The 56,059-nt window shown below is 64.9% G+C and carries 53 protein-coding genes (2 of these 53 cut by a window edge); 16 read left to right on the forward strand and 37 right to left on the reverse strand.

Translation table 11 applies throughout. The annotated features are described in order from the left end of the window. From BJ6T_RS23420 to gltX, 7 genes are all read right to left on the reverse strand, one after another. A protein-coding gene (locus BJ6T_RS23420) for a carbohydrate ABC transporter permease (RefSeq protein ID WP_014494951.1) crosses the window boundary here: on the reverse strand, positions 1 to 459 show its 5' portion. It extends 399 nt beyond the left edge of the window; 459 of the gene's 858 nt are visible here — the first part of the coding sequence; it begins with the start codon at positions 457 to 459; the stop codon falls past the left edge of the window. Continuing rightward, entirely contained in the window at positions 452 to 1,372 is a 921-nt protein-coding gene (locus tag BJ6T_RS23425; RefSeq protein ID WP_014494952.1) for a carbohydrate ABC transporter permease, read from the reverse strand. Before BJ6T_RS23425 ends, BJ6T_RS23420 begins: the two co-directional genes overlap by 8 nt. Beyond that, positions 1,369 to 2,655, reverse strand: a complete 1,287-nt coding sequence (locus BJ6T_RS23430) for an ABC transporter substrate-binding protein (protein ID WP_014494953.1) — start codon at positions 2,653 to 2,655, stop codon at positions 1,369 to 1,371. Before BJ6T_RS23430 ends, BJ6T_RS23425 begins: the two co-directional genes overlap by 4 nt. A 58-nt stretch (positions 2,656 to 2,713) precedes the next feature. After that, positions 2,714 to 3,892: an ROK family transcriptional regulator gene (locus BJ6T_RS23435; RefSeq protein WP_014494954.1), complete on the reverse strand. Its 1,179-nt coding sequence runs from the start codon at positions 3,890 to 3,892 to the stop codon at positions 2,714 to 2,716. Between the two features lie 123 nt (positions 3,893 to 4,015). After that, the gene (locus tag BJ6T_RS23440) at positions 4,016 to 4,420 is read right to left on the reverse strand and encodes a GFA family protein (RefSeq protein ID WP_014494955.1); all 405 of its coding nucleotides are present in this window, start codon (positions 4,418 to 4,420) and stop codon (positions 4,016 to 4,018) included. Between the two features lie 171 nt (positions 4,421 to 4,591). After that, entirely contained in the window at positions 4,592 to 5,896 is a 1,305-nt protein-coding gene (gene gltA, locus BJ6T_RS23445) for a citrate synthase (RefSeq protein WP_014494956.1), read from the reverse strand. A 158-nt stretch (positions 5,897 to 6,054) separates the two neighbouring features. After that, positions 6,055 to 7,482 carry a glutamate--tRNA ligase gene (gene gltX, locus BJ6T_RS23450; protein WP_014494957.1) on the reverse strand — a complete coding sequence of 476 codons (1,428 nt, stop codon included), beginning with the start codon at positions 7,480 to 7,482 and terminating at the stop codon, positions 6,055 to 6,057. A 143-nt stretch (positions 7,483 to 7,625) separates the two neighbouring features. Between gltX and BJ6T_RS23455 the strand changes: the two genes are divergently transcribed. Further along, positions 7,626 to 9,302 (forward strand): glutamine--tRNA ligase/YqeY domain fusion protein, encoded by a 1,677-nt coding sequence (locus BJ6T_RS23455; protein WP_014494958.1) that lies wholly within the window; start codon positions 7,626 to 7,628, stop codon positions 9,300 to 9,302. Positions 9,303 to 9,315: 13 nt separating this feature from the next. After that, positions 9,316 to 9,702 carry a YybH family protein gene (locus BJ6T_RS23460; protein ID WP_014494959.1) on the forward strand — a complete coding sequence of 129 codons (387 nt, stop codon included), beginning with the start codon at positions 9,316 to 9,318 and terminating at the stop codon, positions 9,700 to 9,702. 75 nt (positions 9,703 to 9,777) lie between these two features. Here BJ6T_RS23460 and glnA read toward each other — a convergent pair whose 3' ends face one another. Beyond that, positions 9,778 to 11,208 carry a type I glutamate--ammonia ligase gene (gene glnA / locus BJ6T_RS23465; RefSeq protein WP_028169466.1) on the reverse strand — a complete coding sequence of 477 codons (1,431 nt, stop codon included), beginning with the start codon at positions 11,206 to 11,208 and terminating at the stop codon, positions 9,778 to 9,780. A gap of 166 nt (positions 11,209 to 11,374) precedes the next feature. Beyond that, the gene (locus BJ6T_RS23470; RefSeq protein ID WP_014494961.1) at positions 11,375 to 11,557 is read right to left on the reverse strand and encodes a hypothetical protein; all 183 of its coding nucleotides are present in this window, start codon (positions 11,555 to 11,557) and stop codon (positions 11,375 to 11,377) included. Positions 11,558 to 11,807: 250 nt separating this feature from the next. Here BJ6T_RS23470 and BJ6T_RS23475 point away from each other — a divergent pair, with 250 nt between their 5' ends. Next, positions 11,808 to 12,170 (forward strand): SPW repeat protein, encoded by a 363-nt coding sequence (locus BJ6T_RS23475; RefSeq protein ID WP_014494962.1) that lies wholly within the window; start codon positions 11,808 to 11,810, stop codon positions 12,168 to 12,170. Between the two features lie 84 nt (positions 12,171 to 12,254). Here the strand turns inward: BJ6T_RS23475 and BJ6T_RS23480 are convergent, their stop codons facing one another. Next, positions 12,255 to 13,580 (reverse strand): MFS transporter, encoded by a 1,326-nt coding sequence (locus tag BJ6T_RS23480; RefSeq protein ID WP_014494963.1) that lies wholly within the window; start codon positions 13,578 to 13,580, stop codon positions 12,255 to 12,257. A gap of 390 nt (positions 13,581 to 13,970) precedes the next feature. Here BJ6T_RS23480 and BJ6T_RS23485 point away from each other — a divergent pair, with 390 nt between their 5' ends. Next, positions 13,971 to 14,204, forward strand: a complete 234-nt coding sequence (locus tag BJ6T_RS23485) for a DUF2171 domain-containing protein (RefSeq protein WP_028149639.1) — start codon at positions 13,971 to 13,973, stop codon at positions 14,202 to 14,204. A 95-nt stretch (positions 14,205 to 14,299) separates the two neighbouring features. Beyond that, on the forward strand, positions 14,300 to 16,594 hold the full coding sequence (locus BJ6T_RS23490; RefSeq protein ID WP_014494965.1) for a ComEC/Rec2 family competence protein: 2,295 nt from the start codon (positions 14,300 to 14,302) through the stop codon (positions 16,592 to 16,594). A gap of 9 nt (positions 16,595 to 16,603) precedes the next feature. Here the strand turns inward: BJ6T_RS23490 and BJ6T_RS23495 are convergent, their stop codons facing one another. The 8 genes from BJ6T_RS23495 to BJ6T_RS23530 form a co-directional block, all read right to left on the reverse strand. Further along, positions 16,604 to 17,545, reverse strand: a complete 942-nt coding sequence (locus BJ6T_RS23495) for a GAF domain-containing protein (RefSeq protein WP_014494966.1) — start codon at positions 17,543 to 17,545, stop codon at positions 16,604 to 16,606. A gap of 214 nt (positions 17,546 to 17,759) precedes the next feature. Next, positions 17,760 to 18,194: a hypothetical protein gene (locus BJ6T_RS47360; RefSeq protein ID WP_014494967.1), complete on the reverse strand. Its 435-nt coding sequence runs from the start codon at positions 18,192 to 18,194 to the stop codon at positions 17,760 to 17,762. 185 nt (positions 18,195 to 18,379) lie between these two features. Then, the gene (locus BJ6T_RS23505; protein WP_014494968.1) at positions 18,380 to 18,601 is read right to left on the reverse strand and encodes a hypothetical protein; all 222 of its coding nucleotides are present in this window, start codon (positions 18,599 to 18,601) and stop codon (positions 18,380 to 18,382) included. A gap of 206 nt (positions 18,602 to 18,807) precedes the next feature. Next, entirely contained in the window at positions 18,808 to 19,509 is a 702-nt protein-coding gene (gene lexA, locus BJ6T_RS23510) for a transcriptional repressor LexA (protein WP_014494969.1), read from the reverse strand. 176 nt (positions 19,510 to 19,685) lie between these two features. Next, on the reverse strand, positions 19,686 to 20,897 hold the full coding sequence (locus tag BJ6T_RS23515; RefSeq protein ID WP_014494970.1) for a molybdopterin molybdotransferase MoeA: 1,212 nt from the start codon (positions 20,895 to 20,897) through the stop codon (positions 19,686 to 19,688). 231 nt (positions 20,898 to 21,128) lie between these two features. Next, positions 21,129 to 21,323, reverse strand: a complete 195-nt coding sequence (locus tag BJ6T_RS23520) for a hypothetical protein (RefSeq protein ID WP_014494971.1) — start codon at positions 21,321 to 21,323, stop codon at positions 21,129 to 21,131. 155 nt (positions 21,324 to 21,478) lie between these two features. Beyond that, positions 21,479 to 22,105 carry an HAD family hydrolase gene (locus tag BJ6T_RS23525; protein ID WP_014494972.1) on the reverse strand — a complete coding sequence of 209 codons (627 nt, stop codon included), beginning with the start codon at positions 22,103 to 22,105 and terminating at the stop codon, positions 21,479 to 21,481. A 13-nt stretch (positions 22,106 to 22,118) separates the two neighbouring features. Then, complete coding sequence (locus BJ6T_RS23530) at positions 22,119 to 23,252, reverse strand: alpha-hydroxy acid oxidase (protein WP_014494973.1); 1,134 nt, start codon at positions 23,250 to 23,252, stop codon at positions 22,119 to 22,121. Positions 23,253 to 23,558: 306 nt separating this feature from the next. Between BJ6T_RS23530 and BJ6T_RS23535 the strand changes: the two genes are divergently transcribed. Beyond that, a complete protein-coding gene (locus tag BJ6T_RS23535) occupies positions 23,559 to 24,896 on the forward strand; it encodes a S41 family peptidase (RefSeq protein ID WP_014494974.1) in 1,338 nt (445 codons plus the stop codon). A gap of 90 nt (positions 24,897 to 24,986) precedes the next feature. Here BJ6T_RS23535 and BJ6T_RS23540 read toward each other — a convergent pair whose 3' ends face one another. After that, positions 24,987 to 27,719, reverse strand: coding sequence for a bifunctional diguanylate cyclase/phosphodiesterase (locus tag BJ6T_RS23540; protein ID WP_028169467.1), 2,733 nt, complete (start codon positions 27,717 to 27,719; stop codon positions 24,987 to 24,989). A gap of 311 nt (positions 27,720 to 28,030) precedes the next feature. On the opposite strand from BJ6T_RS23540, the gene BJ6T_RS23545 reads away from it, so the two are divergent. Further along, positions 28,031 to 28,195, forward strand: coding sequence for a Flp family type IVb pilin (locus BJ6T_RS23545; RefSeq protein ID WP_014494976.1), 165 nt, complete (start codon positions 28,031 to 28,033; stop codon positions 28,193 to 28,195). On the opposite strand, the gene BJ6T_RS23550 is transcribed toward BJ6T_RS23545, so the two are convergent. Genes BJ6T_RS23550 through BJ6T_RS23555 form a run of 3 tightly spaced genes read right to left on the reverse strand, consistent with a single transcriptional unit; the run spans position 28,176 to position 30,845 of the window. After that, a complete protein-coding gene (locus BJ6T_RS23550; protein WP_014494977.1) occupies positions 28,176 to 29,432 on the reverse strand; it encodes an MFS transporter in 1,257 nt (418 codons plus the stop codon). The genes BJ6T_RS23545 and BJ6T_RS23550 overlap by 20 nt on opposite strands. Then, positions 29,429 to 29,842, reverse strand: coding sequence for an amidase family protein (locus BJ6T_RS49420; RefSeq protein ID WP_014494978.1), 414 nt, complete (start codon positions 29,840 to 29,842; stop codon positions 29,429 to 29,431). Before BJ6T_RS49420 ends, BJ6T_RS23550 begins: the two co-directional genes overlap by 4 nt. Positions 29,843 to 29,852: 10 nt before the next feature. Next, a complete protein-coding gene (locus tag BJ6T_RS23555; RefSeq protein ID WP_014494979.1) occupies positions 29,853 to 30,845 on the reverse strand; it encodes an amidase in 993 nt (330 codons plus the stop codon). Positions 30,846 to 30,984: 139 nt separating this feature from the next. Here BJ6T_RS23555 and BJ6T_RS23560 point away from each other — a divergent pair, with 139 nt between their 5' ends. After that, a complete protein-coding gene (locus tag BJ6T_RS23560; protein ID WP_014494980.1) occupies positions 30,985 to 31,578 on the forward strand; it encodes a CGNR zinc finger domain-containing protein in 594 nt (197 codons plus the stop codon). Between the two features lie 12 nt (positions 31,579 to 31,590). Here the strand turns inward: BJ6T_RS23560 and moaC are convergent, their stop codons facing one another. The 4 genes from moaC to BJ6T_RS23580 are packed head-to-tail and all read right to left on the reverse strand — an operon-like array spanning position 31,591 to position 35,866. Continuing rightward, on the reverse strand, positions 31,591 to 32,109 hold the full coding sequence (gene moaC, locus BJ6T_RS23565; protein ID WP_014494981.1) for a cyclic pyranopterin monophosphate synthase MoaC: 519 nt from the start codon (positions 32,107 to 32,109) through the stop codon (positions 31,591 to 31,593). Position 32,110: 1 nt separating this feature from the next. Further along, complete coding sequence (gene trpC / locus BJ6T_RS23570; RefSeq protein ID WP_014494982.1) at positions 32,111 to 32,932, reverse strand: indole-3-glycerol phosphate synthase TrpC; 822 nt, start codon at positions 32,930 to 32,932, stop codon at positions 32,111 to 32,113. A gap of 7 nt (positions 32,933 to 32,939) precedes the next feature. Then, positions 32,940 to 33,953, reverse strand: a complete 1,014-nt coding sequence (trpD, locus tag BJ6T_RS23575; protein ID WP_014494983.1) for an anthranilate phosphoribosyltransferase — start codon at positions 33,951 to 33,953, stop codon at positions 32,940 to 32,942. A gap of 14 nt (positions 33,954 to 33,967) precedes the next feature. After that, positions 33,968 to 35,866 carry a SurA N-terminal domain-containing protein gene (locus BJ6T_RS23580; RefSeq protein ID WP_028169469.1) on the reverse strand — a complete coding sequence of 633 codons (1,899 nt, stop codon included), beginning with the start codon at positions 35,864 to 35,866 and terminating at the stop codon, positions 33,968 to 33,970. Positions 35,867 to 36,088: 222 nt separating this feature from the next. Here BJ6T_RS23580 and tpiA point away from each other — a divergent pair, with 222 nt between their 5' ends. The 3 genes from tpiA (at position 36,089) to pyrG (ending at position 39,167) form a co-directional block, all read left to right on the forward strand. After that, a complete protein-coding gene (tpiA, locus tag BJ6T_RS23590) occupies positions 36,089 to 36,844 on the forward strand; it encodes a triose-phosphate isomerase (protein WP_014494985.1) in 756 nt (251 codons plus the stop codon). 139 nt (positions 36,845 to 36,983) lie between these two features. Next, positions 36,984 to 37,370 (forward strand): preprotein translocase subunit SecG, encoded by a 387-nt coding sequence (gene secG, locus BJ6T_RS23595; RefSeq protein WP_014494986.1) that lies wholly within the window; start codon positions 36,984 to 36,986, stop codon positions 37,368 to 37,370. A 165-nt stretch (positions 37,371 to 37,535) separates the two neighbouring features. Further along, positions 37,536 to 39,167 carry a CTP synthase gene (gene pyrG / locus BJ6T_RS23600; RefSeq protein ID WP_014494987.1) on the forward strand — a complete coding sequence of 544 codons (1,632 nt, stop codon included), beginning with the start codon at positions 37,536 to 37,538 and terminating at the stop codon, positions 39,165 to 39,167. Between the two features lie 4 nt (positions 39,168 to 39,171). Here pyrG and BJ6T_RS23605 read toward each other — a convergent pair whose 3' ends face one another. The 3 genes from BJ6T_RS23605 to BJ6T_RS23615 form a co-directional block, all read right to left on the reverse strand. Further along, entirely contained in the window at positions 39,172 to 39,834 is a 663-nt protein-coding gene (locus BJ6T_RS23605) for a class I SAM-dependent methyltransferase (RefSeq protein WP_014494988.1), read from the reverse strand. Positions 39,835 to 39,943: 109 nt separating this feature from the next. After that, complete coding sequence (locus BJ6T_RS23610) at positions 39,944 to 41,320, reverse strand: sensor histidine kinase (protein ID WP_014494989.1); 1,377 nt, start codon at positions 41,318 to 41,320, stop codon at positions 39,944 to 39,946. Beyond that, the gene (locus BJ6T_RS23615; RefSeq protein ID WP_028169471.1) at positions 41,317 to 41,991 is read right to left on the reverse strand and encodes a response regulator transcription factor; all 675 of its coding nucleotides are present in this window, start codon (positions 41,989 to 41,991) and stop codon (positions 41,317 to 41,319) included. The genes BJ6T_RS23610 and BJ6T_RS23615 overlap by 4 nt, the downstream gene beginning before the upstream one ends. 184 nt (positions 41,992 to 42,175) lie before the next feature. Here BJ6T_RS23615 and BJ6T_RS23620 point away from each other — a divergent pair, with 184 nt between their 5' ends. From BJ6T_RS23620 to BJ6T_RS23635, 4 genes are all read left to right on the forward strand, one after another. Then, positions 42,176 to 42,502, forward strand: a complete 327-nt coding sequence (locus BJ6T_RS23620) for an NIPSNAP family protein (RefSeq protein ID WP_014494991.1) — start codon at positions 42,176 to 42,178, stop codon at positions 42,500 to 42,502. Positions 42,503 to 42,625: 123 nt separating this feature from the next. Next, the gene (kdsA, locus tag BJ6T_RS23625; RefSeq protein WP_014494992.1) at positions 42,626 to 43,477 is read left to right on the forward strand and encodes a 3-deoxy-8-phosphooctulonate synthase; all 852 of its coding nucleotides are present in this window, start codon (positions 42,626 to 42,628) and stop codon (positions 43,475 to 43,477) included. Beyond that, entirely contained in the window at positions 43,477 to 44,688 is a 1,212-nt protein-coding gene (locus BJ6T_RS23630) for an MFS transporter (RefSeq protein WP_014494993.1), read from the forward strand. The genes kdsA and BJ6T_RS23630 overlap by 1 nt, the downstream gene beginning before the upstream one ends. Positions 44,689 to 44,826: 138 nt before the next feature. Continuing rightward, complete coding sequence (locus BJ6T_RS23635) at positions 44,827 to 46,920, forward strand: methyl-accepting chemotaxis protein (protein ID WP_014494994.1); 2,094 nt, start codon at positions 44,827 to 44,829, stop codon at positions 46,918 to 46,920. A 74-nt stretch (positions 46,921 to 46,994) separates the two neighbouring features. Here the strand turns inward: BJ6T_RS23635 and BJ6T_RS23640 are convergent, their stop codons facing one another. Genes BJ6T_RS23640 through BJ6T_RS23660 form a run of 5 tightly spaced genes read right to left on the reverse strand, consistent with a single transcriptional unit; the run spans position 46,995 to position 53,086 of the window. Further along, positions 46,995 to 47,900, reverse strand: a complete 906-nt coding sequence (locus BJ6T_RS23640) for an HpcH/HpaI aldolase/citrate lyase family protein (protein WP_014494995.1) — start codon at positions 47,898 to 47,900, stop codon at positions 46,995 to 46,997. After that, positions 47,897 to 49,159: a CaiB/BaiF CoA transferase family protein gene (locus tag BJ6T_RS23645; RefSeq protein WP_014494996.1), complete on the reverse strand. Its 1,263-nt coding sequence runs from the start codon at positions 49,157 to 49,159 to the stop codon at positions 47,897 to 47,899. The genes BJ6T_RS23640 and BJ6T_RS23645 overlap by 4 nt, the downstream gene beginning before the upstream one ends. After that, the gene (locus BJ6T_RS23650; RefSeq protein ID WP_014494997.1) at positions 49,143 to 50,246 is read right to left on the reverse strand and encodes an ABC transporter ATP-binding protein; all 1,104 of its coding nucleotides are present in this window, start codon (positions 50,244 to 50,246) and stop codon (positions 49,143 to 49,145) included. The genes BJ6T_RS23645 and BJ6T_RS23650 overlap by 17 nt, the downstream gene beginning before the upstream one ends. Beyond that, the gene (locus tag BJ6T_RS23655) at positions 50,239 to 51,978 is read right to left on the reverse strand and encodes an ABC transporter permease (protein ID WP_014494998.1); all 1,740 of its coding nucleotides are present in this window, start codon (positions 51,976 to 51,978) and stop codon (positions 50,239 to 50,241) included. The genes BJ6T_RS23650 and BJ6T_RS23655 overlap by 8 nt, the downstream gene beginning before the upstream one ends. Then, complete coding sequence (locus tag BJ6T_RS23660) at positions 51,968 to 53,086, reverse strand: ABC transporter substrate-binding protein (RefSeq protein ID WP_141378789.1); 1,119 nt, start codon at positions 53,084 to 53,086, stop codon at positions 51,968 to 51,970. Before BJ6T_RS23660 ends, BJ6T_RS23655 begins: the two co-directional genes overlap by 11 nt. A 132-nt stretch (positions 53,087 to 53,218) precedes the next feature. Between BJ6T_RS23660 and BJ6T_RS23665 the strand changes: the two genes are divergently transcribed. Then, the gene (locus BJ6T_RS23665; RefSeq protein ID WP_158332880.1) at positions 53,219 to 53,863 is read left to right on the forward strand and encodes a GntR family transcriptional regulator; all 645 of its coding nucleotides are present in this window, start codon (positions 53,219 to 53,221) and stop codon (positions 53,861 to 53,863) included. Positions 53,864 to 53,926: 63 nt separating this feature from the next. Here BJ6T_RS23665 and BJ6T_RS23670 read toward each other — a convergent pair whose 3' ends face one another. From BJ6T_RS23670 to BJ6T_RS23680, 3 genes are all read right to left on the reverse strand, one after another. After that, positions 53,927 to 54,724: a substrate-binding domain-containing protein gene (locus BJ6T_RS23670; protein WP_028169473.1), complete on the reverse strand. Its 798-nt coding sequence runs from the start codon at positions 54,722 to 54,724 to the stop codon at positions 53,927 to 53,929. 16 nt (positions 54,725 to 54,740) lie between these two features. Further along, positions 54,741 to 55,217, reverse strand: coding sequence for a preQ(1) synthase (queF, locus tag BJ6T_RS23675; RefSeq protein WP_043900242.1), 477 nt, complete (start codon positions 55,215 to 55,217; stop codon positions 54,741 to 54,743). Positions 55,218 to 55,349: 132 nt separating this feature from the next. Then, positions 55,350 to 56,059, reverse strand: partial view of a Vgb family protein gene (locus BJ6T_RS23680; RefSeq protein WP_014495003.1) — the 3' portion only. It continues 268 nt past the right edge of the window; the window shows 710 of its 978 coding nt (coding positions 269-978); its start codon lies off the right edge, out of view; its stop codon occupies positions 55,350 to 55,352.

Here is a 56,059-nt window from a genome sequence, read left to right on the forward strand (position 1 = left end):
AATCAGCACGAGGCCCGTCAGCGTGTTGATGAGACCGGTGTCCCGCAGCACGATGGTCCAGGGAAGCAGGCGCATCTGCTGGGGAAGGAAGAGGCCGAGGGTCACGATGCCGTAGATCCAGCTATCGCCGCGAAAGCGCCAGAGCGACACGGCGTAACCGGCGACAGCGCCGAGCAGGGTCGAGAAAATCGTCGCCGGGATCGTGACGAGCGCGGAGTTCAGCATGTACGGCCGGATGCCGGCGCAGGTCTCGGCGACGCAGAAACCGCTCCAGGCCTTGGCGTAGTTGCTCCAGGCCAAATGTTGCGGCCAGCCGATCATCGAACCCTGCGCGATCTCCTCGTTGGTGCGGAGAGAGTTCAGGACGACAACAACCAGTGGCGCGAGATAGGCCGCCGCGAACAATGTCACGACGAGATAGATCAGAATTCGGCTCGGTGCGAAGCTGCGGTCACGCATGGGTGGCCTGCCTTCGCTGGACATAACGCCACGCCGCATAGGGTAGCAGTACCGCAAGCAGGATGAGCAGCATGAGCACCGCCGCCGCGGCACCCCGGCCGAGCTGGCTGCGCTGGAACATGAGGTCGTAGACGACGAGGGCCGGCAGCTGGGTCGCAATTCCCGGCCCGCCATTGGTAAGCGCACGGACGAGGTCGAAGGCCGAGATCGCGAACTGCAACTGGACGACGACGACGGTGATGGTGATCGGCCAGAGCGTCGGCAGAATGACCCGCCAATAGGTTCGGACCGGTCCGGCGCCGTCGATCTGGGCGGCCTTGATGATGTCGGAATCGACGGAGCGAAGGCCGGCGAGGAAGAGCGCCATGGCGAAGCCGGAGGATTGCCAGATCGCGGCAATCACGATCGTCCAGATCGCCATGTCGCGGTCGATCAGCCAGTCGAACCGGAAGGAGGTCCAGCCGAGGTCATGGACGAGCTTCTGGATCCCGATGCCGGGATTGAGTAGCCAGCTCCAGACCGTGCCGGTGACGACGAACGACACCGCAAGCGGATAAAGGAAGATGGATCGCAGCACATTCTCGCCGCGAATGCGCTGATCGAGCAGGATCGCAAGCACAAGGCCGGTGATCAAACTCAGCAGCACGAAAGCACTGCCAAACAGCAGCAGATTGTCGAAGGCAATCTGCCAGTTCCGCGATGCCAGGACCGCGTTGTAGTTGCGCAAACCCACCCAGCCCGTGACAGGAACAAGCGTGGAGGGGGTGAACGAGATCCAGATCGTCCACAGCGAAAACGAAATGAGATGCGCAGCCGACAACAGCAGTGGCACCCAGATCATCAGATATTCGGGCAGCCGGCGCACGAGATCAGACGTCGCCGGCCGCGTTGCTGTGGAGACGGTGTCGGTCAACGCGAACCCTCGACGGCCTCGGCGAGGCGAGTGACCGCCTGCTCCGGCGTGATCGTCTTGTTCTTCACATATTCCGTGAGCACGTCGATCATCGCGGCGGTGAGGCCGTTTTCCTGCGCCATGTTGTGCGCAAGACTCAGGACGGCCTGATTGTTGGCGACAGCGTCCTTGAGCGCGGCCGCGGTCCGCCGTTGACCATCCGACCAGCCCTCACCGGAGAGGTCGACATCGGTGCGCACCGGGATCGATCCCGTGATCTGCGAGTACATGGTCTGGATCGCCGGATCCATGACGAGCTGGGCCATCAACGTCTGACCGGCCTGGAGATCCGGCTCCTTGCGCTGCCAGAAGATGAAGGCGTCGGCATTCAACAGGAAGACCGGCTTGCCATTGTCGCTCGGGCCCGGCGTGATCATGAAGTCGTCGAACTTGAAACCGGCGTTGCGCAACACGCCCTGCGCCCACCCGCCCATGATCATCATGCCCATGTCGCCGTCGACGAAGCGCTTCAAATTGGTGGCGTAGGGTTGGGCGCCGACGTTGGGGTCCATCCAGTTGGCGATCTTGCGGACCTGGACGAAGGCAGCCTTGATCTCGGGGCCCTCCAGGGCCTTCTTGTCGAGATTCATGATGGCCGCACGGTATGCCGTGGGACTGATGCCGGCCAAAGAGGCCTCGAATTTCTGCCCGTCATCAGGGCGGGTGCCGCCGTTGGCGATGGGGTAGGTGATGCCGCCCGCCTTCATCTTGTCGGCGAGATCGTTGAAGTCGGCCCAGGTGACCGGGACCTTGTCGGCCTTCGCCTTATCCATCGCGCGCTTGGAGAGAAACAGCATGTTGGTGCTGTAGATCTGCAACGGCAGCGCAATCCACTTGCCGCCCGGCTTGTGCAATTTTGCGAGGTCCGGAGCGACGACCTTTTCGTAGCCGGCGGCCGCGACGAGGGCGTCGAGATCGACGGTCGGGGCGATCTTCGACCAGGCCGCAATCTCGGGGCCCTTCAGCTGTGAACAGGCCGGCGGATCGCCGGCGATGATCTGAGCGCGCAGCTTGTTCATCATCTCTGTGGTGAAGCCGGGGACGGGCGAGTGCTGCCAGACGCCGCCTTTCTCCTCGAATTTCTTGCCGAGTGCGGTGATCGCCGCGCCGTCGCTGCCCGCGGACCATTGCGAGATCGCAGTCAGGCGCGGCTTGGCCGCGCCTTGCGCGCGGGCGAATGCCGGCAATGCGAGTGCGGCCGCAGACCCAGCGAGCAGACGGCGCCTTGTTGTCGTGATCGGCATGGCAGTTCCTCCCGGTGTGAACTTTCTTGGCGCGTTGAGCCACGCGGCTCAGGGCGTGTCAGGCGGCCTCCGTCGAAGCCGCGGGCATCCCGCCGCGGCTGGCGAGACAAAAGGCGGCGAAGGCGAGAGCTGCTTGCGGATCGTTGCCGTTCGAGGGCGGCACGAAGGCGAGCGATACCTGCGCCAGTTTCCGCCCGCCGAGAAGGCAGGCGTCGATCCCATCGACCACCGCTTTCCGATCCTCTTCGGAGAGCAGCGACGGCCAGCCGCTGATCGCGACGCCGTTGCACGGCTTCACGTTCAGCGTATTGCCGATCGAAAGGCCCAGCCGGAACAGGCGCTGGCGCAACTCCTGGCGCATTCGCGACGAGCGCGGGATCGTGCTCACCCATTCGCTGCCGAGCTGGAGCAATTCGGCTTCAGTTACGCCGAGGAGCTCGGCGAGGGCCGGAAGCGACGTATAGGCCTCGACGCAGCCATAGTGACCGCAGCGGCAGCGCGGCCCGTCGGCGTTGAACACCATATGGCCGAGTTCGACCGGCTGCAGCGCATCGGCCTCAAGCGGATCGTCCATCCAGGCGCCGGCAACGCCCTGGCCGACGAAGACGAAGAGATGTGCGCCGCTGAAGGGATAGTCCTGCGTGCGGCAGCGGTGAAACGTGGCGTGTGCGACCACGGAGTTGGTGAACTCGACCGGCACGCCAGCGAACATCCCGCCGAGCATGTCGCCAATGCGTTCGACGTCGCACGGAATGATCGGATTTCCCGCGGCGCTCAGGCGGCCGAGGCCGGGAATGGTGATGCCGATCTGCGCGAGACTGATGCGGCGGCGCCGCGTCCAGTCGCGCAGCAAGGTGAGGGCTTCGCGGAACACGCGGCCGACGGTCTCGACGGTCGGCTTCTTCAGCAACGGAACACGCTCGGTGTAGTGCATTTCGCCGGACAGGCTGCCAACGCCCACGCTGAGCCACTGGCCGGTCAGCTCGAGGGCCGCGAGCGCCACGGAGCCATCGAGCGACACGAGCCCTGTCGGACCGCCGACATAAGGGGCAGGGCGCCGTACTTCCTCGATCAGGCCTTCGGCTTTCAGGTCAAACAGGATGCGCGACAGGCTTGCTTCCGACAGGCGCACGGCCTTGGCCAGCGGCGGCCGGAACGAGCCACCGGACTGGAGCAAGTGAGTCAAAATGGCGGCGCGCGTCTGCCGCCGACTTCTCGGCTGCTCCGGCATTTCCATCCCTGTCGTCATTCTTACTTAGTGTAAGAATTTGCGCGCGGAGCGTTTCGACTGTCAAGCGATTGCGGACGGGATGAGTCGACTTGTTGTTGTGCGTGGCAGCAAGATCGGCGGGCAGCCCAATCAGGATCTGGGCGGCCTGCCTTCCGCCCATTCCGGCAGTTCGGCCTTCGGGTCGTACCAGTCGGCGGCGTCCGAGCGCCAGATGTGCACCTCGGGCCGTTCTGTGATCGGCGTGTCGAGGCAGCCCATCCGCAGCAGGACCGTGTTCTTGCCCTCGCGCGAGGCGACGATGTGCGATCCGCATTGCGAGCAGAAATAACGGGTTTTGCCGGGCGAGGATTCGAAGCCGCGCAGCAGGTCCTCGCCCTTGGTCCAGCGGAAGCGATCGCGCGGCACGTTGGTGACGGTGGAGAAGGCCGATCCGTGCGTCTTCCGGCAGGTCCGGCAATGGCAGTGCATGATGGTGCCCGGGGTCGCATCGACCTCGTAGGCAACGCCTCCGCAGAGGCAGCTTCCCGTCAGCATCGGATTCTCCGTATCGTAGGGTGGGCACAGCGCAGCGTGCCCCACTATTTCTGGCTCGGTCTCGAAGAGGTGGTGGGCACGCTGCGCTTTGCTCACCCTACAAATGTCGCCCGCAAACAAAAACGGCGCCATCACAGGATGGCGCCGTTTCCAAAAGCCCTCAGGCCGAACTTACTTGCGATCCTTGATCGCGACGTAGTCGCGGCGGGTGACGCCCGTGTAGAGCTGGCGCGGACGGCCGATCTTCTGCTGCGGGTCCTCGATCATCTCGCTCCACTGGCTGATCCAGCCGACGGTGCGGGCGACCGCGAACAGCACGGTGAACATCGAGACCGGGAAGCCCATCGCCTTCAGCGTGATGCCCGAATAGAAGTCGACGTTCGGGTAGAGCTTGCGGTCGATGAAGTACTGGTCGCTGAGCGCGATCTTCTCGAGCTCGAGCGCCACCTTCAGCATCGGATCGTCGCCATGGCCGGTCTCCTTGAGAACGGCATGACACATCTTCTGCATGATCTTGGCGCGCGGATCGTAGTTCTTGTAGACGCGGTGGCCGAAGCCCATCAGGCGGACTTCGCTGTTCTTGTCCTTCACCTTGGCGATGAATTCCGGAATCTTGTCGACCGAGCCGATCTCGCCGAGCATCGCGAGCGCGGCTTCGTTGGCGCCACCATGCGCCGGGCCCCAGAGGCAGGCGATGCCGGCGGCGATGCAGGCGAAGGGGTTGGCGCCGGAGGAGCCGGCGATGCGCACCGTCGACGTCGAGGCGTTCTGCTCGTGATCGGCGTGCAGGATGAAGATCTTGTCCAGCGCGTCAGCCAGCACCGGGTTGATCTTGTACTCCTCACAGGGCACGGCGAAGCACATGTGCAGGAAGTTCTCGGCGAACTTCAGCGAGTTCTTCGGATACACGAAAGGCTGGCCGATCGTGTACTTGTAGGCCATCGCCGCCAGCGTCGGGATCTTCGCGATCATCCGCATCGAGGCGATCATGCGCTGCTTCGGATCGTTGATATCGGTGGAGTCGTGGTAGAACGCGGCGAGCGCGCCGACGGAAGCCACCATCACCGCCATCGGATGGGCGTCGCGGCGGAAGCCCTGGAAGAAGCGGGCCATCTGCTCGTGCACCATCGTGTGATGGATCACGCGGTCGTCGAAATCCTTCTTCTGCGCGGCGGTCGGCAGGTTCCCGTAGAGCAGCAGATAGCAGGTCTCGAGGAAGTCGCCGTTCTCGGCGAGCTGCTCGATCGGATAGCCGCGGTATTCCAGCACGCCCGCGTCACCGTCGATATAGGTGATCTTGGACTGGCAGCTTGCGGTCGACGTGAAGCCGGGATCGTAGGTGAACAGGCCGGACTGGCCGTAGAGCTTGCCGATATCGATGACATCAGGCCCGACGCTGCCGCTGTGGATCGGGAGATCGTAGTTCTTGTTTCCGACCGTCAGCGTGGCGGTCTTATTGCTTGCTTTTGCGTCCATCAGAGGTCCCCGATGTGTGGTGAAACGGGCCGGACCCGGAAGGCCCCAATGACATGGTGGGGCAGGCCGGATATTCCAGAAGGTACGGGTGAGATGGGTATATTATTGCTGTGTGCGCTGCAAGATCGCCGCACGCATGGTCGACTTACGTCCTTGGCCTAGTCCTTGGCCTGGTCCTTGAGCCGGCCCAGGCTTTCCTGGCGTCCCAGCACGTCCAAAACCTCAAATATACCAGGCGATGTCGACCGTCCCGTCAGCGCTGCCCGCAGCGGCTGGGCGACGGCGCCGAGCTTGAGACTATTTTCCTCGGCAAAAGCACGTAGCGCGGCCTCCGCATTCGCCGCACTCCACGTCTCGACTTTCTCCAGCGCGGAATGAAGCTGGCCGATCAGCTTGCGGTTCTCGGGCGTCAGCAGCGCTGCCGCCTTGGGATCGAGCTCCAGCGGCCGGTCGGCGAAGATGAAATAGGCGCTGTCGATCAGCTCGATCAGCGTCTTGGCGCGCTCCTTCAGGGCGGGCATGGCCTTGAGCAGCTGCGCGCGCGTGGTGTCGTTTAACTTGGCCTTAAGCTCGTTGCGGCTGGGCACGACGTGGTCCAGCACGTCCTCGAACATCTTCACGAGTGATTGATCGTCGGCGTGGCGGATGTAGTGGCCGTTGAGGTTTTCGAGCTTGGCGAAATCGAAGCGGGCAGCGGCGCGGCCGACGCTGGCGAGGTCGAACGCGGCGATCATCTCCTCGGTCGAAAAGATCTCCTGGTCGCCGTGGCTCCAGCCGAGCCGGACGAGGTAGTTGCGGAGCGCCGCCGGGAGATATCCCATGGCACGGTAGGCATCGACGCCGAGCGCGCCGTGCCGCTTGGACAGCTTTGAGCCGTCCGGACCATGGATCAGGGGGATGTGGGACATGCTCGGCAGCGCCCAGCCCATGGCGTCGTAGATCTGCTTCTGGCGGGCGGCGTTGATCAGATGGTCGTCGCCGCGGATGACGTGGGTGACGCCCATGTCGTGGTCGTCCACGACCACCGCGAGCATGTAGGTTGGGTTGCCATCGCCGCGCAGCAGGACGAGGTCGTCGAGGTTCTCGTTCTGCCAGACCACGCGGCCCTGGACCTGGTCCTCGATCACGGTCTCGCCGGTCTGCGGCGCGCGCAGGCGGATGGTGGGCTTCACGTCGGACGGTGCGGTCGCCGGATCACGGTCGCGCCACATGCCATCATAGAGGCGGGTGCGGCCCTCCGCGCGCGCCTTCTCGCGCATGGCGGTGAGCTCCTCGGCGGTGGCGTAGCAGCGATAGGCCTTGCCGTCGGCGAGCAGCTGCTCGGCGACCTCGCGGTGACGGGCGGCGCGGCTGAACTGGTAGATGACGTCGCCATCCCAGCCGAGCTCCAGCCATTTGAGGCCGTCGAGGATGGCGCCGATCGCGGGCTCGGTGGAGCGCTCCCGGTCGGTGTCCTCGATCCGGAGCAGCATCTTGCCGCCGTGCTTCTTCGCATAGAGCCAGTTGAACAGCGCCGTGCGGGCGCCTCCGATGTGGAGGAAGCCGGTCGGCGAGGGGGCAAAGCGGGTGACGACGGAATCGGTCATTCTTGGCAGGGCCTATGCATTGGAGGCGGTGGTATATAACAGGACCGGAGCATAACTAAAGCCCGGCAGCGGACCGCTAAGCTCTTGGCTCAGCCAAGCGAATTTGGCAGAAGGGCCGCTGATTTCCCTACAGGATTTTCGTAATGACAGAACCGGTGGCGACTGAGGTTGGGCGCGATTTCATTCGTGACATCATCCAGGCCGACCTCGATCAGGGCAAATACAGGGAGATCGTGACCCGGTTCCCGCCGGAGCCGAACGGCTACCTGCATATCGGCCACGCCAAGTCGATTGCGCTCAATTTCGGCATCGCCCAGGAGTTTCCGGGCCGCTGCCATCTGCGCTTCGACGACACCAACCCGGTCAAGGAAGAGCAGGAATACATCGATTCCATCCAGGCCGACGTGCACTGGCTCGGCTTCGACTGGGGCAAGAACCTGTTCTTCGCCTCGGACTATTTCGACCGCCTGTACGAATGGGCGGAGAAGCTGATCCGCGACGGGCTCGCCTATGTCGACGACCAGACCCAGGAGGAGATCCGCCTCGCGCGCGGCACGCTGACCGAGCCCGGCAAGGATTCGCCGTTCCGCGACCGCAGCGTGGACGAGAATCTCGACCTGTTTCGCCGCATGAAGGCCGGTGAATTCCCGAACGGCGCGCGCGTGCTGCGAGCCAAGATCGACATGTCCTCGGGCAACATCAACCTGCGCGACCCCGTGCTGTACCGCATCCTGCATGCGCACCATCCGCGCACCGGGACCAAGTGGAGCATCTATCCGAGCTACGATTATGCGCACGGCCAGTCGGACGCGATCGAGGGCATCACGCACTCGATCTGCACGCTGGAGTTCGAGGACCATCGGCCGCTCTACGACTGGTTCATCGAAAAGCTGCCGGTGCCGTCCAAGCCGCACCAGTACGAAATGGCGCGGCTCAACCTGACCTACACGCTGCTGTCCAAGCGCGTGCTGACCCAGCTCGTCCGCGACGGCCATGTCGCGGGCTGGGACGATCCGCGCATGCCGACTGTCGCGGGGATGCGCCGCCGCGGCGTGCCGCCGGCAGCCTTGCGCGAATTCGTCAAGCGCATCGGCGTTGCCAAGGCCAACAGCGTCGTCGACGTCGGCATGCTGGAGTTCTGCATCCGCGAGGAGCTGAACCGCACGTCGCAGCGGCGCATGGGCGTGCTGCGGCCGCTCAAGGTGGTCATCGAGAACTATCCGGAAGGGCAGACCGAGGAGCTTGAGGCGATCAACCATCCCGACGATCCCTCGGCCGGCACGCGCAAGATCACGTTCGGCCGCGAGCTCTATATCGAGCAGGACGACTTCATGGAGAACCCGCCGAAGAAGTTCTTCCGCCTGTCGCCCGGCAACGAGGTGCGGCTGCGCTACGCCTATTTCGTCAAGTGCACCGGCGTGATCAAGAACGACGCGGGCGAAGTGGTGGAGCTGCGCTGCACCTACGATCCCGCGACCAAGGGCGGCAACGCGCCTGATGGCCGCAAGGTCAAGGCGACCATGCACTGGCTGCCGGCGGCAACGTCGGTGCCGGCGGAGATCCGCATCTACAACCAGCTGTTCTCCAATCCGAGCCCGGACGCCTCGAACTTCGCGGCCGATCTCAATCCGCAGTCGCTGGAGATCCTCTCCGACGCGCGGATCGAGGCATCGGTTGCCGAAAGCAATTCGACCGAGCCGATGCAGTTCGAGCGTCAGGGCTATTTCGTGCGCGACAAGGACTCGACGCCGGGCAGGCCGGTGTTTTCGCGCACCATCGGCCTGCGCGACACGTTCGCGAAGGAAGTCGCCAAGGGCTGAGGGGATTGGGTACATGAGCAGTGAAGCCGACGCGATCGTTTCCGCCATCATCGCGAAATGGTGCGCCGGCTTCGCGACGCTCGATGCGGCCGCACTGTCGTCGCTCTATGCGAAGAACGCGTTCTTCTTCGGCTCGAATCCAAAGCTCTACCGGGGCAGGGACGGCGTCGCCGATTACTTCAACGGCCTGCCTCGCTGGCGTTCTCCGAGCGCGGTCTTTTCTGACGTGCGGGCGGCGCAAGCAGGTCCTGACCTGATCAACATGGCCGCGACGATCTCGTTCGACCTCGCAGGTGAACGAGACGACCTCGTCGTCAAGATGAGCTGGGTCGTCATGCGTGAGGACGGCGACTGGAAGATCGTCAATCACCATGCCTCGTCGCAAGCTCCGCTGATCTGACTGGCTCCTGTCGCATACCCCTCACCGTGAGGGGCCAATCCTTCACGCCCGCGAGCCATCGCCTTCGGCGGTCGGTCAGATGTCGTAGTACAGATGGAACTCGTAAGGATGCGGTCGCAGCCGGATCGCATCGACCTCCTTCTTGCGCTTGTAGTCGAGCCAGGTTTCGACCACGTCGGCGGTGAAGACATCGCCGCGCAGCAGGAAGGCGTGATCGCGCTCGAGCGCGTCGAGCGCCTGGTCCAGCGATCCCGGCGTCGACTTCACCTCCTTCGCTTCGGCGGGCGGCAGGTCGTAGAGATTCTTGTCGATCGGGCTACCCGGGTCGATCCGCCTGTCGATCCCGTCGAGGCCGGCCATCAGCATTGCGGCGAAGGCGAGATAGGGATTGCAGGCGGGATCCGGTGAACGAAACTCGACGCGCTTTGCCCGCGGGTTCGGCGAATACATCGGAATCCGGCAGCAGGCCGAGCGATTGCGCCGGGAATAGACCAGGTTGATCGGAGCCTCGTAGCCCGGCACCAGGCGCCGGTAGGAGTTCGTGGTGGGAGCGCACAGCCCGCACAATGCCCAGGCGTGAGCGAGCAGCCCGCCGATGTAGTAGCGGGCGAGTTCGCTCAAATCGGCGTAGTCGCCCTTGTCGTAGAACAGATTCGTCTCGCCCTTCCACAGCGACTGATGAACGTGCATTCCCGAAGCGTTGTCCTCAAACAGCGGTTTCGGCATGAAGGTCGCGGTCTTGCCATGCTGGTGCGCGGTGTTCTTCACCACGTATTTGTAGATCATCAAATTGTCGGCCATGCGGGTGAGGGTGGTGAAGCGCATGTCGATTTCGTTCTGGCCGCCGGTTGCCACCTCATGGTGATGAGCTTCGATCTGGATGCCCAGCTGTTCCATCGTCAGCACCATCTCGGTGCGCAGCGCCTGCATGCTGTCGGTCGGGGGAACGGGGAAGTATCCCTCTTTCGGTCGTGGCTTGTGAGCCAGATTCGGCGCCTCATTGCTGGCCGTGTTCCAGCTGCCTTCGCTGGAATCGATTTCATGCAGGGCGTAATTGATGCCCTGACCGTAGCGCACGTCGTCGAATACGAAGAACTCCGCTTCCGGGCCGAAGTAGCTGGTATCGGCGCGCCCCGTACCCTCGAGGTAGGTTTCGGCCTTCTGCGCGATGTAGCGGGCATCCCGGCTATAGGACTGGCCGGTCACGGGATCGCGGATGTTGCAGATGAGGACCAGCGTCTTGGCCGGACTGTAGGGATCGACGAAGGCCGTCGTCGGATCGGCGACGACCAGCATGTCGCTTTCCTGGATCTCCTGGAAGCCGCGGATCGATGAACCGTCGAATCCGATGCCCTCCTCGAGAGCGTCGACGTTCACTGCGCTCGGCGGCACTGAAAAATGTTGCCATACCCCCGGCAAGTCGGTGAAGCGCAGATCAATCATCTGGACCTTCTCGTCCTTGATCGCCTTCATGAGATCTTCGGCACTCGCGCAATTCCGGACCATGGCTTCGTTCCCTTGATGGAGATCGGCATCCTGCACATCCGGCTGCCGTTCGCCTGGCAGCCGGGCGGCTTGCGACGGACAATGGCCCGCCTTTCCGCCGCTCCAGCATCAAGTCCGGCATGGCGGCGGTCGCAGTCAGCCAGTCTCGTTTGCGGCGCCCGCAGCGTCAGCTTTGGTGCGGGCCACGCATGAGCTTCATGGCGTCTTCAATATGTCGCCAGGTCCTGGCCAGCTCGAGTTCGCCCTTCGACTCGAGGTCGATGGCGTTCTGGGCTGCTTCCGCAACGGCCTTGGGGCCATGTGCTTCCAGCAACTGCCGCGCATATTCGTGGATTTCGATTTCTCGCATGGCGTCACCCTTCTCCTCTTCCGGGCGCCACCCGTGAATGGATGGGGCCGAGGACTGCAGGCGTTGACACCGTCAAGCGAGGGGCAGTCTGCATCCTTGCGCGGAGCATTTGCAAGAGCCCTTTCGGGGTATCGGCGGCCGGGATTGGACGCCGGTGGTGGACCGGCAGTCGCGGCAACACAACGCAGGCCGGACGGATACATTTCGCAGGTGGCGCCACCATATGAATGGGAGAGAGGAGGTGAGCATCATGCGCATCCAACATTGGCAAGACGCTGCCAGCCTGTTGGTCGGCGTGTGGCTGGTCCTGTCGCCGTTCGTCCTCGGCTCGTCCGGGGCGGCTGTCTGGATCACCATCGCGCTCGGGCTCGGCGTCGTGCTGTTTGCCGTAGAAGCGTTTGTCATCCCGTCCTACCTGGAAGAGTGGGGAGAGATGCTGCTGGGCCTGGCTCTGGTGCTGGCGCCTTGGGCCATTGGTTATGACGCGACGTCAGCCACGGTCAGCAGCGTACTCTCAGGCATCCTGGTGATCCTGTTCGGCGGCTGGGAGCTGATAACTGATCGGGATTTCACCACCTGGTGGCACGATCGCTGGCATCACCGGGCCGGCTGACGAGAGCCTTTGGCCGAGCTTTTCGATGCGGACTATCGGCCACGGTGCAGGGCCTTTCGGTCCTGCACCGTGAGGGTTGCCTCACTATGCGGCTCTGGGCTCGATCGGGTGCCAGATGCTGATTTTGCGCGTCTCCGGCATCAGGAACATCGCGAGCACGAAACACACCGCGGGGACCACGATCGGGTAGATCAGTGCGTAGCCGACGCTGCCGGTGGCGGCGAAAGCGGCCGACGTGATGAACGGCACCAGTCCGCCACCCCAGCCATTGCCGATGTGATATGGCACCGAGACCGACGTGTACCTGATCCTGGCGGGGAAGAATTCCGCAAGGAACGCACCGACCGGCCCGTACACCATCCCGACGTAGCAGACGAGGATGAAGATAATGAAGACTGCGATCGGATAGTTGATGCTCCCGGGATGCGTAACCGCTCCGAGCCACAGATACAGCGGATAGTAGGTGGTCGCGGCAAGCAGCATGCCTCCCAGGATCACCGGCTTGCGGCCGATCTGATCCGACAGCCAGCCAAAGAAGATCAGGCTCGGTGTTGCAATCAGCAGCGCCGCTCCCACGATGTAGGCCGAGGTCACCGGGTCCACCTTGGAGACCTGCTGCAGGAAGTACAGCGCCCAGAACTGACCGCTGTACCAGACCACGCCCTGTCCGATCAGGACCACAATGGCGATCCCGATGTATTTGATGTTGGCACTCAGGAAAGCCTCCTTCCAGGGGTTCCTGGTCATCTGCCCGCGAGCCTTGATTTCCTGGAAGATCGGCGTCTCCTGGAGCTGGAGCCGGATGTAAATGGCGATGGCCACCAGCAGGAACGACACCAGGAACGGAACGCGCCACGCCCACTCGTCGAAGGCCTGATTGCCGAACCAGGTTCGGGTCAGAACGATCACGGCGAGCGATACCACGATCCCGAGCGTGGGCGAGGTCTGCAGCCAACCGGTGTAGTAGCCGCGCCGATCGTCGGGTACATGCTCGGCGACATAGGTAATGGCGCCGCCATATTCGCCGCCCAGGCACAGGCCCTGGATCATGCGCAAGCCAAAGAGAATGAACGCGGCCGTCAGTCCGATCGACTGATAGGTCGGGGTCAATCCGATGGCTCCTGTGCCCAGCCCCATTCCGCTGAGCGTGATGAGAAAGGTGTATTTGCGGCCGACCCGGTCACCCATCCATCCGAACAGGAATGCCCCTAGCGGACGGATGAGAAATCCTGCCGTAAAGAGCGCGATTGTGCTGAGGAGGGCTGCGATCGGGTGGGATTGCTCGAAGAACTTGACCGACAGAACTGCGGCCAAGCTGCCAAAGATATAGAAATCATACCATTCGATGACGTTTCCCACCGATGCAGCGATGATCACGCGGCGAAAATCGCTCGGTATTTGCATGGGCATTTGCAACTCCTATGGTTTCAAGATGTCTCCTCGCGTTGTTTCAGCGGTCGATCTTCTCGCGGAGTGCGTGATGCGCGGTGTTGCGTGCGCCTGTTCACGAATTGCGTCGGCAACGCCTGACCTCAGGGGAGTTTTGGTCCACCTGGGGTGAGCTCCAGCGGCCTTAGAACCGCGAGCCCTCCACTGCCTTGCCCGTCTGCCGGGGAGGCGGGGAACCATAGTGTAATCCCACCAGGGGCAGGCACCTTATGAGACTTTCGGCTCAATCGACCCGCGCCCGGGGGCGTTTGCGCAGGAGATTGCACTAGCTCAATTTCTCCGTGACGTCTGGCGGGCAGCGAACGGAAGGTCGTCCCAGGCGTTGTGTGGGGTCTATCCGAGGATCTCACCATGCAGAACATCGCAGAGCATATGGAAGTCATCGGCGCCGATGGCGTCCACATCGGCACAGTCGACAAGGTCGAGGGCCATCGCATCAAGCTGACCAAGAAGGACAGCGGCGAGGGCAGCCACAAGGGCCACCATCACTTCATCGACAAGGGCCTCGTCGCCGGTGTCGAGGGCAACAAGGTCCGGCTCTCGGCCAAGGCGGACGTTGCCGTGACGATGGAAGAGGAAAAATAGGGAGACCTTCGCTCCGTTCCTGATCCGTACCGCTATTCGCCTGCCTGCACGTTCCGGTAGCCTCCCGGCCTGTCGCGTATCGTAAGGTGCAGGGAATGGCGGAGCCGGGCCGGCCAGTTCGGTCCCAGGGGATCGCGGGGACTTGGATTGCGGGGACTTGGCCCGTCGGCCGAGCTGCGTCCGCGCGCGGCCTCGCGCCGGCAGGGTTCGACCTCTGGACGTCGCTGGCCGAGACCCTGCGCCAATGGGCACGCGCCGAGGCCGGCGCCGGGCGATTGTTGCCGTGGGTGCCGGTCGCGTTCGGCGGCGGTATCGCGCTCTACTTTGCCGCCGATCATGAACCGGTGCTGTGGGTCGTTGCCGCAACGGCCATCGCACTCATGCTCGGCGCCGTGCTGTTGCGGCGGAGCCGGTTGTTTGCGCCGGCGATCATGATCGCGGCGGTCGCGGCCGGTCATGCCACGGCGACCTGGAAGACCGTGCGGATCGCGCACACGGTGCTCGCAAAGCCGCTTTATTCCGTCTCGCTGTCGGGCTTCGTCGAGACCCGCGACATCCGTGAGCGCACCGACCGCTTCGTGCTGCGCGTCACGGCGATGGATGCGCAGCGCAGCGACGTCAAGCTCGAGCGCGTGCGCCTCTCGGTGCGCAAGGGAACTGCGCCCGAAGTCGGCAGCTTCGTGCAGTTGAAGGCGCGGCTGTTGCCGCCGTTGTCGCCGGTGCGCCCCGGCAGCTACGACTTTTCGCGCGACATGTTCTTCCAGGGCATCGGCGCCTCCGGCTTCGTGATGGGCACGATTGCGGCATCGGTGCCGCCGGATGCCGGTGGCTTGCGGCTACGTTATGCCGCCTTCATGCAGGGGCTGCGCGATGCGATCGACGCGCGCATCCGCGCCACGCTCGAGGGCGACAACCGGGCGATTGCGACCGCGCTGCTCACGGGCCGGCGCGATGCGATCAGCACGCCCGTCAACGACGCCATGTTCATCTCAGGGCTCGGCCATGTGCTCTCGATTTCCGGCTATCACATGGCGGTCGTCGCCGGCGTGGTCTTCTTCGCGGTGCGCGCGCTGCTGGCGCTGATCCCTGGAATGGCGGCCGGCTTTGCCATCAAGAAATGGTCGGCGGCCGCCGCCCTGGTCGCAGCCGCGTTCTATCTGCTGTTGTCGGGCGCGGAGGTCGCGACGCAACGCTCGTTCTTCATGACCGCGGTGGTGCTGATCGCGGTCATGGTCGATCGCCGTGCCATCACCTTCCGCACGCTGGCGGTGGCTGCGCTGATCGTGCTCGCGGTCGCACCGGAAGCACTGGTGCATCCGAGTTTTCAAATGTCCTTCGCCGCGACGCTCGGACTGGTCGCGCTGGTGCAGATCGGCATGCCGAACCTGTTTGCTTCGCCCGATCATTCCGCGACCGCGCGGATTGCAATGTGGGGCGGGCGTGAGATCGCGATGCTGTTCCTGGCCTCGCTGATCGCGGGGCTCGCGACCACGCCCTATGCCGCTTTCCACTTCCACCGCGTCACCCCATTCGGCGTGCTCGCCAACCTCGGGGCGATGCCGGTGGTCTCGGCCCTGGTGATGCCCGCGGGGCTGTTGGGTTTGATTGCAGCGCCGTTCGGGCTTGATGGTCCGTTCTGGTGGTTGATGGGGATCGGCATCGACTGGATGGTTGCGGTGTCGCGCTGGGTGGCCGCTTTGCCGGGCGCAGTCGGCCGCATCTCGGCTTTCGGCATCGCACCGCTGATCGCTGCAAGCTTGGGGATCATCGTGATGGGCTTGTTGCGCACGCCGTTGCGCTGGGCCGGCGCGGTGGTGTTGTTGGCAGCGATCCTCTGGGGACTGTGCGCGCGGCAGCCCGATGTCCTGATCGCCGGTGACGGCCAGAGCGTCGCGGTGCGGGGCAGGGATGGACACCTCCATCTGATCAGGTCGAGCAAGGACAGTTTTCTTCTGAAGGAATGGCTCGCCGCCGACGCCGATTCGCGCGACGCCGGCAGTGCCTTACTGGCCGCCGGCGTGTCGTGCGACGAGGCCGGCTGCGTGACGCCGCTCGCCGACGGGCGCCTGGTCGCGCTGGCCTTGCGCATCGATTCACTGGCTGACGATTGCAGCCGTGCCGCGCTGGTGGTGACGGCGCGGCCGGCGCCGCCGGATTGCGCGGCGATGGTTGTCGACCGGCAGCGTCTCGCAAGGCAGGGCGCGCTGGCGCTGACGCGAAGCGGCGACGGCTTCGCGGTTCAGGCGGCGAAGACGAGGGGGACAGACCGTCCATGGTCGCCGGCGGCCGCCGGCGAGGCGGATTTCAGCGCGAGCCTTGCGCCGCAGGTGGCGGCTCCCCGCAACCGCGACGCGACGCCATCGGAAGCCGACCTGCAGGCCGAGGATTGAGCGGACGGGTTACAGATACCAGGCCAACACGGCGTCGAGCCTGGCATTGCCGATCACCGGCAGGACGACCATCTGGCTCAGTCCAGAGGCGCTGGCCTGCAAGGCCGCGACCGAGCCGTCACGCGCGAGATCGTCGTTGAGTGCGGGCATGCCGGTGGCCCAGGCCCCGCCGATGCTGCCTTCGCCTTTGGCGATGGATTTCGTCGCGTAGAGCGCGGCGAGGTCGGTCTGCGCGCTGCAATCGCCGGCGCGGAAGACCAGCGCCGAACGGGCCTCGTCCGGGACCCAGATCTCGAAGCGTCGCGCAATCGGGGTCGCCTGCGCCGAGAGGAACGTCAGCACCCAGGTCTGATCGGTGCCGGTCCGGTAGGGGACGCCGACGCCGAGATTGATTCCGACCTTGGCGGCGTCCTCCCAGCGCAGAAAACTCCTGGCATCGTGCAGGTCCTTGATGATCAGCGGCAGGCCGGCTTTCCAGATGCGACCGGGCAGGCCGAAGCCACGCGGAAATCTGGTGTGGCGGGAGTTGAATTCGAACATGTCGGCGGTGCCGTAGTAGCCGTCGACGAGCCCCATCTCATGGGAGGCTTCGGCATCGTTGTGCCAGAGCTCGATCGCGCCGACATGGGCCTCGTCGTCGCCGCAGAACAGCACCATGACGGCTTGCAGGAATTCGCCTGAAAACACCGGCACCGCCACGCCGCAGGTCAGCCCGGCGGCGATGGCCTGATCGGTCCGCTTGAAATAGGAATCGGCGAATCTGGTGAGGATCACGGGGTGGCCGCTGGCCCAGGCCTTGCCGGGAAGCCCCTCGTCGTATCCGAAGTGCAGATCTTCGCTCACGGCCTTGAACGCGGTCAACCCTTCGCCGTAGAGGCCGCCGCCGAATTCCAGCCGTATGCGCGTGCGGTCAGGCACCCAGAGTTCAACGACGCGAATGAAGGTCTTCATCGAACGTGTCCGCCGTCTCAAGCCGCACCAAGCATCGGCCATTTGGCTGCGGAACGGACGTTCAAAATTCAGGCAGGACAGCGCAAACTTCGTGCGGTGGGAGGAGGTCCGCCCGATGGAGTTTCGCGGGACACGAACGGCACCATCTCGCCGGCCTCGGCCGGCGATGGCGATTTTCAATCCTGGCCCGACCTGCCGGCCGGGAATGGTCATGTCAGCCGATCGGCAGGCGGGTGATGGTCGGCCGGTTGTCGGTGATGATCTGCGGCTTGTGCTCGCGCTCGCCGAGCGGCTGGGTCACCGGCAGTTGCAGCACGGTCGCGCGTTGGCCTTCGACCAGCTGCGTCACCAGCACGGATTTGCCGTCGGGGAATTCGATCGCATCATGATGGCGATCGGGAATGTGCGGATCGATCTTGCCGAACTTGCCGACGCGCGAATTGACGGTGCGCGTCCAGATCCAGCGATTGTCGTAACGGACGTTGTCGGCGAAGGCGAGCTCCGTTCCCGGCAGCAGGCAGACCGCGACGGTCGGATCGGCCGCAGAGGCAAAGCCGCGCGTCGAGGTGCCGCGGAAGGTTGTCGTGACGATCGTCTCGCCGACTTCGGCGGGACGCGACGCGACGGCATGCAGGCTGTAGTCACACATCGGGTGCTCCTCAATCGGGATAGCAACCCGCGCCTCTTCTGAGGCGCAGGCCTCTATCAGAGTGGAAGCCCGCGATTATATGCGATGTTGAGGGCAAATCTGCGGCTTGAGTCCGCAGACTGCCATCACAATATCTTTTCCAAATGCACTGGGAACAAAGCCCGTCCCCGTGGATTCTGCGAGCGTCAGCGGCCCGCGGGCGCGGACCAACCCGGATATTGCCAGGCCGGCTGCGACGGTTGGTTGACTGCGTCGCGGGCCTTGCGGGTTTGATCGCTCACGGCGCTGTCCTTGCGGACATGGGGCCGCGATTGCGCGCCCGCGGCCAAGGCTTCCGCGGCCAAGGCTTGCGACGCTGAAGCTGCGATCAGTGCCACTGCAACTGTGCTCAGAACGATCTGGCGCATGACTTCTCCTCGAACCTGAAGGCCGCGAGGCAGGGCTGCTTCGTGCGGCGTGCCGAGGATGTACCGCCGGGGAAGGGGCCGGATAATCTGCGCAAAACCAGAAAGACTATCCAGCCGGAGCGGACAATCGTCCGCTCCAAGCTCGGATCGGCGATGCCGATCTAAAGCGCGCGGGCGCCAAACAACCGATACCGGCGCGTCCGGTATCAGTACTTCCGGTACAGCCCGATCAGCTTACCCTGGATCTTCACCCGGTTGGGCGGCAGGATGCGGACCTCATAGGCCGCATTGGCGGGCTCGAGCGCGATCGAGGCGCCGCGGCGGCGGAAGCGCTTCAGGGTTGCTTCCTCATCGTCGATCAGCGCCACCACGATATCGCCGGTATCGGCGCTCTCGTTGCGCTGGATCAGCGCCATGTCGCCGTCGAGAATGCCGGCCTCGACCATGGAATCGCCGCGTACTTCGAGCGCGTAATGTTCGCCCGAGCCGAGCATGTCAGGCGGTACGCTGATGGTGTGGCTGCGGGTCTGCAAGGCCTCGATCGGCGTGCCGGCCGCGATGCGGCCCATTACGGGGACTGCGACGGGACGCTCGCCCTCATCCGCCGGCGGGCTCGAAGTCGTGCGGACCTTGCCGAGATTGCCTTCGATGACGCTCGGCGTGAAGCCGCGGCGGCTGCCGGCGGCGGCCTGAAGCTCGGGCAGCTTGATCACCTCGATGGCGCGGGCGCGGTTGGGCAGGCGCCGGATGAAGCCGCGCTCCTCGAGCGCGGTGATCAGGCGATGGATGCCCGATTTCGAGCGCAGGTCGAGCGCGTCCTTCATCTCGTCGAAGGAGGGCGGCACGCCGCTTTCCTTCAACCGTTCGCTGATGAACCGCAGGAGTTCGTATTGTTTGCGCGTTAACATCTCGACCAAAATCCCCCGGTTGATGTCGTTCGATTCCGAGACGCTGAATTCAGCAGTAAGCCGCTACATGCTCGAAACAAATCATGAACGGACACTATATGTTCGATACATGTTCCGCAACTGCTTAATTTACAGTGAACGCGACAAAGTTCGCGGAACGCACGCGAACGAAGCGCTCAGACGGGCAGCCGCAAGACCTCGCAAGGTGTGCCGGCTTCGGCTCTCGGCGCGAATGGCGCGCGCACGAGAAGTGCCTGTGCCACAGCGAGATTCGCAAGCAGCGAGGAATCCTGGTGATTGACCGGAAGGGCGAGGAGCGTGCCGTCGTCGCGCAGCTCGAGGCGCGCGCGGAGGTAATCCTCGCGCTGGTCGTTGGCGCCGACGTCGCGGCCGAGCACCGCGCGTTCGCGGCGGTGATGAATCATCGAACGGCCCGAAAGCGCGCGAATCAACGGCACCATGAACAGGAAGCCGCAAACGTAGGATGACACGGGATTGCCGGGCAGGCCGATCACGCGCATCGCGCCGAGCCGCCCGTTCATCATCGGCTTGCCCGGCCGCATCGCGATCTTCCAGAACGCCATCGAGATACCTTCGTCCCTCAGCGCCTGTTGGACCAGATCGTGGTCCCCGACCGACGCGCCGCCGGTCGTGATCAGGATGTCGGCGCCGCTCTCCCGCGCGCGGCCGATGCCCGCGGTGGTGGCCTCCAGCGTATCGGCGGCAACGCCGAGGTCGATGGTATCGGCGCCCTCGCTGCGGGCGAGCGCGTGCAGGGCGTAGCCGTTGGAATAGACGATCTGGCCGGGACCGGGCGTGGTGCCCGGCATCACCAACTCGTCGCCGGTCGCGAGGATCGCGACCTTCGGGCGTCGTCGGACCGGCAGTTGCGGGTAATTCATGCCGGCGGCGAGCGCGAGGTCGCGCTCGGTGAGCCGGGCTCCCTTGCACAGCAGCACCTCGCCTTCCGAGAAGTCGACGCCGGCGGGGCGGATGTGCCGCCCCGTTACGGCGGCTTCCTTGATCGTGATTCGCTTGCCGTCCGCGACCGTATCCTCCTGGATCACGACCGCATCAGCGCCATCGGGAACGACACCGCCGGTGAAGATACGCACGGCCTCGCCGGCGCCGACCGATCCCGCAAACGGGCGGCCCGCCGCGACCTCGCCGATCAGGGTGAGCTGGGAGTCGATCTTCGCCGCATCGACCGCGCGCACCGCATAGCCGTCCATTGCCGACATCGCCTGCGGCGGCTGCGTGCGCCGCGCGGCGACGTCGCGCGCGAGCACGCGGTGAAAGGCCGCGTCGAGCGCGATCACCTCTTCAGGCAGCGGCTCTGCGCCCGCCAGCACCGCGGCGAGCGCGTCGGAAACCGGCATCAGGGCCACGGGTGAAAACTCCTGCTGGGCCCGTTCGGGCAAATCGGCGGCGAGAGTTCTAGCCGAGTGCAGGCGCAGAGGCAAAACAGCGGCCGAGCAGGATGATTTATCCTGCGTCATCTGTTCTGCGATGAAGGGGGTGCATCAAGTCCGTCGCGGCATGATCCGGAAGGCGAGACAGACCGGTACGAGGATGGCCATGGCGAGGACGAGAAAGACGAGAGCCACGGCCAGCATCGGTCATCTCCCCGACGGCTTGTACGGACTGACGTCCGGCGCTGCGGGGCCCTGATCCTTGTCGGGCAGCGGATCGGCCTGGGATTTCAGGTCGGCGGCCTTGCTGATCAGCTTGGCGGAAAGCTCAGAATCCGATGTGGTCCTGGCGAATTTCATCAGCAGAGAGGCCTGCTTGGTAAGGTAGGTTTTGCCCAACACGACGATAAGCCCGATGTAGAATTCCCAACGGACTCATGAGTCCTGAGAGGGGTAATCGTTCCGGGAACTCCGTATAAAAATGCGCAAAGGGTTTTGGTTCCTCGCCCTCCAGCAAAATAGTTCCATTCGCGGCCCGTCGGCTTGCCGGCCAGAGGTCAGATTCCGAGCGCCTTGAGGGCGTTCCCGACGTCGCGGGGCGAGGTCACGTGGACCGTGGTCAGGCCGCGCGACCGCGCTCCTTCGATGTTCTCGGCAAGATCGTCGAAGAACACGATACGGTTCGCGGGCACGCCGATCGCGGCCACGACATGGTCGAAGGCCTCCACATCCGGTTTGCGCAGGCCGATGCTGGACGACAGATACAGGGCGCGGAAATGGCCGAGCAGGCCGGCATATTCCTTCGAGAAATGGTCGACATGCGGCCGGTTGGTGTTGGAGAAGGCGTAGAGCGGCAACTGCTTTGCCGCACGCGGCAGCAACTCGGCGATGTCTGGCATCTCGCCGGCGAAGATCGCGTTCCAGCCCTCCAGGAACTGCGCGTCCGAAATGCCGATCCCGAGCGAGGCGCGCAGCGAGTCAAAATAGACCTCGTCGCTGATCTTGCCGACCTCGTGCAGCCGGTAGGCTTCGCTGTCCCGCACATAGCGCGCGACGATGGCTTCCGGCTTGCAGCCGGCATGTCCCGCCCAGCAGGCGATCGCCTTGGAGAAATCGATGTCGAGCACGACGCGCCCGAGATCGAACAGGAGCGCGTCCGCGCTGCCGGGAGAGAGCGAGCTCATTGCATCCTTTCACTCAATATCGATAGGGGTCGTGGTCGAACAGCGGGAACGCGCTGAATACGCTCGGCGCATTCGTTGCGGTCGCCTGGTGCAGGCAGGACTTGTCGACCTCGGCAAACGAGGTGGCGCCCAAAAGGCCGAGGCAGCGCAGCACCTCGTCCTCGAGCAGCTCCAGCATTCGCCTCACGCCGGCTTCGCCGGCCGCGGCCAATGCCCAGCATTGCAGCCGGCCGATGCCGACCATGTCCGCGCCCGCCGCGATCGCCTTGACGATGTCGGTGCCGCGGCAGAAGCCGCCGTCGACCATGATCTTGGCGCGTCCCTTCACGGCCTCGACGATCTCGGGCAGCACATGCATGGCGCCGCGGCCGTGATCGAGCTGGCGGCCGCCATGGTTGGAGACGTAGATCCACTCGACGCCGTGATCGACCGCGATCTGGGCGTCCTCGGCGGTGGCGATGCCCTTCAGGATGAGCGGGATCTTGAACTTGTCCTTGATCATCTTCACGGTCCGCCACTCCAGGCCCTTCTGGTAATCGCCGCCGGTGGCGCGCAGGCGGCTCTCGCGAACATAGCGCTTGGCAATGTCACGTTCGCGACGGCTGTAATGGGCGGTGTCAACCGTCAGGCAGAAGGCGGCGTAGGCATTCTTCTCGCTCCGGCTGACGACATCGGCGACGAAATCGTCGTCGCCGCGCACATAGAGTTGATAGAGCCGTAGCGCATCGGGGGCGGCCTCGGCGGTCTTCTCCAGGCCGGGCTCGGACACCGAGCTCAGCATGTGCGCCGCGCCGAAGCTGCCGCAGGCGCGGGCGACGCTCGCTGCGCCGTCCGGATCGAAGATCTCCAGTGCGCCGACAGGGGCCAGCACCACCGGCAGCCGCATCCTGCGCCCGAACAGCTCGACCGAGCCGTCGACCTCGCGAACGTCGCGCAGCACGCGCGGCCGGAAGGCGATCTCGTCCAGCGCCATTCGGTTCCGGCGCATCGTGGTCTCGGTCTCGGCGGCGCCGACGATGTAGTCCCAGGCGTTCTGGTTGAGGTTGGCGCGCGCCTTGCGGATGAATTCGTGCAGGTTCTGGAATGGCTCGGCGCTGGCGCCGAGTTCGACGTTCCTTTCCGGCCGGATGCGGGGCGCGTCGTTCATTGTTGTCCTCCCGAGAATTTGAAGCGTTATTGTCATCGCGTATCGTGTCCGGCCCTCCAAAACCATCCTAAAATCGCATAGCTGCGAGGCGTGGGCCGGCCGGCCGATTCCCGCCTTGCGCGAAACGGTCTCGGAACGTTGCCAAAAGTTTAGGCCCGGGCGAAGGGATTTTTACGATGCACCCGCCGGCGTGGCGTCCCGGCCTTGAAGAAACCAGAATGGTATTGTGAACAGCGGGCTGGATCGCCATTTGCATGGCGCCTGCCAAGCCAAAGCAAAGCTCCAAGCAAGAAGGCCAGCCTATCCATGCGGAAAAACCTGCTGTTCCCCCTGGGCGCACTCACGGGAGCGTGTCTAACCCTTCTGGTCGCCAGCCCGCACGGTGGAGTATGGGCGGCACGGGCGGCAGCAAGCGCGGATGATGCCTATTCCCGGCTCAATCTGTTCGGCGAAGTGTTCGAGCGGGTGAAGGCGAGCTATGTCGAGAAGCCCGACAATTCCAAGCTGATCGAAGGCGCGATCACCGGCATGGTGACCTCGCTCGATCCGCATTCACGCTACATGAACGACAAGGCCTGGACCGAGATGCAGGAGACCACCTCCGGCGAGTTCGGCGGGCTCGGCATCGAGGTCACGATGGAGGACGGCCTGGTCAAGGTCGTCTCGCCGATCGACGACACGCCGGCGTCCAAGGCCGGAATCATGTCCGGCGACCTCATCAGCAAGATCGACGGCGATGCCGTGCAGGGCATGACGCTCGAGCAGGCCGTCAACAAGATGAAGGGGCCGGTCGATACCCAGACCAAGCTCACCATCGTGCGAAAGGGCGCCGACGCCCCGCTCGACGTCGCGATCAAGCGCGAGATCATCCATGTGCGTCCGGTGCGCTTCCACGTCGAGAACGGCGACATCGGCTATATCCGCGTCACCTCGTTCAATGAGCAGACTACCGACGGCCTGAAGAAGGCGATCGCGTCGATCTCCAAGGAGGTCCCGCCGGAGAAGCTGGTCGGCTACGTGATGGACCTGCGCAACAATCCGGGCGGTTTGCTCGACCAGGCCGTCTCGGTGTCGAGCGCCTTCCTTCAGCGCGGCGAGGTCGTCTCGACCCGCGGCCGCAATCCCGAAGAGACCCAGCGCTTCACCGCGCATGGCGGCGACCTCACCAAGGGCAAGCCGCTGGTGATTCTGGTCAATGGCGGCTCGGCTTCGGCCTCGGAGATCGTCGCAGGCGCGCTGCATGACCACAAGCGTGCCACGATCATCGGCACGCGCTCGTTCGGTAAGGGCTCGGTGCAGACCATCATTCCGCTCGGCGCCGGCAATGGCGCGCTGGCGCTGACCACGGCGCGCTACTACACGCCGTCGGGCCGCTCGATCCAGGCCCAGGGCATCGCGCCCGACATCGAGATCCTCCAGGATGTGCCGCCCGAGCTGAAGGGCCGGATGGACACAATGGCGGAGTCCCAGATGCGCGGGCACCTGTCGGCCGCCGATGGCACCGAGCAGACCGGATCGCAGTCCTACGTCCCGCCGGAAGAGAAGGACGACAAGGCGCTGCATGCGGCCTACGACTTCCTGCACGGCGTGACCGCGAATGCGGTCGCCGCCAAGCCTGCGCCGAAGGCGGCGGTACCGAACTAAGCCTTACGACGTTCAGATATCGCCCGGGAGCGGATGACCGCTCCCGGGCGAATTCGTGCGGTGACGCTTCGAATTGTTGGGAAGACCGCCCTAGCTGGCCTCGCGGCGCCGGCTTTCCTCGCCGCCGCGCTGGGCGAGGCGGCTGCGATGCAGCGCGAACAGCTCCAGCACCTTGTCGGCCGGTTTTGCGGCACTGAACAGATAGCCCTGCATCTCCGAGCAGCCGAGCGCACGGAGCAGGCGCTGCTGCTCCTCGGTCTCGACACCCTCGGCCGTGGTGGTCATGCGGCGAGCGGCAGCCAGGTTGACGACGGCCTGCACGATGCTGGCGGAGCCGTCGGGACCGGCGATGTCGCTGACGAAGCAGCGGTCGATCTTGATCTTGTCGAACGGGAAGCGGTGCAGATAGCTCAGCGAGGAGTAGCCGGTGCCGAAATCGTCGAGCGCGATGCGCACGCCGATGGCGCGGAGCTGATGCAGGATCGCAAGCGCGGTGTCGTCATCGCGGATCAGCACGGCCTCGGTGATCTCGAGCTCGAGCCGGCTCGCCGGCAAATTGGAGGCGGCAAGGGCCGCCATGATCTTCAGCGCCAGCGTGCCGCTCTTGAACTGCACCGGCGAGACGTTGACGGCGAGGCGGATGTCGTCGGGCCAGTTGGCGGCATCGCGGCAGGCCGTGGCCAGCACCCATTCGCCGATCTCGTTGATCAGGCCGGTGTCTTCGGCGATCGGAATGAATTCGGCGGGCGAGACCATTCCGCGCTCGGGATGGCGCCAGCGCACCAGAGCCTCGCAACCGGTGATGCGGTCGTCCTTCAGGGCGAGGCAGGGCTGGTAGTAGACCTCGAGCCCGCCTTCGAGCCCACCTTGGGCGATGGCGTGGCGCAGATCGATCTCGAGCTGCCGCCGCTCGCGGACCTTGGCGTCCATCTCCGGCTCGAAGAAGCGATAGGTGCGGCGTCCGGCGGCCTTGGCGGCATACATCGCCATGTCCGCGTTCTTCAGGATCTGGTCCAGCGCGGTGCCGTGTCGTGGCGCCAGCGCGATGCCGATACTGGCGTCCGTGGTGAGATGATGGCCCATGCAGTCGAACGGCGCGCGGATGGCCTGGAAGACCCGCGCGACGAGCTCGTCGACCTGCTCCAGCGACGTCACCGCGCTCTGTACGATGGCGAATTCGTCGCCGCCGAGCCGCGCCACGAAGTCCTGCGGACCCGCGCAGCGGCTGAGGCTCGTCGCGATCGATTTCAACAGCTCGTCGCCGACGAGATGGCCGAGCGCGTCGTTGACCCCCTTGAACTCGTCGATGTCGATGTAATGCACCGCGATCTCTTCGCTACCGGCGATGGCGGCGAGCCCCGCGCGCAGATGCTCGTGGAACATGGTGCGGTTGGGCAGGTCGGTCAGCGCGTCGTAATGGGCGAGGTGGGTGATCCGCTCCTCGATGCGCCGGCGCTCGGTGACGTCCTCGTGGGTCGCCACCCAGCCGCCGTCCGCGAGCGGCTCGTTGAGGATGTGGATCGAGCGCCCGTCGGAGGTGTCGATCACCATGGAGTTGCGCACATGGATGTCGCGCAGCACACGGACGACATAGTCGCCGATGTCGCCACTGAACGAGCCGGTCGCCTTGCGGTGGGCGATGATGTCGTGGAAGCTGGAGCCGGGCTTCACTACCTCGGCTGACAGGCCGTACATCTCGATGTAGCGCTGGTTGCAGATCACCAGCCGTCGCTCGGCGTCGAACAGCAGCAGGCCCTGCGTCATGTTGTTGACGGCGCGGTCGAGGCGCTGCTTCTCCAGCGTCAGCCGTTCGCGGGAGGAGCGGTGCTGCTCCAGCAGCTTGCGCACGATCGCGATCAGCACGCCCGCGATGGCGAGCGCGGAGGCGCCCGCAACCGAGATCAGGATGCCGATCTGCTCGCGCCAGTCCGTCAGCGCCGCCGCGCGCGTCGTGGTGGCCATCATCAGGATCGGGAAGTGGGGCAGGGCGCGCGAGGAGATCAGACGGTCTTCTCCGTCAACGGGGCTCATGAAGCGACCGGCGAAGTGATCGAGCCCGAAGATCCTCTGATGCTCGAACGGGCCGGTCTTGAAATTCCTGCCCATCAGCTCGCCGGAATGGGGATAGCGAGCGAGCAGCGTGCCGTCGCGATGCAGCATCGAGATCGTGGCGCCTTCGCCGAGCACGACGGAGGCGAAGAACTTCTCGAAATTGGCCGGTTCGATGCCGCGTCCGACCACGCCCATGAACTCGCCGTTCGGTCCCACGATCTTGCGCACGATCAGGATGGTCCAGGCGCCGGAGACGCGGCTGTGCACCGGCTCGATCAGCACGTTCGGCGAGTAGGGATCGTACTTGAAAGTGCGAAAATAGGCGCGATCGGCGACGTTCACTTTGGGGGCCGGCCACGCCGTCGAGGAGTTGATCAGATTGCCCTCGGCATCGATGATGTTGACGCCGCCCATGTAGGGCAGCGCCTCGATCTTCGAGCGCAGCATCCGGTGGACGTCCTGGCCGGAGAGGCGTTTGCGATAGTCCTCGGCGCTTGCGATGCCGGTTGCGCGGACGTGGTCGACGAAATCCTTCTGGATGACCGCGAAATCCTGCAACTGCTGATCGAAATGATGAGCGAGCAGAAGGACGGTGTTTTCCAGCTCGCGCCCGCTGTTGCGCAGCGCGCGCTCTCGGAAATTCTGCGCCATCAAGACCGAGCCAATGGCGATGGCCGCGATCAGCAGCGTGCCGCCCACCACCAGCCAGCGGATCGGTCCGCTGCGCACGAAGACCTGGTCAAAGAGGCGACTGCCGTATTGCGTCATCATGTCGATCGTTGCCGTGCACACGTCAGGATCGCTTCTTGATCCCGAGAACATCCGTTGGTTTACGGAAACGGTGTGGAGGTGAAGTTAGGAAGCTCGGTTAATGCGACATGAACGGCCGCGTACAAAAGCAATCAATGCGCGCGACGCAAGGCGTGCAGGAATTGCCGGAAGCTCTCGCGATGCCGGTCAATTCCTGCCGATCGTGCCACGGTCAACCAAGGCTTAACCATCTAAGGTGTTGGCGATCCACACGTCGGCATTGGCACGTGATTTGCGAACATGCCTGCCAACGACACAGAGAGGACACGACGATGACAAACGCCTTGAAGAAGTTCCTCGCCGACGAGCGTGGTGCGACCGCGATCGAATACGGTCTGATTGCCGCCGGCATCGCGCTGGCCATCATTTCCGTCGTGAACGGCATGGGCTCCAAGCTCAACGCCAAGTTCGGGTCGATCAGCTCTTCGCTGCGCTGATCGCGTGAGCTCCGCCGCGCGCCAATACCGTCACCACGATCAGCGCCGCGACGACGTTTGCGGCGGCGCTCATCAGGATCGGCAACGTATAGCTGTGGTTGACATCATAGGCGAAGCCGGCCGCACTCGGACCAACCAGCGTGCCGAACGCCACGCTGGTGTAGAGAATACCAATGATTCCGCTGACGTTGCGTCCGCCAAAATAGTCCATGACCACAGCGGGCAGCACCGCGACCCAGCCGCCGTAGAACACGCCGTAGACGAAGGCAAAAGCGGCGAGGGTCCAGACATCGGCGGCGACCGCCCAGATCGCCATCGCGAACGCCATTCCGACCAAAACCATGATGAGCGAGCGGTCGCGGCCCATCCGGTCGGCGAGCGCGCCGAGAAAGAAGCGGCCTGCGGTGCTGCCGGCCCCGATCACGCCGAGCAGCAGCACCGCAGAGGACGCCGCGACCCCGTGGTCGCGCGCGTAAGGCACGAGATGGACGAACGGGACGAAGGCGCCGAACGAGCAGATCAGACACGATGCGTAGAGCGCGACAAACCGCGTCGACCGGACGGCCTCGCGCACCGTAGCGCCGCCGGCATTGCTTGCGCCCGCGGCCTCGCGAGGCGGATCTCCGTCGGGTCCGAGGCCGCGGTGCTTCGGATCGTTCTCGATCAGCAGTGACGCTCCGCCGCCCAGCAGCAGCGCGATCGCGCCCAGCACCAGATAGGCGCCGCGCCAGCCCACCGATGCGATCAACAATGAGGCGAGCGGCGGCATCGCCAGCGTACCGAGCCCGATGCCGCTCACCGCGAGCCCGGAGGCAAAGCCGCGGCGCTTGACGAACCAGCGTTGCACCGCGCCGATCGCGGGAACATAGGCGCAGCCCAGGCCGAGGCCGACGCCCAGCCCGTAGGCGAGATAGACCTCGACAAGGGAACGTGCCGCGCTCGCGGCCGCAAGTCCGACCGCGATCAGGATCATGCCGGCGACGGCCAGCGGACGCGAGCCGAGCCGGTCGGCGAGGGGACCGCTGACGAGCCCGAGCGCGAAGTACAGAAAGCCCGCAATCGAAAACACCAGCGAGATCGAACCGCGCGAGGCGCCGAAATCGCGCTGGAGCGGCTCCAGAAATGCGCTGAACGTGTAGGCGGAGCCGAAGCCGACGAACATGACGGCAAACGCCGCCGCGACGACGAACCAGCCATGGAAAATGCTTCGCTGAGCGAGCGTGGATTGAACGGTCAATGCTGCCTCCGCGAGACGAGGGAAGGATGGCGACGATGCCAGGGCGTGGCCCGCTGGAACGCCGCGCCGGCGCGCACGAGCGTGGCCTCGTCGAGATCAGCGGCGACGAGCTGGAACGCGATCGGCAGTCCGTCTGCCGATGCACCACCCGGAAGCGTGATCGTGGGATGACCGGTCATGTCGAACGGGCAGGTGTAGCGCTGCAGCTTCGCGATCAGATCCGGCTGCTCGCCGAGCGTCTGGATCATGGCGAGCGTCACCGGCGGGAACGGGTGTACCGGGATCAGCAGCAGGTCAATGGTCTCGAACAGTGCGGTGACACGGCCGCGCAGCGCCAGCCGCCGCAGCAGGATCTTCTGATAATCGAGAGCGGAGAGCGCGCGACCGGCCTCGATCAGTGAGGCGAGCATCGGACCATACTCATCCTTGCGGGGCAGGATAGGTCGCCTCGTGCGCGACCGCAGCTTCCACCGCACAATTCGGTGTCCAGTCGGCAATCGCCTGCATGACGTCGGGAAATCTGACATCGACGATGCCGGCGCCGAGCGCGCGGAACGCATCGATGGCGTCTGCCAGCACGCGCTGCGTCGCAACGTCCACGTCGTCGCTGTTCCAGGCGGCATCGACGCCGATCCGCAAGCCTTGCACGTCCTGCGCGGCCGCTGCCAGATAGTCGGGCACCGGATTGAACACCGAGGTCGGGTCGTTGGGGTCGTGTCCGGCAATGACGCCGAGCAGCGCGCCCGCATCGGCCGCGCTGCGGCCGATCGGTCCGACATGGTCGAGCGTCGCAGCCAGCTCGAACGCGCCGTGGCGGCTGACGCGACCCCAACTCGGCTTCAATCCGGTCAGCCCGTTGGCGGCGGAGGGCCAGCGGACCGAGCCGCCGGTGTCGGAGCCGAGCGAGCCGAAGCAAAGCCCGGCAGCGGTTGCGACCGCCGAGCCACTGGACGAAATGCCCGGCCAGTAACTCGCATTCCACGGATTCTTCGGCGGCGTCACCAACGGATGGTGGTCGGAATAGGCGCCCTCGGTGAGTTGCAGCTTGCCGAGTATCACGGCGCCCGCGTCCTTGAGCCGGCGCACGACGGTTGCGTCTTCGCTGGGACGAAAGTCGCGATGAAGCGTGGTGCCGGCCGCCGTTGGAATGCCCTTGGTCCAGAACAGGTCCTTGACCGCAATCGGCACGCCATGCAGCGGGCCCCGATACCGGCCCTGTGCGATTTCGGCGTCCGCGGCCTTTGCCTCTGCGATGGCCGTTTCCGCCATCACGTGAACGTAGCTGCCGAGATCCCGGTCCATGGCGTCGATACGGTCGAGTTGCGCGCGCGTCACGTCCAGCGCGGAGATGTCGCGCGCCTTGAGGCGTGCTGCGAGCGCGGTGAGTTCGAGATAGTGCAGGGCGTCGGCCATCGGCTCGGGGTCTCCGTTCTGGTGATCGCAATGGGCGCTCGATCCCGAAGGATTCGACACCAGTATAATTAGGATACAGGTGTTGCTTGCTGTCAACCAGTAAATCTGTTTTACTGGTGTTCCAGTTTTTGGTGTTTCGATGTCGAAAGAGTCGCGCAAATTCCAGGTTCCCGACACGCTGGCGAACGTCTACGATTTCGCCAACACGCTCGATGTCCGCCACTTCACGCATTTCGGCGTGGAGCACCCGGAGAGCGATGAGCTTGGCGGGCCGAAGGAACTTGCGGACTGGATGCGGGAACGCGGCCTTGGCGCCGAGGGCGGGCGTGTCACGCCCGCGATGTTTGAGACTGCGCTAAGACTGCGCGGCGCCTTGCGCGCCTATCTGCAATGCGAGCCCGCCGAGCGGCCCCGGAACAGGAGCGTTCTCGGCACTCTCAATGAGGCGCTCGCGCCGTTTCCGTTGCGGGTGGAGGCGCGCGCAGGCCGTGGCGCGATGCTGTCGGCAGCGCGCGAGGATGCGCTCGCAGGCCTGTCGGCCATCGCGATCGAGCTCCATGACGCAACGCTTGTGGGAACGCTGGACCGGCTGAAGATGTGCGCGTCGGAGGAATGCCGCCGGGTGTTCTTCGACCGGTCGAAACCATCGACGCGGCGGTGGTGCATGTCGACACTGTGCGGCAACCGGATGAAGACGCGCGCCTATCGCGAGCGGCAGCGCGAGGCGAAATAGATCACGCGGCGCTCAGGCGCGGTAGTGACCCGACTTGCCGCCGAGCTTCTCGACCAGGTGGATGCCCTCGATGCGCACGCCGCGTTCGACCGCCTTGATCATGTCGTAGATGGTGAGGCAGGCGACCGACACCGCCGTGAGCGCCTCCATCTCGACGCCGGTCGGGCCCGTCACCTTCACGCTGGCGCGGACGAGGCAGCCTGGCAGATTCGGGTCGGGCTCGATGTCGACGGTGACCTTCGATAGCGCGAGGGGATGACAGAGCGGGATCAGCTCCGAGGTGCGCTTGGCCGCCATGATGCCGGCGATGCGCGCGGTGCCGAGCACGTCGCCTTTCTTGGCGTTGCCCGAGACGATGAGATCAAGCGTCGCCTTGGTCATGACGACGTGGCCTTCGGCGACCGCGAGCCGCTCGGTCGCGGGCTTGTCCGACACGTCCACCATCCGCGCCTCGCCGGAGGCTCCGATATGGGTGAGGACAGGGCCGGCTTTCGTCCTGGATTGCCTGGCCTTGGCGGGCTTGCGCGCCATGTCAGCGCGTACCCGTCGCGCGCGGCGCGTTCTCGCGCGCGAGCAGCGTGCGGGTGGCAGCGGTCACGTCGGCCTGGCGCATCAGGCTCTCGCCGACCAGGAAGGTCGACATGCCGACGCGCTCGAGCCGGGCGAGATCGGCGGGCGTGAAGATGCCGCTCTCGCCGACCATCAGCCGTTCCGCTGGGATCAGCGGCGCCAGGGTCTCGCTGGTCGCGAGCGTGGTCTCAAAGGTGCGCAAATTGCGGTTGTTGACGCCGATCATCGGCGAACGCAGCTTCAGCGCACGGTCGAGCTCGGCGCGGTCGTGGATTTCGATCAGGACGTCCATGCCGTAGGCGAGGGCGGCGTCCTCGAGATCCTTGGCGGTGGCATCGTCGAGCGCGGCCATGATGATCAGGATGCAGTCGGCGCCATGCGCGCGCGCCTCAATCACCTGATAGGTGTCGAACAAGAAATCCTTGCGCAGCACCGGGAGCGACGTCGCCGCGCGCGCCGCCACCATGAAATCGAGATGGCCCTGGAACGAGGGCGTGTCGGTCAGGACCGACAGGCAGGCCGCACCGCCGGCCTCATAGGCCTTGGCGAGCAGCGGCGGATCGAAATCGGCCCGGATCAGCCCCTTCGACGGCGAGGCTTTCTTGACCTCGGCAATCAGCGCGTAGTCGCCGTTGGCGTGCTTGGCCTTGATCGCGCGGACGAAGCCGCGTGGGGCTCCCTGCGCCTTGGCCCTGGCCTCGACTTCCGAGAGCGGCTGCGCGCGCTTGGCGGCTGCGATCTCTTCGCGCTTGTAAGCTTCGATCTTGGTCAGGATGTCCGACATGTCAGGCTCAGCCGTTCGAGACCGCGATCAGATGCTTCAGCCGCGCGCTCGCCGCGCCGCTGTCGAGCGACTTCGCACCGAGCGCAACACCCTCCTTGAGGTCCTTGGCGTGCCCGGCCACGACCAGCGCAGCGGCGGCGTTGATCAGCGCGACGTCACGATAGGGGCTCGGCTTGCCGTCGAGCACGCTCTGCAAGGCGATCGCGTTGGCGTCGGCGTCACCGCCCCTGAGCGCACCGGGATCGCAGCGCGGCAGGCCGGCGTCCTCCGGCGTGACCTCGAAATTCCGGATCTCGCCATTCTGGAGCGCGGAGACGAAGGTCGGGCCGGTGAGGGTGATCTCGTCGAGGCCGTCGGAGCCATGCACCACCCAGGCGGATTCCGAGCCGAGGTTTTTCAGCACCTGCGCCAGTGGCTGCACCCATTGCCGCGAGAACACGCCGACCATCTGGCGCTTGACGCCGGCCGGGTTCGACAACGGGCCGAGCAGATTGAAGATCGTGCGTGTCGCGAGCTCGACCCGGGTCGGGCCGACGTTCTTCATCGCCGGATGGTGGGCAGGGGCGAACATGAAGCCGATGCCGCATTCGCGCACACAACGGCCGACTTGCTCGGGTCTGAGATCGATCTTCACGCCGAGCGACACCAGCACGTCGGCGGCGCCCGAGCGCGACGACAGCGCGCGGTTGCCGTGCTTGGCCACCGGCAGGCCGGTGCCCGAGACGATGAAGGACGCGCAGGTCGAGACGTTGACTGAGCCGGAGCCGTCACCGCCGGTGCCGACGATGTCGACGGCGTCCGCGGGCGCGTCGACTGTGAGCATCTTGGAGCGCATCGCCGAGACCGCGCCGGTGATTTCGTCCACGGTCTCGCCGCGCACCCGCAGCGCCATCAGGAGGCCACCCATCTGCGAGGGCGTGGCCTCGCCGGACATCATGGCGTCGAAGGCGGAAGCCGCTTCGTCACGCGACAGGCTGGCGCCGGTCGCCACTTTTCCAATGATCGATTTCAGGTCGTCCATCGCGTGCTTTCAACTCACTGGTTCGCGCCGGTCACCTGCGCGAAGGCGGCCTGATTAATGGTGGTCCCGATGTCGGTTTCAAGCTTGTTGACGTAGGAGGCGACCTGCTCGTCGGTCAGCGCGCGGACGAGGCTGTCCTTCAGCTTCTTCACCGCGTCGGACGCGGCGTCGACCGCGGGTTCGACGATGTCGGTGACGCGGAACACGATCACCTCGCTGCCGCCGCTCACGGCGGTCTGGCCGACCCCATCCTTCGCGGTGCGGAAGGCGGCCGCAACGACGTTGGCGGGCACGCCGGCGGGCGAGTCGTCGCGCTTGAAGCCGGAGGCGGTCTCGACCTTGGCGTTGATCGCGGCGGCCTCGTCAGCGAGCTTGCCGCCCTGTTCGAGCTTCTGCACCATTTCGGTCGCCTTGGTCTTCAGCTTGGCGGCGATCTGGTCCTGGCGCCAGCGCGCCTCGACCTGGTCGCGCACCTCGTCGAGATTGCGGTCGCGCGAGGGCGTGATGGCGAGCACGTCGTACCAGACATAGCCGCCCTTGAACGAGATCGCGTCGTTGTCGACGCCGACATCGGTGTTGAAGGCCTGCGACACCACGTCGAGGCCCTGCGGGATGCTGGTGACCGGCTGGCCGTTCGGGGCGCGGCCGGAGCGGTCGACGGCATCGATGGTCACGGCCGTGAGGCCGAGCTTCTGCGCCGCGTCGATCACGCTGGCGCCGCCGCCGCGCTCGTCTTCCATCTTGTCGCGGAGATCGTTGACCTTGACGCGGGCGCGCTCGGCGGCGATCTCGCGCTTGATGTCACCGACGAGGCTGGCGTAGTTCGCTTCACTGCCCGGTTCGATCTTGTCGACCTTGACGATGGACGTGCCGAGACGGCCCTGGATCGGCTGGCTGATCTCGCCCGCGGGAAGCGCGAATGCGGCATCGCCGACCGCGGGGTCGAGCGACGATTTGGTCACGAGCCCGAGGTCGACATCGGAGCTGCTCAGCCCGCGCTCCTTGCCGAGGTCCTCAAACGACATCCCGCCGGCGAGACGCTCGCGTGCGGCCTGCGCCTCGGCGACGTTGGGGAATACGATCTGATGGATCTGGCGCTTCTCCGGCGTGCCGAGCCGGTCCTTGCGCTGGTCGAACACCTTCTTGGCGTCCTCGTCTGAGACCTCGCTCCATTTGCCGATCTCTTCCGGCGAGACCACGACGAAGGAAATCTTGCGATATTCGGGCGCGCGAAACTGGACCTTGTGATCCTCGAAATAGGCGGCGAGGGCTTCGGGCGAGGGAGCGTCGATGGTGCCGGCCTGCGCGGCGTCGAGCCTGACGAATTCGATCGCGCGCTGCTCGTTCTGGAAGCGCGTCAGCACGTCGATCATGGTCTTCGGCGGTTCGAGGCCGGCACCGATCGTGCCGGTGATCTGCCGGCGCAGCGACACCTTGCGCTGCTCGGAGACATAGCGCTGCTCGGTATAGCCGAAATTGCGGATCACGGCCTGGAAGCGGTTCGGATCGAAGCTGCCGCCGACGCCCTTGAAGTTGGGGTCGTTCATGATGACCTGGCGGATCTGCTCGTCGGACTGGCCGAGCCCGAGCCGGCGGGCTTCTTCGTCGAGGGCGGCCTCCGCGATCGTCTGCTGGAGCACCTGGCGGTCGAGGCCGAAGGCACGCGCCTGGTCAGGCGTCAGCGGCCGGCCGAACTGGCGGCTGATCTGTTGCAGCCGGTCGGTATAGGTCTGCCGGAACTCGTTCAACGAAATCTCGGTGCTGCCGACCTTGGCCACCGTGGACTGGCCGAAGCCTTTGAAGATGTCTGCGATGCCCCAAACGCCGAAACTGATGATCAACACGCCCATCACCACGGCCATAATGGTCTTGCCGAGCCAGTTTGATGAGGCCTTGCGCATTCCTCGAAGCATTTGGTCCAACTTGTTTGGCAGGAGGGGAACGGGAGCGCGTCTTAATGCAGATTCCGCAAAAGCGCGTCACCAAATTGATCAATCATCATAAAGTGGCGGCTTTCCCCCCGCAACCTCGGGCCACGCGGTCCCTCGACGCTGCGGTTAAAGCCCTCAGCTCTCTGGAACTGCCGCGACAGCTCTGCTAGCGCATGCACAAACCTCATTTTGCTGGAAATTGACATGACCGACGCCAACCGACCGCTGATCGCCGGCAATTGGAAAATGAACGGCCTCAAGGGCTCGGCTGCCGAATTCGACGCCATGCTCAAGGGGGCGGCAGAGGTGGCCGCCAAGGCCGACCTGCTGGTCTGCCCGCCGGCGACCCTAATCACGGCCTTCGCCGACAAGGCGCGCGGCAGCAAGGTCGCGGTGGGGGCGCAGGATTGCCATCCCAAGGCCTCCGGCGCCCATACCGGCGATATCGCCGCCGAAATGCTGGCCGATGCCGGTGCGACCGCCATCATCGTCGGTCATTCCGAGCGTCGCGCCGACCACGGCGAGGGCGATGCCCTGATCCGGCAGAAGGCCGAGGCCGCCTGGCGCGCCGGCGTCACCGCGATCGTCTGCGTCGGTGAGACGCAAGGCCAGCGCGATGCCGGCCAGACCCTCGACATCCTGCGCGGCCAGCTCGACGGGTCGCTGCCGGACGGCTCGACCGCCGCCAACCTGGTCGTGGCCTATGAGCCGGTCTGGGCGATCGGCACCGGCCTGACCCCGACGGCCCAGGATGTTGAGCAGATTCATAGCTTTATCCGGGAACTTCTGACCTCCCGGTTCAGGGCGGACGGGGCCAGGATGCGCATCCTCTATGGCGGCTCGGTCAAGCCGTCGAACGCGGCCGAGCTGATGTCCGTGAAAAACGTCAACGGCGCGCTGGTCGGCGGCGCCAGCCTGAAGGCGGCCGATTTCCTTGCGATTGCGAAGGGCTGCCCCTAGCTAATCTCAAAGCGCGGCTGTGGCCGATCGGGGGTGGCAATGCCTCTTCCGATCGTGTAACACCGCGCAACTTCAGGAAAACTCGCGAAGCGCGATCGGCCGCCGTCTCGGCGCTGTCGGCTTGTGACGGAAGGACACTATGCAGACCGTTGTCATCGTCATTCACCTCATGATCGTCGCCGTTATGATCGGCGCCGTCCTGCTCCAGAAGTCGGAAGGCGGCGGCCTCGGCATGGGTGGAGGCGCGGGCTTCATGTCGAGCCGCGGCACCGCGAACCTTTTGACGCGGACCACCGCGATTCTGGCTGCGGGCTTCTTCCTCACCAGCCTGTTCCTGTCCTGGCATGCCGGCTACAGCCGTGCGCCTACGTCGATCATCGGCGCGCCGGCGTCCCAGACCCAGCCGGCCGGAGGCGCTCCGATCGCGCCGCCGACCTCGGGCGGCATCCTGGATTCGCTGAAGAAGGCCGACGAACAGCAGCAGAACCAGGCGCCAGCCGGCCCGCAGGTACCGCGCTCGCAATAAAGCAGGGGGCCATGCAGGGCGACTTCTACCGTCCTGCATCAAAAATCCCCATCAAGGCTCTGTCACCACTCTTAGTTCTGGCTCACCCACAGGCCCGCAAATTATTTGGGGCGGAATACGAATCGCTTTGGCGAATCGAATTCGAGGGATTAGAGGTTAAGTCCCATGGCGCGGTACATATTCATCACCGGCGGCGTGGTCTCCTCGCTCGGCAAGGGTCTGGCTTCAGCGGCACTCGGTGCCCTGTTGCAAGCCCGGGGCTACAAGGTTCGCCTCCGCAAGCTCGACCCCTATCTCAACCTCGATCCCGGAACGATGTCGCCGTATCAGCACGGCGAAGTGTTCGTGACCGATGACGGCGCGGAGACCGATCTCGATCTCGGTCACTACGAGCGCTTCACCGGCCGGCCTGCGACCAAGCAGGACAACATCACCACCGGGCGCATCTACCAGGACATCATCTCCAAGGAGCGCCGCGGCGATTATCTCGGCGCGACCATCCAGGTGGTTCCGCACGTCACCAATGCCATCAAGGAATTCGTCCTCTCCGGCAATGACGATTACGACTTCGTGCTGGTCGAGATCGGCGGCACCGTCGGCGACATCGAGGGCCTGCCCTTCTTCGAGGCGATTCGTCAGCTCAAGAACGAGCTGCCGCGCGACCATGCCGTCTACATCCATCTGACGCTGCTGCCTTACATCCCGAGCGCGGGCGAGCTGAAGACCAAGCCGACGCAGCACTCGGTGAAGGAGCTGCGCTCGATCGGCATCCAACCGGACATCCTGCTTTGCCGCACCGACCGCGAGATCCCGAAGGAAGAGCGGCGCAAACTGGGGCTGTTCTGCAACGTGCGCGAAAGTGCTGTGATCGAGGCGCGCGACGTCGACAACATCTACGCCGTGCCCGAGGCCTATCACAATGCGGGCCTGGACGACGAAGTGCTCGCCGCCTTCGGCATCGGCTCGCGGATTCCGCCGGAGCTGCGAAGCTGGCAGCAGATCAACGAGCGCGTCCGCAATCCCGAAGGCAACGTCACCATCGCCATCGTCGGCAAATATACCGGCATGAAGGATGCGTATAAGTCGCTGATCGAGGCGCTCTCGCATGGCGGCATCGCCAACAAGGTGAAGGTCAATCTCGACTGGATCGAGAGCGAGATATTCGAGAAGGAAGATCCCGCGCCGTTCCTCGAACACGTCAACGGCATTCTGGTGCCGGGCGGCTTCGGCCAGCGCGGCGCCGAAGGCAAGATCCGCGCGGCGCAGTTCGCGCGCGAGCGCGACGTGCCGTATTTCGGCATCTGCTTCGGCATGCAGATGGCGGTGATCGAGGCCGCGCGAAACCTCGTCGGCATCGAGGACGCCAACTCCACCGAGTTCGGCCCGACCAAGGAGCCGCTGGTCGGCCTGATGACCGAATGGCTGCGCGGCAACGAGCTCGAGAAGCGCTCCAAGGCCGGCGATCTCGGCGGCACCATGCGTCTGGGCGCCTATCCCGCGGCGCTCAACCGCGGCAGCCGCGTCTCGCAGGTCTATGGCGGCGCGACCGAGATTTCCGAGCGCCACCGCCACCGCTACGAGGTCAACACCGCCTACAAGGACCGCCTCGAGCAGCACGGGCTGAAATTCTCCGGCCTCTCGCCCGACGGCGTGCTGCCGGAGATCGTCGAGTACGAGGATCATCCCTGGTTCATCGGCGTCCAGTTCCACCCCGAACTGAAGTCGCGGCCCTTCGAGCCTCATCCTCTCTTCGCCTCGTTCATTCAGGCGGCGATGGTGCAGAGCCGGCTGGTGTGATGCCTCAGGGCGCCGTGGTGTAGTCGCGCACGAGGTGCATCGGCGTCGGTGCGACCGGCATTGAGGCATCAGGCGCAAGGGTCTCCGTGACGATCTTCATCTGCGGCCGTCGCGTCAGCTTGTAGACGGCGGCCGGCGGCACGTTCAGCAAGGCGCGGTCCACCAGCTTTGCCCGCAAGCCCAGCCGGTCGAGCACCGGCCGCGGCACTGGGCAGTTCATCCCGTAGGTGAACTGATAGAAGGCGCCCCCCGGGCGGATGTAACGGAACGCACCGCCAATGATGGAGACGACCTTGCGCGTCGACATATTGAGCAGCGGCAGGCCGCTGACGACGGCGCCGACCGGTGCGCCGTCATAGAGCCGCTCCGTCGTGAGCCGTCCTGCATCCATCCACAACACGCGCGCGCCGGGAAAACGGATTTGCAGGAGCTTCGTGAAGTCCGAACCGTATTCGATCAGCGTGAGGTCCTGCTGGCGCACGCCGCGTTTCAGGAGCTTGTAGGTGAAAGCGCCGGTGCCGGGGCCGAGCTCGAGGATCGGGCCGGTCGTTGGGGTGATCTCGCGGGTGATGAGATCGGCCAGGGCAGCGCCCGAGGGCGCGATCGCGCCGACCCGCCGCGGGGCCGACATCCAGGACAGGAAGAATGAGAGGAAATCGTTGGGCATGCGCACTCCGGCATTTCGATTGCGCCTCGCAAATCAGAGGTGAGGCGGTCGAAGAGTCGCCTGAGCGCATTGCGACAGCATTGCGCTTGGGACGCAGGGACGAATTGAATCAGCCCTGTTGCAGGGGTGGCAGCGTCATCCTGAAGCACGCACCGCCGTGCGGTCCGTCCAGGACCGAAACGTGGCCGCCATGGAGGAGCATGATCTCGTGCACCATGTTGAGGCCGAGGCCGGCGCCGCGATCGAGCGGCGTGAGCCGGTAGAACGGCTCGAAGATCAGCTCGCGCTGATCGGCCGGAATGCCCGCGCCCTCGTCGGTGACCTCGATGCTGGCGGGACGGCTGACGCGAATGACGATCGTGCCGCGGCGAGGGCCGTGCTGGATGGCATTCTGCACGAGGTTGGTCAGCGCGCGTTCGAGCGCGGCCGCGTCGCCGAGCACGTCGATCCGCGCCGCAAGTGCGTCGAAGGACAGCTCATAGCCGGCCGCAATCGCCAGCGGTGCGAGGTCGGCGGCAACGCCTTGCGCGACGGAGACCAGGTCGACCGGCACGAATGGATGCCCGCAACGGTCGAGCCGCTGGATATCCAGCAATTGCTCGGCAAGCGTCGCGAGCCGCGCCGCATCCTCGATCAGGCGGGTCTTGTCCGGTCCCGACGGCAATGACTCCAGCCGCGTGTTCAGGATCGCGATCGGCGTCCGCAGCTCGTGCGCGGCGTCGGCAACGAAGCGCTTGTGGCGGGCGTAACCCTGATCGAGCCGCGCGAGAGCGTCATTGACTGCGGCCACGAGCGGCACGACCTCAAGCGGAATCTGCTCCACCGACAGCCGCGCGCCGCGCTGATGGATCTCGATCCGCCGGGCCTGGTCTGCAGTCGCATCCAATCCTCTGAAAGCACGCTGCACGACCATCGGCGTCGCGATGAACGTCGCGGTCCCCATCAACAGCAGGCCGGGGAGCGCGATGCCCAGCAATACCAGCGACGTCGTGAACACTGCCTTGGCGCCGCTGAGCTTACCCTGCGTCGCCGTGATGACCTGCACGTTGCCGGCGGCCGTGTCGATGCGTTTCAACCGCGCCGCCGGCTTGCGTGGGTCGTCCTCGAGGAGCTGCCAGCCGAGCCGCGCCTGGCTGATCTGGTCGAGGGCGCCGCCGATCCCGGCGAATTCAGCCGGCGCGGAGCCTTCACTGAGCGAATGTCCCTGCCTGTCGCGAACCAGCAACCAGAGGTCGGGGGTCTCCTCGCGCAAGGCTTTCAGCTCGGCCGTCGGCCGCAGCGTCAGGCCGCCGGCTGGATCGCGCGCGAGCGCGCTCTGCACGACGTCGATCACGCGGTCTTCGTCCCGTTGGACCAGCACGAAGCCTGTAGCGCACAGTGCGCCGATGATGACGACGACCAAGGCGACCAACAGCGCGGCCTGGAGCGAAAGCAGGCGCCAGCTCAGCCGAGAGCGCAGGCAATATGGGTCGGCGTGCCTGCTCACGGCAGTTTCTTCAGGAGATAGCCGACGCCGCGGATGCCGTGGATCTCCACGTGCGCATCGGCTTCGGCAAGCTTGCGACGCAGCCGCGAGACATGCGTATCGAGTGCGTTCGACTGGATCTCGTCGTCGAAACTGTAGACCGCTTCCTCCAGCGCCGATCGCAGCACGGTCCGGCCCATACGGCGGACCAGGGCTTCGAGGACAAGGAGCTCCCGCCTCGGCAGTTCGAGCGGAGCCCCGTCGACGCTCGCCTCGCGATGGCCGAAGTCGAAGGCGAGGCGGCCCGCGCGAATGACATCGGGCTGAAGTCCGGCGGGCCGGCGCAACACCGCGCGCAGGCGTGCCAGCAATTCCTCCACCGCGAATGGTTTTGCCAGATAGTCATCCGCCCCGCTGTCGAGCCCAGCGACGCGGTCGGCGAGCTCGCCGCGTGCCGTCAACACGATGATCGGCACACCGTCGGCGCGCGCTCTCAGTTTCGGAATCAGGGCAAGACCATCGCCGTCGGGCAGCTGACGATCGAGCAGCACGGCGGCGTGCACGTCGGCGGAAATGGCCTCTTCGGCCTCGGCAAGCGTTGGCGCGTGATCGACGATCATGTCGTACCGCTTGAGCGCCGAGGCCAACGCCCCGGCCATCTCCGCTTCGTCCTCGACGAGCAAAATCCGCATGATCCGCACCTGAGCCTCAACCGAGGCGTTGTAGCGGCAGTATCATTGCGGCAGCATTACGGGAACCGGGGGCGATCGGGGCCGGCAAGCCATGCGCCAGACGCCGCGGGCGGTATCGGGCAGGGCCGAAGACACCGTCACGGCCAGCCGTTATAACCCCCGACGTCATCAGGGAGGAACAAGAATGATCTATGAAATGCGCATCTACCGTTGCGTGCCCGGCCGCCTGCCGGCGCTCCTGAAGCGGTTCGAGACGGTCACGCTGAAGCTCTGGGAGAAGCACGGCATCAAGCAGGCCGGGTTCTTCACCACGCTGATCGGCGAATCCAACCAGGAGCTGACCTATTTCCTGGCCTGGGACTCGCTCGCCGACCGCGAGGCGAAGTGGGGCAAGTTCATGACCGACCCGGACTGGATGAAGGCACGCGCCGAGAGCGAAGCGGACGGCCAGATCGTCGGCAACATCGTCAGCCAGATCCTGACGCCGACCGCCTTCTCGTCGGTCAAGTAGCGGCTCCCGCACGGCGCGCGCCGGGCCCCCCGGCGCAACCCTGATATTCTGACAGCCCGGGCCGAATGGGGTTGATCCGCCCCTCATCGCCGCTATGGTCGCGGCGAAACGAGGGAATTCGCCTTGAGCTCTTCGAATTCAGCAGCGCCGGTCGTCACCATTGGCACGGTCAAGTTCGGCAATGATCTGCCGATCTCGATCATTGCCGGGCCGTGCCAGCTCGAAAGCCGCCAGCACGCGCTGGAGGTGGCCTCCGCGCTGAAGGAGATCGCCGCGCGGCTGAAGATCGGCCTCGTCTACAAGACCTCGTTCGACAAGGCCAACCGCACCAGCGCGTCGGCAGCGCGCGGTCTCGGGCTCGCACAGTCGCTGCCGATCTTCGCCGAGATCCGCGCCTCCCTCGGCTTGCCGGTCCTGACCGACGTGCATGACGCCGCGCAGTGCGCCGAGGTGGCGCAAGCCGTGGACATCCTCCAGATCCCGGCCTTCCTGTGCCGACAGACCGATCTGCTGCTGGCGGCCGCCGCGACGGGCAAGGTCGTCAACGTCAAGAAGGGGCAATTCCTCGCGCCCTGGGACATGGCCAATGTCGTGACCAAGATCACGACCGCGAACAATCCCAACGTGCTCGTCACCGAGCGCGGCGCCTCGTTCGGCTACAACACGCTGGTCTCCGACATGCGCGCGCTGCCGATCCTGGCGCGCACGACCGGCGCGCCCGTGATCTTCGACGCCACCCATTCGGTGCAGCAGCCGGGCGGGAAGGGGACGTCCTCGGGCGGCGAGCGTGAATTCGTGCCGGTGCTGGCCCGTGCAGCCGTCGCGGTCGGCGTTGCCGGCGTCTTCATCGAGACCCATCCCGACCCTGATCGCGCGCCCTCGGACGGGCCCAACATGGTGCCGCTGCGCGAGTTCGAAGGGCTGATCCGCACGCTGATGGCATTCGACGCGGTGACGAAAAGCACAACGCGCTGATGTCCCAGCCTGCGACCGGGCCGTCGTCCGACCAGAAGTTTCCACCCGCGATCAATATCATCGCGCTCGCGAGCTTCTCGGCGGCGTTGTCCACGCGCGCGCTCGATCCCGTCCTGCCGCATGTCGCGGAGGATTTTTCGATCAGTATCACGACGGCCGCCAGCATCGCGGCCGGCTATGCCTTGATCTACGCGCTGGTTCAGCCGGTGATCGGGGCGGCTGCCGATCTGTTCGGCAAGGCGCGGTTGATGACGTTGTGCCTGGCGCTGCTTGGCGTCTCCTGCATTCTTGGCGCGGTCGCGACCACCTTCTCGGGCCTGTTCGCGAGCCGCATCCTCGCCGGCATCGCCTCCGGTGGCGTGTTTCCGGTCGCTCTCGGCCTGACCGCCGACCTCGTCGCACCCGCCAAGCGGCAGGTCGCAATCGGCCGCACGCTTGCAGGTTCGATGACCGGCAATCTGCTCGGTGCGACCGCCTCAGGCATCATCGGTGAACTCATCGGCTGGCGCGGTGTACTCATGATGCTCGGCGCGCTCGGCCTGATCGCGGCCGTTGCGGTGGCGGCGGGCTTTCGCGGCGCCGCGCTGACGGCGCCGCCGAAGACCGATCTGAAGGCCTTGCGGCAGGGCTACCGGACCATCTTCGCCAACCCCAACACGCGTTACTGCTACTCGGCGGTCTTCGTCGAGGGCTGCTGCGTATTCGGCCTGTTTCCGTTCATCGCCGCGCTGCTGTTCGATCTCGGCGAGAAGTCGCCGTCGATCGCGGGCATCGTGATCGCGGGCTTTGCGATCGGCGGACTGTTCTACACTTTCACGGTCTCACGCTTCCTGCCGTGGCTCGGCGTCAGGGGCATGATGATTGCGGGCGCGGGTCTCGTCGGACTGCAGCTCGGCGTGCTCGCCTTCGGTCCCGGATGGAAGCTGCAATTCGCCAGCATGCTGGCGATGGGCTGGGGCTTCTACATGATCCACGGCTGCCTGCAGGTGTTCGCCAGCGAACTCTCGGTCGGGGCGCGGGCGACGGCGATGTCGCTGCATTCGTTCTTCTTCTTCATGGGGCAGACGGTCGGCCCGATCGCCTATGGTCTCGGCCTCCAGCACGGTGGCAAGGTCCCGACCCTGCTCGCGAGCGCCGCGATCATGGTGGTGCTGGGTCTCGTCTGCGCCGGGCTGCTCAAGTCGCGGGCACCGGCGGACGCACGGGCCTGACGGAAGTATCGACTTACCGGCCTCCGTATTTCTCCGGGAAAAAACGGTGGCCAATTCCTGTCGATCTTAAATCAAATCTCATCGTTCGCTCCGTAGATTGCCCGCGAACCGCGTCTTGGCGGCAATATGGATCAGTCGATGCAAAAGCAGCGTTCGGTCGCCCGCATCCTCGGGGCGGTGGTTGGATCTCTCGGTCTCGTCCTCGTCGTCATCTGTGCCTATGCGCTGAAGCTCGCGGTCACCCGCTACTCGGACAGCAACCGCATCGTCTCGCTCGCGGTCGCCAGCCGCGACCTGACCAATACGCTCGTAATTTTCCGCCTGGAGCGCGGTGACACGCTGAGCTATCTGGCGTCGGCTGCCCCCGCGCCCGACAGAGTCATGAGCAGTCTCGCCGAGCAGCGAGCCACGGTGCAGAAGAATTACGCGCAGGCCTTGCAGAGCCTCGCCTCCGCTGAAGCGCCCGGTCTTGCCGAAAGGCTCGACAAGCTCCGCGGCATCTGGGCGCAGCTCGAGGAGTTGCGGCCGCGCGCGGTCACTGCGCTGAAGCAGGAGAAGGCGGCGCGTGACGCGAACCTGCAACCGAGCTGGGCCAAGATCAGCGACGCCTATATGGATGCGATCGGCGACGTCACCGCCCATGTCGACAACGCGATGACGCTGATCGACCCGGTGGTCGATCGCCTCTTGATCGCCAAGCAGGCCTCCTGGCAGGCCCGCGCCAATGCCGGCCAGACCATTCTGATCCAGTTCTCCTCGATCCTCGCCAACAAGACCTGGACCGCCGCCGATGGCGTCACCTTCGCCGATCTGCGCGAACGCATCCAGCAGTCCTGGGTGGTCGTGCGCGATCTCAGCCCGAATGTGGCCTCGCCCGAGCTGTTGCAGGCGATCAGTAACGCCGAGCCGGAAATCTCCGGCGCGCTCAGCGACGAACGCAATGCCATTGCGACCAAGCTGCTCGCCGGCGAGCCCGCCGGCGTCGCAGGCATCGACTACCGCGATCGCCAGCTTGTCGGCGCCAACAATGTCGTCATCGTCACGCAAACCGCGCTCGCCAACATGATCTCGCGGGCCGAAGACGTCGCCTCGCGCGCCCGCTTCAGCCTGATCCTGTTCGGCCTGCTGGTGCCGGCCTCTCTGGCGCTGACGATCGGCGGGCTGATGCTGATGCGCAACCGCGTCACCCGGCCGCTGACCGCGATCACCGGTGTCATGACCCGTTTCGCGGCGCATGATTTCGCCGGCGAGGTGCCGGGCCTCGGCCGCAACGACGAGATCGGCGGCATGGCGGCGGCGCTCCAGGTGTTCAAGGAGGCCATGATCAACGCCGAGCGCCTGTCCGGCGACCAGGCCGCCGAGCGCGCCGACAAGGAGAAGCGTGCATCCGAATTGTCCGGCCTCGTGCGGCAATTCGAGAGCCGCATCGGCCAGATGGTACAGACGCTGTCGAGCGCCTCGGGCGAGCTGGAGACGACCGCGCGCTCGATGTCGGGCACGGCAGCCGAGGCCCAGACCCAGGCCGGCTCGGCCTCGACGCTCGCCGACCAGGTCGGCGGCGGCGTGCAGACCGTGGCGGCCGCGGCCGAGGAGCTCAACGCCTCGATCCGCGAGATCAACCGCCAGGTCGAGCAGGCGACGCGCGCCACCGAGCAGGCGGTCGTCACCGTCAAGGAAACCGACGGCACCATGCGTGCGCTTGCCGACGGCGCAGATCGCATCGGCGAGGTTATCGGCCTCATCACCTCGATTGCCGGCCAGACCAACCTGCTGGCGCTGAACGCGACGATCGAGGCAGCCCGAGCCGGCGAGTCCGGCCGGGGGTTTGCGGTGGTGGCGAGCGAGGTGAAGAACCTGGCCTCCCAGACGGCGAAGGCGACCGAAGAGATCAGCGCCCAGATCACGGAGATACAGGGGGCGACGCAGAAGGCGGTCTCGGCGATCGACGGCATCGTCAAGACCATCGAGGAGGTCTCGAGCATCAACCGCGTCATCGCCGCCGCCATCGAGGAGCAGAACAAGGCCACCGCCGAGATCGCAAACACCGTGCAGCACACGGCGGAAGCGACCTCGACCGTTACCCGGAACATCGCAACCGTGTCGTCAGCCGCGAACGAGACCGGCCGCGCCGCGTCCGGCGTGCTGAAGGCCGCCGCCAACCTGTCAAGCCAGTCGACCGCGCTGACGTCGGAGGTCGACGGCTTCATCAGCAAGGTGAGGGCGGTGGCGTAAGGGCTGGCGCGCGCTCTATCGAATCGTCCTTGGCCCCCAGAGACGGCGCTTCGCGCCGTGCTGGGGTAGCACAATCAACGAGGGCGATGCGCGCGGGCAGCGATTGCTTGCGCGCGTTCGAGCAGCGCTTCGGCTCGCTGCACGATCGGAATATCGATCATCTTGCCGTCGATGGCGAAGGATGCGCGTCCCTCGGCAGCCGCTTGCTTGTTGAGCGCAACGACGCGCTCGGCGTCCGCCACCTCCTTGGCGGAGGGGCTGAAACCCTCGTTCAGGATCGGCACCAGCGACGGATGGATACAGGCAGAGCCCACGAAGCCAAAGTCCGCAGAGCGCCTGACTATCCTTGTGTATCCTTCCAGATCGGAGAAATCGGCGACTGAGCCGATGGTGCCGAGCGGCATGATGCCGGCGGCGCGGGCTGCCTGCACGACCTGTTGCTTCGGCATCAACAGGGTTTCTTCCGTCGGCTTGGCGCCGATGGCGGTGGCATAATCTTCCGCACCCAGTGAAATGCCGGCCAGCCGCGGGATCGATCGCGCGATCTCGTGAGCCCTGGAGAGAGGACCGGGCGCCTCGATCAGACCGACAAACCAGATCTTGCCGATGGGCAATCCGCGCTCGATCTCCAGTCTGGTCACCATCTCGTCGAGCAGACGCAGGTGTTCGGCGCCTTCGACCTTGGTGATCTTGATCGCGTCCACGCCGGCGATGACGGCCGCTTCCAGATCGGGCACCGCCAATTCGAGCGGCTGGTTGATCCGCACCATGACATCCGAACTTCCGGTGTCGCGAAAGCGCTTCACGATGCCCGGGATCAGCTTTCGCGCGTTCGCCTTTTCGGCCAGCGGCACGCTGTCCTCGAGATCGATGATCAGCGCATCTGCGCCGCGCTCGACGGCCTTGACCACGAACCGCTCGACGTTCGCGGGTACGAACAGCGCAGAGCGCCAGACGGGGAATTTTCGTTCAACTGTCATGTGCTGGTTTCCTTCACAACGCCCGAGGCGAGGGCGGCATCGATGTCGTCAGGGCTGAGGCCTGCTTCGGCCAGGATGGTGCGGCTGTGCTGACCGAGGCGTGGCGCAGGCGTCCGGATGCTTCCGGGCGTCTCGGACAGGCGTACCGGGACGGCGTGCATCGGGAACGTTCCCATGTCCTCGTCGGGATAGTCGGCCAGCAGTCCCCGGGCCTGCACGTGGCGATCGTTCATCAAGCGGACAGTGTCGTTGACCGGACCGATCGTGACCTCGGCCGCCTCGAAGAAGGCGACGTTGTCGTCGACCGTTCGTGTCGCGATGAAATCGCCGATGATCTTGTCGAGTTCGGCGACATGGACGAGCCTCTGCTCGTTGGTCTTGAACTTTGGATCCTCGCAAAGCTCCGGGCGGCCGATCGAACGCAGCACGCGCATCGCCATGCCTTGCGTGGACGCCGACAGGCAAACCCAGCCGCCATCGAGCGTGCGGTAGACATTGCGCGGTACCGAGCCGCTCGAGCGGCTCCCGCTGCGCGGTTTGACCACGCCGGTCAAACGGTAATTTGCCGCCTGAGGCCCGAGCGAGTTCACGATCGGGTCGAGCAGCGGCAGATCAATCACCTGTCCTTTTCCGCCGTTGATCTCGACTTCCCGCAGCGCCGCCATGGCTGCGAATGCTCCGGTGAGACCGGAGAGGGCGTCGGCCAGATACATCGGGGGCAACACCGGCTCGCGATCGGGGAAGCCGTTCATCTCGGCGAAGCCCGAAAAGCCTTCCACCAATGTCCCGAAGCCGGGCCGGCGATGATAGGGGCCGGTCTGCCCCCATCCCGATATGCGAACGATCACGAGCTTGGGCTCCAGTCGCAGCAGTTCCTCCGGCGAGAGCCCCATCTGCTCGAGCGTGCCGGGGCGGAAACTCTCGATCAGCATCGCGGCGCCGGGAATCATCTTGCGGATCAGCGGCACCGCTTCGCCGTGGCGGAATTCGAGGCAGATGCTGCGCTTGTTGCGCGAATGGATCTTCCAGTTGGTCTCGACGCCCTTGGTGCGCCAGCCGCGTAGCGTATCGCCTTCGCGCGGCTCGACCTTGATGACGTCGGCGCCGAAGTCGGCGAGATGCTGGGTGAGCAGATTGCCTGCGACCAGCCTCGAGAGGTCGATGACGCGGAGCCCTGTCAGCGGGCCGCGGACACCGGGGGTGTAGTCGGCCTGATGCAGTCCGCTTTCGGGAGAGGTGGCGTCAGTGGGATTTGCCATGGTTCCGTTCTGTAAACAGGATGCCGCCGGTGACTGGCAGCCACAGGCGCAACTGGCGGTCAGTCGTTGCCTCCTGGGTTTCGATGCGGATCTGATTTCCGCCCACGCTCAATCCGATTTGCCATCGGCCGCCAACATAGGAATGGCTGACCACATCGGCTTCAACGATCGAACCTCCGATCGCCTCATCGTTGGCCGCCGCCAGGCGCATCTGTTCGGGGCGATAGGCAAACGTGACCTTGTCGCCCAGGGATGGACGTTTGTCGGACTTGATCAGAACGCGCTGACCATCGGCGAGACCGACCAGTGTCTGTCCATCGCCGTCGGGCGCCCCGACCACGTCGCCGTTCAGGAAATTGGTCGTTCCGATGAAGTCGGCGACGAAACTGTCTGCCGGCCGCGTGTAGATTTCTTGGGGCGAGCCAATCTGGCTGATGCGGCCGCCATTCATGACCACGATACGGTCGGACAGGGCCAGTGCTTCGACCTGGTCGTGCGTCACGTAGATCGTCGTCAGGCCGAGGCGCGTGCGCAGTTCGGCAAGCCAGGTCCGGGCACGATCGCGCAGCTTTGCGTCGAGATTCGACAGGGGCTCGTCGAGCAGGAGGATTTCGGGCTGGTAGACCAGCGTTCGCGCGAGCGCGACACGCTGCTGCTGGCCGCCCGAGAGCTGATGCGGATAGCGGTCCTGAAAGCGCTCCATCTCGACGAGAGCGAGACTCTCCTCGACGCGGCGCCTGCAGTCGGCGGTCGATACCTTGCGCAGCTTGAGCGGAAACACGACGTTGTCATAGACCGTCATGTGCGGCCACAGAGCGTAGCTCTGGAACACGAGCCCGCAATGGCGCGCTTCCGGTGGCAGGAAGATTCCCTTTTCTCCGTCGAAATAGGTCTTGTTGCCGACTCGGATGCGTCCGCTCGTCGGTTGATCCAGTCCGGCAATGGCGCCGAGCGTTGTTGACTTGCCGCACCCTGACGGCCCCAGCAGCGTGACGAACTCGCCATCGGCAACGTGGATGTTGACGTCGTCGATCGCTTTGACCGGTCCGTACCGCTTATGCAGGTTCTCGATCAGCAACTCAGCCATAGAGCTTCACTCCGAGAAAAGCGCGCGCCGCCGTGACACAGACGCCGATCGCCAGGATCTGGATGGTCGCCAGCGCGGACACCAGACCGACCTCGCCCTGCGTCCATGCCTGGAGCAGCGTGGTCCCGATCACTTCGCTGCCGGGTGCGAACAGGAAGATCGCGGTCGTGTATTCCTTGAAGAACGTGATGAAGAGGATGATGAAGCAGGCAACGAGTGCCGGCCGCAATAACGGCAAAACGATGCGCCGGCTCGTCGTCCACCAGTCCGCGCCCTGCGTCCGGGCGGCGCGATCGAAATCCGGGCTCATCTGCAACAACATCGGAGCAACCGCACCGAGCCCCACAGGAATGAAGTGCATCGTGAAGGCGGCAACCAGAATCCAGATGGTGTTTCGGAGGCCGCCCAGGCCAGGCACGAGCGCAAACGCATAGAAGAAACCGATGCCGGCGACGACGCCGGGCACGGCACGGGGAAACAGCGCGACGTAGTGCAGCGCGCCACGCCAGCGGAAGTCCGACCGCAGCACGATGATGGCGATCAGGGCGACCATCGCAGTGGCGACGACGCCACCGACCGAACTGACGATCAGCGAGTTCCAGATCGAACGCGGGTAGACCGGGTATTCGAGCATGTTGGCGAAGTTGCCGAGCGTCAGCACTTCGCTGATAGGCACCATCGGCGACAGCAGGCTGGTGAAGGCGCGCAGCAGCAGCGCGCCGATCGGCATCACGACAGTTGCGGTGATGTAGATCGCCGAGACGATGCAAAGCGGCCAGCGCAGGTTGTTCAGGCGGAAAGGGCGCGGGCGCGTGGCCTTGCCGCCGAGCGTGACGAAGCGCCTCGTATTGCCGAGCAGGCGTCCTTGCAGCCACACCAGCACGCAGACGACGGCAAGCATCAGCACGGCAGCCGTTGCCACCAGCCCGTGATCGGGGCGGGCCGACGCCACGCCGTTGTTGTAGAGAAACGTGGTCAGCACGGTGATGCCGGCGGGATCTCCGAACACCAGCGGAATCGCGAGGAGCTCAAGTCCCACAGTGAAGTTCAGCACGGCACTATAGGCGATCGCCGGCATGAGGAGCGGCAGTGTGATCCGCCACAAGGTCCTCAAGGTGCCGGCGCCGGTCACGCGCGCGGCTTCCTCCAAAGTGGGGTCGGTGATCGAGGCCGATGACATGCAATAGATGTAGGCGACCGGTGCTTGCGAGACGCCCGCGATCATCGCCATGCCCGGCAGCGAGTAGAGATTCCAGGGCGTGCCGTCGAAGATCGACTGAACCAGAAGCGTGAGGTAGCCGGCCGGTCCGTAGATCGTGTACCAGCCGAACGACAGCACCAGCGCCGAGAGATAGATCGGCCACAGGAAGAGCTCGCCAAACAACCGCGCAAACGGCATGTCGGTGCGGCCGAACAGCACCGCCGCCAGCGTGCCCAGCGTCTGCGAAATCACGGTGGTGAGGGTCGCGAACACGAACGTGTTCCAGATGACGAGCGCGAAGCCGTCGGTGCGAAGCAGGCGCCCGAAATTGCCCAGCGTCAGTTGCTGGCCGGAATCGTAGAGCGCACGATCCAGGAAGGATTGATAGAGAACGGGAAGGAGAGGCGCTGCGATTAGGACAACTGTCAGCAGCGCCATGCCGTACTGGATGACGGTATCGCGGCCGGGCAGCGGCTTCGGCAAAGCGTCCACGGCCGACGACCCCAGCGCGCTGCTTGCGTCAAGCGACATTGAAGGTCTTTTTCCAGCGCGCGAGGAAGCTGTCGTAGTCCCGCACCGCGTCCCGATCGTAGCCGATGTAGCAGATGTTCTGCTCGCCGACGGCTTCCACGATCGACGAGTAGGTGTGGCGGATTCCGTCGCCCGGCTTCACACCGGGGCGTGCCGGCGTCAGGCCGCCCCGCCCGAATGCGCGCTGACCGTCCTCCGAGACGACGTAGTCGAGCATCAGTTTTGCTGCGTTGACGTTCTTCGATCCCTTCGGAATCGCGATGCCACGCAGCACGACCGGCTGACCGTCTCCGATGAAGCTCCAGCCGAGGATCTTTGCCCGCGCCGGATCGTTCAGGCGCGGCCAGAAGGTGATGGCCGAAACGAAGAATCCCATGGCGTATTCGCCGGAGGTGACCTTCTCGGTCATCGGCCCGCCGGAGCGCTCGAAGCGGGGCGAAAGCTTTGCAAGCTGGGCGAACCAGTCCCAGGCCTTTTCGCCGTGCTTCTTCACGAACGCGTAGCTGATGCCGTAGCCAAAGGTCGTTTGATGCACGCCGTAGCTGGTGACGCGGTTGCGCCAGGTCTTCTCGTTTGCGACCGCAAGCTCGACGAACTCGGCAAGTGTCTTGGGACGCTTGCCATCGGCCACCAGCGTGTTGTTCCAGATCAGCGCCATGGGGTCGGACGAGACGGTGTAGACGCCGGGAAACGGCTTTGACCAATCCGGCCAGGCCTTCGCTTCAGGCGAGACGTAGTCGAGGACTTCACCGCGCTCCTGGAAATCGATCCATCCGCCCGGATCGGCCGTCGCGATGAGGTCGCAGGTGCGGCTGTTGGTGCTCCGCTCGGCCAGATATCGCTCGAAGCTCTCGCGGGAGGCGGGGAGATCCAGGGTCTCGACCTTGATCTTCGGGTAGAGCTTGTTGAAGCCCTCGATCACGGGACGCCAGTTTTCCGGCGACATGATCGAGTAAATGAGGAGGCTACCCTCGTTATGGGCGTCGTCGATGATCTTCTGATAATTCTCGGGATACCCGTTCGGCGCCGCCTGGGCCGTGCCCCGGAGCCCCATCGTGGCGCCGAGAACCGACATCACCATTAAGCTTCTACGATCGATGCCTGACATCTATTGTTCCTCCGGCCGCCGCGATTTGTTATGCACATTTATTGGCGCCAATTTGTGCGCAATAGTTTTGGCAAGTCAAGCGCTCCAAAAAGGGAAGCAGCCATGAAAGTACGGAAGGAGCAGAAGAGGCTGTTGGCGGCGGAAATCGGTGCCGCCATCCTGCAAGGCGACTACCGGCCCGGCGAATGGTTGCGCCAGATCGACCTGGAAGAAGCCTTCGCTGCCAAACGGTTTGACGTCCGGAGTGCGCTGACCCAGCTTGCCGCAAGCGGGATGGTGACGCATGTCGAAAACCGCGGATACCGGGTCGCGCAACCCGACTTGAACGTCGTTCGCGAGATATTGGCGATCCGCACGCTGCTCGAGGTTGAAGCGGCCACGCAGGCGCTACCGAATATCGGCCCCGACGAACTCAAGAAGATCAAGCAGGCTCAGCAAATCTTCGAAGATGCTGTGGCGCGCGGCAGCAAGGCGGATCAGGCAAATACCAACGCAGCCTTTCACGACGAGATCTATCGCCATGCAGCGAACCAATCGCTCGCCAGCCTCATCGTGGAGATCAGAAATCGCGCCAGACCAGGGCCGATTGCTTTGTGGCCGTCGCACGCCGAGCTGCAGAGAAGTGCGGCACACCATGTCGAGATCGTCGATGCGATCGAGTCTCGCGATCTCGCCGCGCTCGTTGCAGCAGTGCGACGACACATCGTCGAATCCGGCGCCAACTATCCGACGCGCGATCTCGGTCCGGTCAAGAAGGCCTCAGCAGCCTCCGATTGACCAAGAGTGGCGAAGCCAATCTGTTGGGGGCGTATCAGGAGCAGCGCGTGGAATAGGCCTGCCTCAATTCGCGCCACCAGCCGGGATCGGCTCCATCCCGCTTGCGATGATCGCTTCGCGCGCGGCAGGCGAGGCGAGGAATTTTATGAGGGCACGGCCGGCCTCGGGCTCCTTCGAACCGGCCGCGATCCCGGCCGAGAAGATCGTGATCTTCTGCAATTCGTTCGGCAGCGGCCCGACGATGTCGATGCCCTTCACGGGCTTCAGCTCGCTGATCTGCTGGAAGCCGAGCTCGGCCTCGCCGTGCGCGACGATCTCGCCGACGGGTGTTGCCGGAATCTTGCGCGCCTTGTCCTTCATGACGTCGGCAATGCCGAGCTTGTCGAACATCTCGGTCGAGACGTAGACGCCGCTGGCGCTGTCGGAATAGGCGATCGTTTTCGCCGCCAAGAGCGCGCGCTTGACCGCCTCCACCGAGCCGATGTCCGGCTTCGGCGCACCCGATTTCACGGCCACGCCGATCGGCGATCTGGTGAGGTCGACCTGGCTGCCGGCCACGACCTTGCCCTTGCCGGCGAGGTCGGTGAGGGCATAGCCCACCATGATCAGGACATCGGCGGGTTCGCCACGCTCCAGCCGGACCGGGATCGCATTGGTGGTCGTCCCCATCGACGGCCCATATTCCGTCAGCACTTTGTTGCCGGTGGCCTTCTCGAATTCCGGCACGAGCGCCTTGTAGGCAGCCGTCAATCCGCCCGAGATCATCACATGTACCTCGGCAGCTTCGGCCGCGCCGGTCAGCCACAGGACGGTTAGAACGCCGAAGGCAATGTTGCGGAATGGTGCTGATATCGATGTCATCGTCATTCGTCTCCAACTAACCCCGTCCGCGATACGGCGCGACGCCTTGCTCCGGCACCCACAATCCCTTCGGCACGCGGCCGGTCTGCCAGAACACGTCGATCGGGATGCCGCCGCGCGGATACCAGTAGCCGCCGATGCGCAAGAACTTCGGCTTGATCTCGCTCGCGATGCGCTTGCCGATCATCACGGTGCAGTCCTCATGGAACGCGCCGTGATTGCGGAAGCTCGCGATGTAGAGCTTGAGCGACTTTGACTCCAGCAGCCACGGGCCGGGCGCGTAGTCAATCATCAGATGCGCGAAATCCGGTTGTCCCGTGACCGGGCAGAGCGAGGTGAATTCCGGCACGGTGAAGCGCACCAGATAGTCCGTGCCCTTTTGCGGATTGGGCACGCGGTCGAGCTGGGCTTCTTCCGGCGTATGCGGCCATTCGACCGCGCGGCCGAGCTGGAGGGATTTCTTCGCCATCGTCGTCACATCCTGTTCGAACATGATCCGGACCCGGAGGGCCGCGTTAGCGCAAAGTGCGCACCGGTTTTCCGAAAGATCATGCTCAACTAAAAACCGGAGGGCGATAAGATCGCGCTCCAGAGGGTGTCGGGATGGACGCAAATGTCGCCGTCGTCAACCGGCCGCGATCGTCTGGATCATGACGATCCGGTCGTTGCCGGACTCGCAGCCCCAGAGTTCGCCCGGGCGGCCGTCGAGCTGGCGCACATTGGCATTGGCCTTGTCGCTGGCGAAAACGTTGAACCTCTCGGTCGTGGGATCGAATCGGACGATGGCATTGGCGGAGAAATCGGTGAGCCAGACCTTGTCCTTGTCGTCGACATAGACGGCATAGGTGCGAGGGTGATCGCCCGGCAGCTTCCAGGTTTTCCAGGAGCCATTGGCGGGATCGTGCACCGAGACGTGACCGCTGTTCCACTCGCTGATCCAGATCCGGCTTTGCGAATCCGACCAGACCCGCCGCGAACCCTGGCCCGGCGTCGGCGGCTCGACAATGGCGGCATTGCCGGTCGCAAGATCAATCTTCGCGATATAGCTGCCGGCCAGCGAGGCGTACCAGACCTCCCCCCTGGGCGTCACCGCGATGCCGTAGGGGCCAACGCCCTTGGGCGCCCTGAACACGTCCATCTCGCCCGATCCCGGCTTGAGCCGGCCGTAATAGCCGGACTGGCCGGTGAACCAGTAGATGCCTTCCTTGTCGAACACGCCGGTGTTGAGATTGGCGTAGGCGAATTTTTCGGGCAGACGGAACAGCGTGATCTTGAGATCGCCGGGATCGACCCGGGCGATCGCGTTCTGGCCGCCTTCGGTGATCCAGGGGGCAC

The organism is Bradyrhizobium japonicum USDA 6, from assembly GCF_000284375.1.
GTDB lineage: Bacteria > Pseudomonadota > Alphaproteobacteria > Rhizobiales > Xanthobacteraceae > Bradyrhizobium > Bradyrhizobium japonicum.

Excerpts from the sequence above, each read along its gene's own strand:
- trpC (WP_014494982.1), bottom strand. The coding sequence starts at position 32,932 with ATGTCGGACATCCTGACCAAGATCGAAGCTTACAAGCGCGAAGAGATC.
- BJ6T_RS23525 (WP_014494972.1), bottom strand. The coding sequence starts at position 22,105 with ATGAGCTCGCTCTCTCCCGGCAGCGCGGACGCGCTCCTGTTCGATCTC.
- BJ6T_RS23630 (WP_014494993.1), top strand. The coding sequence starts at position 43,477 with ATGTCCCAGCCTGCGACCGGGCCGTCGTCCGACCAGAAGTTTCCACCC.
- secG (WP_014494986.1), top strand. The coding sequence starts at position 36,984 with ATGCAGACCGTTGTCATCGTCATTCACCTCATGATCGTCGCCGTTATG.
- BJ6T_RS23535 (WP_014494974.1), top strand. The coding sequence starts at position 23,559 with ATGCGGAAAAACCTGCTGTTCCCCCTGGGCGCACTCACGGGAGCGTGT.
- BJ6T_RS23555 (WP_014494979.1), bottom strand. The coding sequence starts at position 30,845 with ATGGCCGACGCCCTGCACTATCTCGAACTCACCGCGCTCGCAGCACGC.
- lexA (WP_014494969.1), bottom strand. The coding sequence starts at position 19,509 with ATGTTAACGCGCAAACAATACGAACTCCTGCGGTTCATCAGCGAACGG.
- glnA (WP_028169466.1), bottom strand. The coding sequence starts at position 11,208 with ATGGTCCGGAATTGCGCGAGTGCCGAAGATCTCATGAAGGCGATCAAG.
- BJ6T_RS23475 (WP_014494962.1), top strand. The coding sequence starts at position 11,808 with ATGCGCATCCAACATTGGCAAGACGCTGCCAGCCTGTTGGTCGGCGTG.
- BJ6T_RS23435 (WP_014494954.1), bottom strand. The coding sequence starts at position 3,892 with ATGGAAATGCCGGAGCAGCCGAGAAGTCGGCGGCAGACGCGCGCCGCC.
- BJ6T_RS23470 (WP_014494961.1), bottom strand. The coding sequence starts at position 11,557 with ATGCGAGAAATCGAAATCCACGAATATGCGCGGCAGTTGCTGGAAGCA.
- pyrG (WP_014494987.1), top strand. The coding sequence starts at position 37,536 with ATGGCGCGGTACATATTCATCACCGGCGGCGTGGTCTCCTCGCTCGGC.
- BJ6T_RS23655 (WP_014494998.1), bottom strand. The coding sequence starts at position 51,978 with ATGTCGCTTGACGCAAGCAGCGCGCTGGGGTCGTCGGCCGTGGACGCT.
- BJ6T_RS23670 (WP_028169473.1), bottom strand. The coding sequence starts at position 54,724 with ATGACATCGATATCAGCACCATTCCGCAACATTGCCTTCGGCGTTCTA.
- BJ6T_RS23580 (WP_028169469.1), bottom strand. The coding sequence starts at position 35,866 with ATGCTTCGAGGAATGCGCAAGGCCTCATCAAACTGGCTCGGCAAGACC.
- queF (WP_043900242.1), bottom strand. The coding sequence starts at position 55,217 with ATGTTCGAACAGGATGTGACGACGATGGCGAAGAAATCCCTCCAGCTC.
- BJ6T_RS23545 (WP_014494976.1), top strand. The coding sequence starts at position 28,031 with ATGACAAACGCCTTGAAGAAGTTCCTCGCCGACGAGCGTGGTGCGACC.
- BJ6T_RS23660 (WP_141378789.1), bottom strand. The coding sequence starts at position 53,086 with ATGTCAGGCATCGATCGTAGAAGCTTAATGGTGATGTCGGTTCTCGGC.
- BJ6T_RS23540 (WP_028169467.1), bottom strand. The coding sequence starts at position 27,719 with ATGATGACGCAATACGGCAGTCGCCTCTTTGACCAGGTCTTCGTGCGC.
- trpD (WP_014494983.1), bottom strand. The coding sequence starts at position 33,953 with ATGGACGACCTGAAATCGATCATTGGAAAAGTGGCGACCGGCGCCAGC.
- BJ6T_RS49420 (WP_014494978.1), bottom strand. The coding sequence starts at position 29,842 with ATGCTCGCCTCACTGATCGAGGCCGGTCGCGCGCTCTCCGCTCTCGAT.
- BJ6T_RS23560 (WP_014494980.1), top strand. The coding sequence starts at position 30,985 with ATGTCGAAAGAGTCGCGCAAATTCCAGGTTCCCGACACGCTGGCGAAC.
- BJ6T_RS23615 (WP_028169471.1), bottom strand. The coding sequence starts at position 41,991 with ATGCGGATTTTGCTCGTCGAGGACGAAGCGGAGATGGCCGGGGCGTTG.
- tpiA (WP_014494985.1), top strand. The coding sequence starts at position 36,089 with ATGACCGACGCCAACCGACCGCTGATCGCCGGCAATTGGAAAATGAAC.
- BJ6T_RS23485 (WP_028149639.1), top strand. The coding sequence starts at position 13,971 with ATGCAGAACATCGCAGAGCATATGGAAGTCATCGGCGCCGATGGCGTC.
- gltX (WP_014494957.1), bottom strand. The coding sequence starts at position 7,482 with ATGACCGATTCCGTCGTCACCCGCTTTGCCCCCTCGCCGACCGGCTTC.
- BJ6T_RS23455 (WP_014494958.1), top strand. The coding sequence starts at position 7,626 with ATGACAGAACCGGTGGCGACTGAGGTTGGGCGCGATTTCATTCGTGAC.
- BJ6T_RS23640 (WP_014494995.1), bottom strand. The coding sequence starts at position 47,900 with ATGACAGTTGAACGAAAATTCCCCGTCTGGCGCTCTGCGCTGTTCGTA.
- BJ6T_RS47360 (WP_014494967.1), bottom strand. The coding sequence starts at position 18,194 with ATGTGTGACTACAGCCTGCATGCCGTCGCGTCGCGTCCCGCCGAAGTC.
- BJ6T_RS23605 (WP_014494988.1), bottom strand. The coding sequence starts at position 39,834 with ATGCCCAACGATTTCCTCTCATTCTTCCTGTCCTGGATGTCGGCCCCG.
- BJ6T_RS23505 (WP_014494968.1), bottom strand. The coding sequence starts at position 18,601 with ATGCGCCAGATCGTTCTGAGCACAGTTGCAGTGGCACTGATCGCAGCT.
- BJ6T_RS23490 (WP_014494965.1), top strand. The coding sequence starts at position 14,300 with ATGGCGGAGCCGGGCCGGCCAGTTCGGTCCCAGGGGATCGCGGGGACT.
- moaC (WP_014494981.1), bottom strand. The coding sequence starts at position 32,109 with ATGGCGCGCAAGCCCGCCAAGGCCAGGCAATCCAGGACGAAAGCCGGC.
- BJ6T_RS23480 (WP_014494963.1), bottom strand. The coding sequence starts at position 13,580 with ATGCCCATGCAAATACCGAGCGATTTTCGCCGCGTGATCATCGCTGCA.
- BJ6T_RS23530 (WP_014494973.1), bottom strand. The coding sequence starts at position 23,252 with ATGAACGACGCGCCCCGCATCCGGCCGGAAAGGAACGTCGAACTCGGC.
- BJ6T_RS23620 (WP_014494991.1), top strand. The coding sequence starts at position 42,176 with ATGATCTATGAAATGCGCATCTACCGTTGCGTGCCCGGCCGCCTGCCG.
- BJ6T_RS23440 (WP_014494955.1), bottom strand. The coding sequence starts at position 4,420 with ATGCTGACGGGAAGCTGCCTCTGCGGAGGCGTTGCCTACGAGGTCGAT.
- BJ6T_RS23460 (WP_014494959.1), top strand. The coding sequence starts at position 9,316 with ATGAGCAGTGAAGCCGACGCGATCGTTTCCGCCATCATCGCGAAATGG.
- BJ6T_RS23430 (WP_014494953.1), bottom strand. The coding sequence starts at position 2,655 with ATGCCGATCACGACAACAAGGCGCCGTCTGCTCGCTGGGTCTGCGGCC.
- BJ6T_RS23645 (WP_014494996.1), bottom strand. The coding sequence starts at position 49,159 with ATGGCAAATCCCACTGACGCCACCTCTCCCGAAAGCGGACTGCATCAG.
- BJ6T_RS23635 (WP_014494994.1), top strand. The coding sequence starts at position 44,827 with ATGCAAAAGCAGCGTTCGGTCGCCCGCATCCTCGGGGCGGTGGTTGGA.
- BJ6T_RS23650 (WP_014494997.1), bottom strand. The coding sequence starts at position 50,246 with ATGGCTGAGTTGCTGATCGAGAACCTGCATAAGCGGTACGGACCGGTC.
- gltA (WP_014494956.1), bottom strand. The coding sequence starts at position 5,896 with ATGGACGCAAAAGCAAGCAATAAGACCGCCACGCTGACGGTCGGAAAC.
- BJ6T_RS23495 (WP_014494966.1), bottom strand. The coding sequence starts at position 17,545 with ATGAAGACCTTCATTCGCGTCGTTGAACTCTGGGTGCCTGACCGCACG.